General features: G+C 35.2%; 50 protein-coding genes, 1 tRNA gene and 7 pseudogenes (1 of these 58 cut by a window edge). 31 read left to right on the top strand and 27 right to left on the bottom strand.

Annotated features, from left to right (window positions below; all coding sequences use genetic code 11):
• The first annotated feature begins 87 nt into the window (after positions 1-87).
• From AAGD79_RS06265 to AAGD79_RS06245, 5 genes and pseudogenes are all read left to right on the top strand, one after another.
• Positions 88-324, top strand: coding sequence for a hypothetical protein (locus AAGD79_RS06265; protein ID WP_341811316.1), 237 nt, complete (start codon positions 88-90; stop codon positions 322-324).
• 611 nt (positions 325-935) lie between these two features.
• A complete protein-coding gene (locus tag AAGD79_RS06260) occupies positions 936-1,298 on the top strand; it encodes a ferredoxin family 2Fe-2S iron-sulfur cluster binding protein (RefSeq protein WP_264722965.1) in 363 nt (120 codons plus the stop codon).
• Positions 1,291-2,331 carry a hypothetical protein gene (locus AAGD79_RS06255; protein WP_341811315.1) on the top strand — a complete coding sequence of 347 codons (1,041 nt, stop codon included), beginning with the start codon at positions 1,291-1,293 and terminating at the stop codon, positions 2,329-2,331. Before AAGD79_RS06260 ends, AAGD79_RS06255 begins: the two co-directional genes overlap by 8 nt.
• The gene (locus AAGD79_RS06250) at positions 2,315-2,701 is read left to right on the top strand and encodes a cytochrome c-type biogenesis protein CcmH (protein WP_182309927.1); all 387 of its coding nucleotides are present in this window, start codon (positions 2,315-2,317) and stop codon (positions 2,699-2,701) included. The genes AAGD79_RS06255 and AAGD79_RS06250 overlap by 17 nt, the downstream gene beginning before the upstream one ends.
• A 108-nt stretch (positions 2,702-2,809) precedes the next feature.
• Positions 2,810-3,674, top strand: a pseudogene (locus AAGD79_RS06245) (IS982 family transposase).
• Positions 3,675-4,027: 353 nt separating this feature from the next.
• Here AAGD79_RS06245 and AAGD79_RS06240 read toward each other — a convergent pair.
• On the bottom strand, positions 4,028-4,276 hold the full coding sequence (locus tag AAGD79_RS06240; protein ID WP_182309100.1) for a transposase: 249 nt from the start codon (positions 4,274-4,276) through the stop codon (positions 4,028-4,030).
• Positions 4,277-4,287: 11 nt separating this feature from the next.
• A pseudogene (locus AAGD79_RS06235) lies at positions 4,288-5,101 on the bottom strand (IS982 family transposase).
• A gap of 133 nt (positions 5,102-5,234) precedes the next feature.
• Here AAGD79_RS06235 and AAGD79_RS06230 point away from each other — a divergent pair.
• Together AAGD79_RS06230 and uvrB are read left to right on the top strand one after the other, a co-directional pair.
• Positions 5,235-5,507: pseudogene (locus tag AAGD79_RS06230) on the top strand (transposase); the annotation flags it as partial.
• Between the two features lie 395 nt (positions 5,508-5,902).
• Entirely contained in the window at positions 5,903-7,810 is a 1,908-nt protein-coding gene (gene uvrB / locus AAGD79_RS06225) for an excinuclease ABC subunit UvrB (protein ID WP_341811314.1), read from the top strand.
• 212 nt (positions 7,811-8,022) lie between these two features.
• Here uvrB and AAGD79_RS06220 read toward each other — a convergent pair whose 3' ends face one another.
• The 3 genes from AAGD79_RS06220 to AAGD79_RS06210 form a co-directional block, all read right to left on the bottom strand.
• On the bottom strand, positions 8,023-11,109 hold the full coding sequence (locus AAGD79_RS06220) for a hypothetical protein (RefSeq protein ID WP_341811313.1): 3,087 nt from the start codon (positions 11,107-11,109) through the stop codon (positions 8,023-8,025).
• Positions 11,110-11,141: 32 nt separating this feature from the next.
• Positions 11,142-11,327, bottom strand: a complete 186-nt coding sequence (locus AAGD79_RS06215) for a hypothetical protein (RefSeq protein ID WP_182319534.1) — start codon at positions 11,325-11,327, stop codon at positions 11,142-11,144.
• Between the two features lie 272 nt (positions 11,328-11,599).
• Positions 11,600-13,045: a hypothetical protein gene (locus tag AAGD79_RS06210; RefSeq protein ID WP_410541947.1), complete on the bottom strand. Its 1,446-nt coding sequence runs from the start codon at positions 13,043-13,045 to the stop codon at positions 11,600-11,602.
• A gap of 549 nt (positions 13,046-13,594) precedes the next feature.
• Between AAGD79_RS06210 and AAGD79_RS06205 the strand changes: the two genes are divergently transcribed.
• From AAGD79_RS06205 to AAGD79_RS06195, 3 genes are all read left to right on the top strand, one after another.
• Positions 13,595-14,749 carry a hypothetical protein gene (locus AAGD79_RS06205; protein WP_341811311.1) on the top strand — a complete coding sequence of 385 codons (1,155 nt, stop codon included), beginning with the start codon at positions 13,595-13,597 and terminating at the stop codon, positions 14,747-14,749.
• 93 nt (positions 14,750-14,842) lie between these two features.
• Entirely contained in the window at positions 14,843-15,070 is a 228-nt protein-coding gene (locus AAGD79_RS06200) for a hypothetical protein (RefSeq protein ID WP_015589227.1), read from the top strand.
• A gap of 27 nt (positions 15,071-15,097) precedes the next feature.
• A complete protein-coding gene (locus tag AAGD79_RS06195) occupies positions 15,098-17,365 on the top strand; it encodes a hypothetical protein (RefSeq protein WP_341811310.1) in 2,268 nt (755 codons plus the stop codon).
• 28 nt (positions 17,366-17,393) lie between these two features.
• Here AAGD79_RS06195 and terL read toward each other — a convergent pair.
• From terL to hflK, 5 genes and pseudogenes are all read right to left on the bottom strand, one after another.
• Positions 17,394-18,249 (bottom strand): annotated as a pseudogene (terL, locus tag AAGD79_RS06190) (phage terminase large subunit); the annotation flags it as partial.
• A 104-nt stretch (positions 18,250-18,353) separates the two neighbouring features.
• Positions 18,354-19,031 (bottom strand): annotated as a pseudogene (locus AAGD79_RS06185) (hypothetical protein); the annotation flags it as partial.
• 116 nt (positions 19,032-19,147) lie between these two features.
• Positions 19,148-20,632: a DegQ family serine endoprotease gene (locus tag AAGD79_RS06180; protein ID WP_012673276.1), complete on the bottom strand. Its 1,485-nt coding sequence runs from the start codon at positions 20,630-20,632 to the stop codon at positions 19,148-19,150.
• Positions 20,633-20,635: 3 nt separating this feature from the next.
• Entirely contained in the window at positions 20,636-21,508 is an 873-nt protein-coding gene (gene hflC / locus AAGD79_RS06175; RefSeq protein WP_265043230.1) for a protease modulator HflC, read from the bottom strand.
• A gap of 2 nt (positions 21,509-21,510) precedes the next feature.
• Positions 21,511-22,545, bottom strand: a complete 1,035-nt coding sequence (hflK, locus tag AAGD79_RS06170; RefSeq protein ID WP_010962866.1) for an FtsH protease activity modulator HflK — start codon at positions 22,543-22,545, stop codon at positions 21,511-21,513.
• Between the two features lie 453 nt (positions 22,546-22,998).
• Between hflK and walE1 the strand changes: the two genes are divergently transcribed.
• From walE1 to AAGD79_RS06150, 4 genes are all read left to right on the top strand, one after another.
• Positions 22,999-24,525, top strand: coding sequence for an actin bundler (gene walE1 / locus AAGD79_RS06165; RefSeq protein ID WP_341811309.1), 1,527 nt, complete (start codon positions 22,999-23,001; stop codon positions 24,523-24,525).
• 441 nt (positions 24,526-24,966) lie between these two features.
• Positions 24,967-25,302, top strand: a complete 336-nt coding sequence (gene cutA, locus AAGD79_RS06160; RefSeq protein ID WP_006279213.1) for a divalent-cation tolerance protein CutA — start codon at positions 24,967-24,969, stop codon at positions 25,300-25,302.
• Positions 25,293-25,367 (top strand) — tRNA-Gln (locus AAGD79_RS06155). The genes cutA and AAGD79_RS06155 overlap by 10 nt, the downstream gene beginning before the upstream one ends.
• 135 nt (positions 25,368-25,502) lie before the next feature.
• Positions 25,503-25,961 carry a hypothetical protein gene (locus AAGD79_RS06150; protein ID WP_341811308.1) on the top strand — a complete coding sequence of 153 codons (459 nt, stop codon included), beginning with the start codon at positions 25,503-25,505 and terminating at the stop codon, positions 25,959-25,961.
• Positions 25,962-26,107: 146 nt separating this feature from the next.
• Here the strand turns inward: AAGD79_RS06150 and AAGD79_RS06145 are convergent, their stop codons facing one another.
• The 3 genes from AAGD79_RS06145 to recG form a co-directional block, all read right to left on the bottom strand.
• Entirely contained in the window at positions 26,108-26,368 is a 261-nt protein-coding gene (locus tag AAGD79_RS06145; RefSeq protein WP_341811307.1) for a hypothetical protein, read from the bottom strand.
• Positions 26,369-26,455: 87 nt separating this feature from the next.
• Positions 26,456-26,590, bottom strand: a complete 135-nt coding sequence (locus tag AAGD79_RS06140) for a hypothetical protein (protein WP_265043227.1) — start codon at positions 26,588-26,590, stop codon at positions 26,456-26,458.
• A 532-nt stretch (positions 26,591-27,122) separates the two neighbouring features.
• Positions 27,123-29,144, bottom strand: a complete 2,022-nt coding sequence (gene recG / locus AAGD79_RS06135) for an ATP-dependent DNA helicase RecG (protein WP_038199133.1) — start codon at positions 29,142-29,144, stop codon at positions 27,123-27,125.
• 296 nt (positions 29,145-29,440) lie between these two features.
• On the opposite strand from recG, the gene AAGD79_RS06130 reads away from it, so the two are divergent.
• Both AAGD79_RS06130 and AAGD79_RS06125 read left to right on the top strand, forming a co-directional pair.
• Positions 29,441-30,259, top strand: a complete 819-nt coding sequence (locus AAGD79_RS06130) for a hypothetical protein (protein WP_341811306.1) — start codon at positions 29,441-29,443, stop codon at positions 30,257-30,259.
• 143 nt (positions 30,260-30,402) lie between these two features.
• A pseudogene (locus tag AAGD79_RS06125) lies at positions 30,403-31,267 on the top strand (IS982 family transposase).
• Here the strand turns inward: AAGD79_RS06125 and miaA are convergent.
• The gene (gene miaA, locus AAGD79_RS06120) at positions 31,226-32,122 is read right to left on the bottom strand and encodes a tRNA (adenosine(37)-N6)-dimethylallyltransferase MiaA (RefSeq protein ID WP_341811305.1); all 897 of its coding nucleotides are present in this window, start codon (positions 32,120-32,122) and stop codon (positions 31,226-31,228) included. The pseudogene AAGD79_RS06125 and the gene miaA sit on opposite strands and share 42 nt — an antisense overlap.
• A 75-nt stretch (positions 32,123-32,197) precedes the next feature.
• On the opposite strand from miaA, the gene AAGD79_RS06115 reads away from it, so the two are divergent.
• The 5 genes from AAGD79_RS06115 to AAGD79_RS06095 all read left to right on the top strand — a co-directional run bounded on the left by AAGD79_RS06115 (position 32,198) and on the right by AAGD79_RS06095 (position 35,812).
• The gene (locus AAGD79_RS06115; protein ID WP_341811304.1) at positions 32,198-32,668 is read left to right on the top strand and encodes a hypothetical protein; all 471 of its coding nucleotides are present in this window, start codon (positions 32,198-32,200) and stop codon (positions 32,666-32,668) included.
• A gap of 118 nt (positions 32,669-32,786) precedes the next feature.
• Positions 32,787-33,374 carry an L-threonylcarbamoyladenylate synthase gene (locus AAGD79_RS06110; protein WP_341811303.1) on the top strand — a complete coding sequence of 196 codons (588 nt, stop codon included), beginning with the start codon at positions 32,787-32,789 and terminating at the stop codon, positions 33,372-33,374.
• A gap of 17 nt (positions 33,375-33,391) precedes the next feature.
• Positions 33,392-34,213, top strand: coding sequence for an AAA family ATPase (locus AAGD79_RS06105; RefSeq protein WP_151807995.1), 822 nt, complete (start codon positions 33,392-33,394; stop codon positions 34,211-34,213).
• A 73-nt stretch (positions 34,214-34,286) separates the two neighbouring features.
• Entirely contained in the window at positions 34,287-35,081 is a 795-nt protein-coding gene (locus AAGD79_RS06100; protein WP_022626354.1) for a hypothetical protein, read from the top strand.
• Between the two features lie 68 nt (positions 35,082-35,149).
• Entirely contained in the window at positions 35,150-35,812 is a 663-nt protein-coding gene (locus AAGD79_RS06095; RefSeq protein ID WP_010082435.1) for a hypothetical protein, read from the top strand.
• Here AAGD79_RS06095 and AAGD79_RS06090 read toward each other — a convergent pair.
• The 5 genes from AAGD79_RS06090 to AAGD79_RS06070 form a co-directional block, all read right to left on the bottom strand.
• Positions 35,809-37,305 carry a proton-conducting transporter membrane subunit gene (locus AAGD79_RS06090; RefSeq protein ID WP_341811302.1) on the bottom strand — a complete coding sequence of 499 codons (1,497 nt, stop codon included), beginning with the start codon at positions 37,303-37,305 and terminating at the stop codon, positions 35,809-35,811. The two genes, AAGD79_RS06095 and AAGD79_RS06090, sit on opposite strands and share 4 nt — an antisense overlap.
• 230 nt (positions 37,306-37,535) lie before the next feature.
• Positions 37,536-37,892, bottom strand: a complete 357-nt coding sequence (locus AAGD79_RS06085) for a holo-[acyl-carrier-protein] synthase (protein ID WP_341811301.1) — start codon at positions 37,890-37,892, stop codon at positions 37,536-37,538.
• Positions 37,889-39,157: a proline--tRNA ligase gene (gene proS / locus AAGD79_RS06080; RefSeq protein ID WP_341811300.1), complete on the bottom strand. Its 1,269-nt coding sequence runs from the start codon at positions 39,155-39,157 to the stop codon at positions 37,889-37,891. Before proS ends, AAGD79_RS06085 begins: the two co-directional genes overlap by 4 nt.
• Positions 39,158-39,217: 60 nt before the next feature.
• Entirely contained in the window at positions 39,218-39,436 is a 219-nt protein-coding gene (locus AAGD79_RS06075) for a hypothetical protein (RefSeq protein ID WP_265043213.1), read from the bottom strand.
• The gene (locus AAGD79_RS06070) at positions 39,426-40,187 is read right to left on the bottom strand and encodes a hypothetical protein (RefSeq protein ID WP_341811299.1); all 762 of its coding nucleotides are present in this window, start codon (positions 40,185-40,187) and stop codon (positions 39,426-39,428) included. The genes AAGD79_RS06075 and AAGD79_RS06070 overlap by 11 nt, the downstream gene beginning before the upstream one ends.
• A 365-nt stretch (positions 40,188-40,552) precedes the next feature.
• Here AAGD79_RS06070 and AAGD79_RS06065 point away from each other — a divergent pair, with 365 nt between their 5' ends.
• The 6 genes and pseudogenes from AAGD79_RS06065 to AAGD79_RS06040 all read left to right on the top strand — a co-directional run bounded on the left by AAGD79_RS06065 (position 40,553) and on the right by AAGD79_RS06040 (position 45,896).
• Positions 40,553-40,753 carry a hypothetical protein gene (locus tag AAGD79_RS06065; RefSeq protein WP_265043208.1) on the top strand — a complete coding sequence of 67 codons (201 nt, stop codon included), beginning with the start codon at positions 40,553-40,555 and terminating at the stop codon, positions 40,751-40,753.
• A gap of 216 nt (positions 40,754-40,969) precedes the next feature.
• Entirely contained in the window at positions 40,970-41,146 is a 177-nt protein-coding gene (locus tag AAGD79_RS06060) for a hypothetical protein (protein ID WP_182319925.1), read from the top strand.
• Positions 41,140-42,834, top strand: a complete 1,695-nt coding sequence (locus AAGD79_RS06055) for a recombinase family protein (RefSeq protein WP_341811298.1) — start codon at positions 41,140-41,142, stop codon at positions 42,832-42,834. The genes AAGD79_RS06060 and AAGD79_RS06055 overlap by 7 nt, the downstream gene beginning before the upstream one ends.
• A 75-nt stretch (positions 42,835-42,909) precedes the next feature.
• Positions 42,910-44,165, top strand: a pseudogene (locus AAGD79_RS06050) (IS4 family transposase).
• A 440-nt stretch (positions 44,166-44,605) separates the two neighbouring features.
• On the top strand, positions 44,606-45,133 hold the full coding sequence (locus tag AAGD79_RS06045) for a c-type cytochrome (protein ID WP_010082469.1): 528 nt from the start codon (positions 44,606-44,608) through the stop codon (positions 45,131-45,133).
• 1 nt (position 45,134) lies between these two features.
• On the top strand, positions 45,135-45,896 hold the full coding sequence (locus AAGD79_RS06040) for an alpha/beta hydrolase (RefSeq protein ID WP_012673268.1): 762 nt from the start codon (positions 45,135-45,137) through the stop codon (positions 45,894-45,896).
• Positions 45,897-46,071: 175 nt separating this feature from the next.
• Here AAGD79_RS06040 and trpS read toward each other — a convergent pair whose 3' ends face one another.
• From trpS to AAGD79_RS06015, 5 genes are all read right to left on the bottom strand, one after another.
• The gene (gene trpS, locus AAGD79_RS06035) at positions 46,072-47,070 is read right to left on the bottom strand and encodes a tryptophan--tRNA ligase (RefSeq protein ID WP_265043205.1); all 999 of its coding nucleotides are present in this window, start codon (positions 47,068-47,070) and stop codon (positions 46,072-46,074) included.
• A 33-nt stretch (positions 47,071-47,103) separates the two neighbouring features.
• Entirely contained in the window at positions 47,104-47,640 is a 537-nt protein-coding gene (locus AAGD79_RS06030; protein ID WP_410541941.1) for a nucleotide exchange factor GrpE, read from the bottom strand.
• A gap of 61 nt (positions 47,641-47,701) precedes the next feature.
• Entirely contained in the window at positions 47,702-48,688 is a 987-nt protein-coding gene (locus AAGD79_RS06025; RefSeq protein ID WP_265043204.1) for a polyprenyl synthetase family protein, read from the bottom strand.
• A 10-nt stretch (positions 48,689-48,698) separates the two neighbouring features.
• Entirely contained in the window at positions 48,699-49,019 is a 321-nt protein-coding gene (gene rpsP, locus AAGD79_RS06020) for a 30S ribosomal protein S16 (protein ID WP_006279266.1), read from the bottom strand.
• 391 nt (positions 49,020-49,410) lie between these two features.
• Complete coding sequence (locus AAGD79_RS06015; RefSeq protein ID WP_341811297.1) at positions 49,411-51,219, bottom strand: peptidylprolyl isomerase; 1,809 nt, start codon at positions 51,217-51,219, stop codon at positions 49,411-49,413.
• Between the two features lie 331 nt (positions 51,220-51,550).
• Here AAGD79_RS06015 and AAGD79_RS06010 point away from each other — a divergent pair, with 331 nt between their 5' ends.
• Positions 51,551-52,153 (top strand): cell cycle transcriptional regulator TrcR, encoded by a 603-nt coding sequence (locus tag AAGD79_RS06010; RefSeq protein ID WP_320109353.1) that lies wholly within the window; start codon positions 51,551-51,553, stop codon positions 52,151-52,153.
• Between the two features lie 204 nt (positions 52,154-52,357).
• A complete protein-coding gene (rho, locus tag AAGD79_RS06005) occupies positions 52,358-53,761 on the top strand; it encodes a transcription termination factor Rho (RefSeq protein WP_341811296.1) in 1,404 nt (467 codons plus the stop codon).
• A gap of 166 nt (positions 53,762-53,927) precedes the next feature.
• On the opposite strand, the gene AAGD79_RS06000 is transcribed toward rho, so the two are convergent.
• The gene (locus AAGD79_RS06000) at positions 53,928-54,404 is read right to left on the bottom strand and encodes an RDD family protein (protein WP_006279800.1); all 477 of its coding nucleotides are present in this window, start codon (positions 54,402-54,404) and stop codon (positions 53,928-53,930) included.
• 22 nt (positions 54,405-54,426) lie between these two features.
• Positions 54,427-54,969, bottom strand: a complete 543-nt coding sequence (locus AAGD79_RS05995; RefSeq protein WP_155969099.1) for an RDD family protein — start codon at positions 54,967-54,969, stop codon at positions 54,427-54,429.
• 145 nt (positions 54,970-55,114) lie between these two features.
• Between AAGD79_RS05995 and icd the strand changes: the two genes are divergently transcribed.
• Together icd and nth are read left to right on the top strand one after the other, a co-directional pair.
• The gene (icd, locus tag AAGD79_RS05990; protein ID WP_141456998.1) at positions 55,115-56,551 is read left to right on the top strand and encodes an isocitrate dehydrogenase; all 1,437 of its coding nucleotides are present in this window, start codon (positions 55,115-55,117) and stop codon (positions 56,549-56,551) included.
• Between the two features lie 27 nt (positions 56,552-56,578).
• Positions 56,579-57,217 (top strand): endonuclease III, encoded by a 639-nt coding sequence (nth, locus tag AAGD79_RS05985; RefSeq protein ID WP_151807622.1) that lies wholly within the window; start codon positions 56,579-56,581, stop codon positions 57,215-57,217.
• Positions 57,218-57,334: 117 nt separating this feature from the next.
• On the opposite strand, the gene dapE is transcribed toward nth, so the two are convergent.
• Positions 57,335-57,671 carry the final stretch of a succinyl-diaminopimelate desuccinylase gene (gene dapE / locus AAGD79_RS05980; RefSeq protein ID WP_341811295.1) on the bottom strand. It continues 860 nt past the right edge of the window, so 337 of the gene's 1,197 nt are visible here — the last part of the coding sequence; the start codon falls outside the window, past its right edge — the gene reads right to left on this strand; the stop codon is at positions 57,335-57,337.

Here is a 57,671-nt window from a genome sequence, read left to right as displayed (position 1 = left end):
GCCAACCACCACGGGGTTTCTTTTGCCTTTTTTTTCATTTGGTAAATTTCTTAATGTTTGTAGCTAAAGCAACTTAAGAGACCGAAAATGGTCAGTGCTCCTATGATGTCATTCCAGTGCTTGACACTGGAATCCAGTTTTCCATATAATCTCATTGAAAATGTTGTAACCACTTTCTGTGCTAGTTTGCTTGCTTACAAGCAAACTTTCCTGGATCCCAGTGGGCTTTGTTGCATCGCTACTTATGAAAGGCTAACTATAGTTAGGATTATAAGCAACCTATTGAAAATCTTGTTTTTTTGCAATCAATCTGATCAAATTTAAGAATAGTAATTTGTTATTTATATTAATAAATTTAATTCTATTGAAAATAGCTAAAGCATTGAAATTCTTGAATTTTAGCCGGATTGGTAAATGGTAGTGAAATTTCTTTTACTCAAATTTATAGCCTTTCTTATAATAGTCCGAATGCGATAAGATATGTGTTTATGGCTATAGCAGGCCAGTAGCATATTACGGTCTGTTCGGATTATTGTAAAAAGAGCTATAGGTATTCATTGACCGTTCTTGTTATAAATACCAGAATAATAAGCTACTGATATTCCCTATCTTTTTTATCTTTAATCCATCATAGCTAGCGATGCAACAAAGCCATCCCAGTGTCAAGCACTGGGATGACGAGAAAGGAGCACTGGAATGACATCATAGGGGCGCTGCCATCATAAAGGAACCAGTGTCAGCTACTTGAATGACATCATAGGGGCGCTGGGATGACACCCTGACAATCGTCATCCCGCTGCTTGTTAGCGGGATCTATGCTAAAGGAGATACTTGGATAACAAGAAATATAGGCACTGGAATTGCAAAGAGTTTGCAAATATTAGTTATTACCTGTAGGATATAGAGAAATTAGTAAGGATTTTAATAGGAATAATATGCCATCTGTTACTTTTATTTTACCTGATGGGAGTAAGAAAAGCTATGAAGCTGCAGAGGGAGAAACTCTGCTCAATTTAGCCCATAGAAGTGCTCCAGATCTGCTTGAAGGTGCATGTGAAGGTTCTCTTGCTTGCTCTACATGCCATGTAATTGTTGATCCAAAGTTTTATAATGCTGTAGAAATACATAACCCTATATCTGATGAGGAAAATGATATGTTAGACCTAGCTTTCGGCTTAACAGAGACGTCGAGGCTTGGATGCCAAATAAAAATTACAAAAGATATCGACGGCTTGTGTGTAACCATACCAAGGGGTACAAGAAACATATCATTAGATAAACAGGGGAATCATGCGTAAGATTTTTATCTATATTATCGTCTCTTTACTTTTGTTTATTCCTGTAGCGTATAGTGGTTTTTGGTATTTTTCTGCATGTAGGGTAAAAAATCTTTTAGCTGAAACAATACTATACATTAACGACGAAAAATTTGATATTTCACATGATTTTAGTGGATTTCCTTCTAACCTAATTTTCCGTGTGACAAACCCAAAATTTTCCAATGAGCAATTAACCATCTCATCTGATGCTTTATTGATAAAAAATAGATTGTTTGATAAATCAGTATATATCTACATACCAAGCAATGAAGTCAACATTGCTGTTCATGATGATGAGAAAAAGAATATAAAATGCCACACAAACGATAGCAGCCACTTTGTTGTTAGATTAAACGATTTACCATCTTCATTGCGATTCAACAGAAATAGTACCGTGATAGACTATATAGGTACACTTCGTTACGAAGATTATGGATTAAAATGTGATGTTTCAGAAAATCAGCAAAGTGTTATAACTGAAGTGAATGATAAAAGTAATTACATTCAATTTTACCTCGATAAAGAACTGAGTGGAAATGCTAAGCTAGGATTTGATTTGTATACTTATCGGTATAAAAATACTGCAAGTCCTGAAAGTTACCTTAGTATCGACACTAAATTTGATTATGAATTTGTAAACGACATCTCAGCTTCCAGAATTAATTTCAATATAGAGAAATTTTTGATTCAAAGTAATAATTTTTCTTTTGCTGCAGATGGTGGGGTAAACAATTACAACTTAGTTACATATTCATTTAAAGACAAAATCAACGTGGCTATATCAAATTATAAAGAATTAATCTCGTTTATGATTGGTGACTCAAAAACTTCAGATGCGTTCGAAAAATTAGTACCTTCCTTATCAGAAAAAACAACTGATAATGGCATTCAATTTTCAATAAAGTACGATGATGATGTAGGGTCAAGCTTTATTGGAAAGTTATCCATCACTGATTTTATGAACCAACTCAGTAAAATAATCCAATTAACCAAGAATGAGAATAGTAATTAGCTTACTTTTCATATTGATATTCCACTCAGGCGTAAACGCTTTTACTCTGGATAATAAACTCAGAGATAAAAGCATGGAAAAACGAGCAACCAGTTTATTTGAAATAATAAGGTGTCCAATATGTTCTGGCGAATCATTGTCTGAATCTGGATCTCAGATCGCGTATGATATGCGAGAAGCAATTCGTAAAAAAATCAATGATGGATACACAGATGAAGAGATAATCTCAGAGTTAAAAAATTCTTACGGCAATTCAATTATAATCGTACCACCTATAAAATCTAGCACTTACATTTTGTGGTTTATTCCACTTACAACTCTGCTTATTGGGTGTTTTTTAATACAAAGATACATCAATACAACCACTTAAACCTTTTATATACCCCAGTTATGGATTAGAAAACAGATAAAAGTAGAATTAATAAAGAGGGAAATAGGGTAAACTCAAGTATTTTAACAATAATTTAAGAGGTTACCCATGAAGAAAGATATTACAGAACTTTACTGCTGCGTCGAGGATTTTTGTCGTGTAGTAGATGAAAATTTTGCAAATAAGTTCTTATCAAATGGCAAAAAACCAACCAGAGTACCAGAAATAGCGCACTCAGAAATGCTAACCATAATCCTGTTATACCACCAATCGCCATGTAAAAACTTCAAGGCTTTTTATCTTTGTTACCTTAAGTTACTCTATAGATCAGAATTTTCAAAGATGCCTTCATATCACAGATTTATTGCCTTAAAGCCGAGAGTTTTACGGTATTTAGCATTACTTCTTCAATGGTTCTGCGAACAAGCGAAAATGACAGGTACTTCCTACATTGACACTTCTACGATTGCCATTTGCCACAAGAAAAGGATCTCTAGGAACAAAGTTTTTGATGGTTTAGCAGAAATTGGTAAGAGCACGTATGGTTGGTTTTTTGGCTTTAAATTGCACTTGGTGATTAACGAAATTGGAGAAATTCAATCACTTACTCTAACCAAAGGTAACGTTGATACCTGTGCCAAATTTAACTAAGAAATTGACTGGATTATTGTTTGGAGATAAAGGATATATCAAAAAAGATCTTTTTCACGAATTATTCGATAGAGGGTTAAAGCTTGTAACCAGTATAAAAAAGGGTATGAAAAACTCATTAATGGCGCTAAATGAGAAGATTTTGTTAAGAAAAAGATCGATTATTGAGACAGTCTTTGGTTGTTTAAAAAATAAATTTGAGCTTGAACATACACGGCACAGATCGCCAATAAATTTTCTGGTACATATTTTTTCTACATTAATTTCATATTCCATGCAGTCAAAAAAGCCTTCTATTTCTAAGCCTTACTGTGTTGGTTAATCCATAACTGGGGTTTATATATAGCTAAAGTGACTTAGGTTCTCTAATTGCACATAAGTCAACAATAATTTTCACACAAATCAAAACAGCATATCTTCTCCATAATCCTTGGTAATTTTACATAAGTTAAAAGTAGCATATGGTTCTTTCCGCGGTCTGAGATGACAATAAATTTGTCAAGCCGCATTATACTTGTTAGGCGGAAGTGGACGGCAACATATTTACCACGAAGTCTAACTAAGTTCTTGCTTGTCCCTTCCATCGGCATTGCTATCTTTATTTTCAATAAAATTATTGTCCTATGCTCTTTTGATGTTTGTTGATAATAAAATTCTGTTTTATCAACCAACATCCTATGCATAATTACAGCTAATTTTCTTGCTACTGCTACAATTGCTTTTTTCATTCCTTTTTTCTTCGCAACCCCAGTTTTTTAATTTAAATGTCCTCTTGGTAACTGTAAGCATTGTTTGTGCAGCTTCATATAACATACTTCTACATTCCGCTGGTCCCATCTTTGATATGCTGCCATGCCGATCAACTTCTCCAGAAGAATATTGCCTTGGTGTCAACCCTATATACCCCAGTTGCGGATTAGCCAACGAAGTAAAGCTTAGAAATGCAGCGGCTGTATGGAATATGAAACAAGCGTAGAAAAAATGTGTACCAAAAAATTTATCGGTGATCTATGGCGAGTATGCTCAATCTCAAATTTGTTTTTCAGAGAGCCAAAAACTGTCTCAATAATCGATCTTTTTCTTAACAAAATCTTCTCATTTAGCGCCATTAATGAGTTTTTCATACCCTTTTTTATACTGGTTACAAGCTTTAACCCTCTATCGAATAATTCGTGAAAAAGATCTTTTTTGATATATCCTTTATCTCCAAACAATAATCCAGTCAATTTCTTAGTTAAATTTGGCACAGGTATCAACGTTGCCTTTTGTCACCGTAACCCCTTGAATTTCGCCAGTTTCGTTGATTACTAGATGTACCGAAAAACCACCCATAAGTAGTCTTTCCAATCTTTGCCAACCCTTTGAAAACTTTGTTTCTCGAGGTCCTTTTTGGATGGCAAACAGCGATAGATTATGTACGAAATCCCTGTCACTTTTGACTGTTCGCAAAACCATTGCATTAAGAGCGCTAAATACCATAAAACCCGCGATTTTAACCTGATAAACCTACTATAGGATGGCAATTTTGGAAACGCTGATTCGTATAATAATTTCAAATAATGCACATAGAAAATTTTAAAATTGTCGCACTTGATATAGCAATATTATGGTAAAAATCTCTGAATGCGTAATCTCTGGCGTCCTGGTTGGTTTTTTGCCACTTGGTAGAAGTTTTTCTGCAAAATTTTCATCGACTGTATTGCAAAAATCATCGACTATACAAAAGATTTCTGTTACTTTTTCTTTCATTGGTAACCTCCTATTTTAGGAATGAATATCAAATACCTCGGAGTTTACCCTATTTCCTTACCTTTTCTATTTTTTCTAATTTACAACTGGGGTTAGCAGTGCTGTGAGAATGGTTGAAAGCGCAAAAGAAAACCTCTCGGAAGTTAAAAATATACTGGTCGATGCAGGTTATACAGGAGAAAATTTTGCAACTCAAATAAAAACGATTATTGGAGCAACTGTAGAAGTAATAAAACGAAGTGAATTACATTCCTTTGCTGTATTGCCACAAAGATGGGTTGTAGAGCGATCTTTCGCTTGGTTAGAAAAATGCAGACGATTGTGGAAAAATTGCGAGCGAAAACTTAACACTAGCCTACAAATGGTCGTTCTTTCCTTCATTTCTCTTCTATTGAGAAGATTTTAAACAGGTTCTAAATCTTTATTTTAAAAATGTCATATTGACCACCGGTACCTGAAAATACTATTCCAATTGATCAGAGCTATCCATTTCCTTAATTTTTGTAACGTTGTCATAGGAGTACTATAACTTTAGTATCAACTATGTTTTATTGTTTTTGCATCTAAAAAAATTTAGCTTATTCAAGCAGCATTTTGCCTTTTTTTGGATGTAGGGATTTTTTAGGAATTGTCTTCTTGAATTCTATGGTATTTTGTTTAACATTGAAACAAGATTCCAGTGTCAGCTACTTGCATGACATTGTTGGTTAATGTTTTATGGCTTTACGATAGCTATACAACTTATCTTAAAAGCAATATAGTGTTTACTATACAATGAATCAAAGATAGTAAGTAAAGTCTATGGAATTTCAAATCGCTACACATTTTCAACCGGCTGGGGATCAACCACAGGCAATCGATAGCTTAATTGCAGGGCTAAATAGCAATAAAAGAGATCAGGTTTTGCTTGGAGTTACTGGTTCTGGGAAAACTTTTACTATGGCAAATGTTATTGCAAGGACAAACAGGCCTGCATTAATTATGGCACACAATAAAACTTTAGCAGCACAGCTTTATGAGGAAATGAAAGGATTGTTTCCCCATAATGCTGTTGAATACTTCATTTCTTATTATGATTATTATCAACCTGAAGCCTATTTACCACAAACTGATACTTATATCGAAAAAGATTCTGCAATTAACGAAAGAATTGAGATGCTGCGTTATTCCACCGTCTGCTCCCTTTTGGAGCGCAGGGATACGATCGTAGTTGCCAGTGTTTCCTGCATATACGGTCTTGGTTCGCCTGAGAGCTACCGCAGCATGATCATACCGCTTAGTGTTGGAAATAAAATTCGTATTAATGATTTCCTGAGCAACTTAACTGATCTTCAATACAAGCGCTCTGATGCCAGGTTTGAGAGAGGATATTTCAGAGTGCGCGGCGATATTGTTGATATATTTCCTTCCCATTATGAAAATAAAGCTTGGCGTTTATCGTTATTTGGCGATGAAATAGAAGAAATTTCTGAAGTTGATGCTATAACGGGCAATGTTACCAAAGGCGTAAATAAAATCACCATTTTTCCAAATAGCTATTACATAACCCCGCGTGAGGCTTTGTTGCAGGCAATTGAACTAGTCAAAAAAGAGCTGCATGAACGCTTGGATTATTACTACTCGCGAAACAAGATTGTTGAAGCAAAGCGCCTCGAGCAACGCACTAATTTTGATATCGAAATGATGAGAACAACAGGAATATGTAAAGGTATTGAAAATTATTCGCGTTATCTCTATGGAATGGAAGCTGGGGATCCACCACCTACTTTGTTTGAATATTTACCTAAAGACGTAATTTTATTTGTTGATGAGAGTCATGTCACCGTTCCTCAGGTTGGTGCGATGTACAGTGGTAATGAGGCGCGTAAAAAGAAATTGATCGACTATGGCTTCAGGCTCCCTTCCTCTTTTGATAATCGTCCATTAAAATTTGAAGAGTGGGAGGGAGTTAGGCCGCAGACTGTTTACATTTCAGCCACTCCCGGAAAGTATGAGTTGGCAAAGACCAGTAATGTATTTATAGAGCAAGTTATCCGTCCAACAGGGCTTACGGACCCAATCTGCATTGTAAAACCAATAGAGAGTCAAATTGATGATGTAATTCATGAGGCACAAGTGACAATAGGGAAGGGATTTTGTGTTTTAATCACTACATTGACGAAAAAAATGGCTGAAAATTTAGCTGAATATATGAGTGAGTTAAATATGAGAGTGAGTTATTTGCATTCTGATATTGGTGCGCTGGAGAGAATAGAAATTATATACAAATTGAGATCTAAAGAAATCGATGTTTTAGTAGGTGTTAACTTGCTGAGGGAAGGTCTTGATATTCCAGAGTGTGGGTTGGTTGCAATTTTGGATGCTGATAAAGAAGGATTTTTGCGATCAGAAACTTCATTAATTCAAACGATCGGTCGTGCTGCGCGTAATGCTGAGGGTAGAGTAATTTTGTATGCAGATAAAATCACTGGTTCTTTAGATCGTGCATTAAGAGAGACCGAAAGAAGAAGAAAAAAACAAGAAGAACATAATATATTGCACAATATTATCCCGAAGACTATAATAAAACCTATATCAAACACCTTACAAGAGAGGGCAATAGCAGAACCGAAAGTAAATACTAATAAGGATGATTTGAGAAAGCAAATGATAGAGCATGCTAAAAATTTGGAGTTTGAAGAAGCAGCAAGAATAAAAAAATTATTGTAAGGTTAAGTAATATATGATGCTATGGGCATAGCATGAAAGTGTAAATAATTTTATTGATATCTTTATATTAATACTTTTTAAACATTTAGTACCATGCAATACTTACAATGGACAAGAAAAACTAACACCAGTGCTTTCAGGGTCAGGGACTTTGGCCCTAACCCTAATAAAACGCTTAGGTGGCTGAGAGCGGTGGATTAGGTACAAACCGCTTATACAAAAACTTCTTTTCCTTCTTGCAAGTATTTCTTGATATTAGGAGAATCTACCCTAGAATTTATAAGAGATTTATCATTAAACTTTTCAATAAGCGACGGTGATTGTCCCCGCTCAAGCGACTTCCCTAAACCACTATCTGCAGAACTTGTAGAAACGTTACGACTAATTTCTTGTTCATCACCAAAGAATTTAAAAAGTAAGCCTTTTTTTGTCTTAAGAGGTAAATCTGAGTGTAGTTGCTTCTCCTCTTTCTCAGGAGAAGAAAGGAGTAAGTCTAGCTTCTCTTTCCCACCAGGAGTATACAGCAAGTATTTTAACTGTTCATCCTCAAGAGAGTTGGAATCTAGTTTCTTCTGCAGATTAGGACAAAGAAATGGGCGTAGTTCCTTCTTCTCGTCATTAGTAAGAGGTTTTTCTTGAGGAGAAGCCAATTTTGAGAGTGAAGAATTACGGTGAAGCCATTTTGCTAATTTGTCACGAAATGAACGGTGTGACATGTTTTTAGGTTCTACACGAGAATAAATAAGTAAGGATATTATATTGCCTGCCTCAGGAGAGAAAGGTTTGGATATTTGCTCTCCCTCAGGAGACAAAAGTAAGGGTAGTTTCTCTTTCCCTTTAGGAGAAAGAACTAAAGGTATCAGCTTTTGCCCCTCAGGAGAAGGTGAAAACAGTAGCTCTTTTCCCTTAAGAGAAAAAAGTGAATGCAGTTGTTGTTTATTCTCAGAAGAAAAAAGCGAGCATAGTTGCTTACTCCTCTCAGTAGAAAAAAGAAAGTCTAGTAGGTTTTCCTGTTCACAAGGATCAGAAATCGAGGATAACTGCTTTCCCGCCTCAGAAGAAAGAAGTGAGGGTAGTTGCTTCTTCCCTTCAGAAGAAGAAAAATAATCTAGAAAACACAAAAAAGCTTTTACTGTTTCATTACTAGCACAAGTAGAAAAACCCGCAAGTGGCAGTGACTGTGGCCGCTTATTGTCTACGGGAGGATTTAGATCTTTCCTTGATTCAGATATCCCTGGAACAGTACTAGTAGTGATAGAAGAATTCGACTGTGGCCGCTCAAGCGACTCGAAACCACTATCTTTAGAAATTTTAGAATTACGGTCCCCGGGCACATTTGGCTTGCTTACGGCATCTTGTGGCAAGGGTTCTGGAATACCACCATTCGTTTTAGAACGTAATGCTCGTATTTTTGGTCTATTGAGAAATCCGCCATCATCTGGTTCAGTAACAGGAGAAGTCACTCCTGAGGGTGGATTACTTAAAGATGGTTTTTTACTTACAGAACCCTCAGGAGTACTTGCACTTGAATACACCGAATCACGTTCTTGCTTTTGTGGCTTCGCTTTAGAACACTCATCACTACTTTTTCGATCACTTTTATCAGTAACTTGCTGTTTTTCAGATTCCTCATTAGAAACCTCAGGATTTAAGAATGTTGAATCATCCCATGCTATAGGAGGAGGAATCGATGATGATCTTTTCTGATCCGGAATATTATCCTCTGTTAGCATACCTTCACCAGTACCTAAAGATAGCTGTGATTGATCACAAGTGGATTGACTTAGATCTATTTCCCCGGAAGATAGCTGTGATTGACCACAAGTGGATTGACTTGGATCTATTTCCCCCGGCACCAACTGAAACAGCCCCCCTTTTCCTTCCTCTCTTTCTGATCCTTGCCTGGGAGGCCTCTTTAACCCTTTACCACGACTTCGCTTGGGAAACTCCTGTGTCGGTGATGACAATTCAGTTAAGCCAGAACTTGGACCACCACTTGAAGAACCAGAATCCTTAGGTTTCGGAGGTGAATTACTATCATAACCACTATCTCTGTCTCTTTGGTTGGGCGGTGTTCTTAGTCCACTCGGTCCTGCATGTGTAGGAGAATTGAGTGGAGAATTTACTGTTGAGGAGGATTGACTACCTCTTATCGAGTCACGTCTCCTAAAATTTCCAGGATCAACTGCAAATTCAAAACGTTTGTTTTCTTTATTATATGTAATTGCAGACTCCATAATTTTAGGAAGTAACTGAGCAATTCCTTTATTAGAGAAAGCGTAAATTGGGTTTTCACAACTGTTAATATCTGGATCTGCTGTCTTGCCTCTGATATCACTCATAAGATTTTTATATTCTATATTAATTTTGTACACATCCTTACGCTTTAAAAATTCAAGCTGATCATCACACGCTTTTGTTAAAGGTATAAGAACAAAATTATTGCCACTCCCTATTTTTCCTTCATCTGCAAAAATATCATATCCATAAGCATTAATTGGTTTTCCTGTCCATTTGAAAATAAAATCGCCAAGAACATCCTTAAAATTCTCAACTTTAGAATCTTCTGTGCCTGGAGTTCTAAAATCAAGCGCTACTCGCCCCCTCTCATATTCTGCTACACTCCTGACTACCTTATCGCTAATGTTTTTAATATACAACATATCATCTTTATATTCATAAAAGTCTGAACTCTTAAGGCCACAGTTTTCTAACCTTAAGTAAAACTCTTTAATATACTCCCTTTTAAGTAATTCAAAAGTCTCTGAATCATACCCCTCCTTCCTCAAATACTCGTCGCTAAAAACAATACAGTATAGATAAGAAGAAGACTTACCTGTTGCTGCTATTCCAAAAGTTTTTCCTACCCATTCATGCGCTTTTTCCTCCGTTATTCCTACTGCTTTTTGTAAACGTGCAACCAGTTTCAATATTACAGCCCTCCTAAACTCATTAACTAAATGAATCTTCAAGTTATGGATTACTTCACGATTTACAGAATCTGCAAGCTTTACTTCCATTACACCTTTTATGTCACTTTTTTTCTTGCTAGGATTAGCACCTAAAACAAATGGAAAGTAATTTAAGTTATAATATTTACGTGCTACCTCACTTCCACTACTGTAGTGCTGCTTTATTATTTCCTCTCCTATTCTATGTAGATATTCTGCTACGTCAGTGTCATCAGCAAATAACCCAACAATCTTGTTACCTTTTACAGTAAAATTAGTATTAACCCTTTCACAAAAATAATTATTTAAGTTAAATGCATTAACCAGCTTTTCTACAGAATTACTCATAACTCCCCCATTAAAATGTTTACTAAACAACATTACTTGCTTTTTCCTTTATCTTTACTACTACCGGCACTAGTAGCACTACTACTACCCAGTTGTGTATTAGGCTTACTGCTTTCACTTTGTTGCTCGTAGTTTTTATACTTATCAGGACCAATCCACTCAACCTTTTTATGTGAAGGCCACTTATTACCACCACCATTATCATTACTACCATGCATATTACCCTCTAGTAAAAATATTATGTAACTAGTATACTAAAAATAAAATTAAGTGCAAGCACTTTTTTATATTTTTTTTTAAAAATTTTTATTCACTCTTTTTTCATAACTCTAGTTTCTAGATTCCAGCGTCACGCGCTGGGATGACAAGAAAGAGGTACCAAAAAGAGACCTTTTCTTGTCGCCTTAGTAGCCATTCTAACATAGAATGTCATCCCAGTGCCCAGACACTGAGATCCAGTGTTCTTTATCACACAAGTAGCTAACACTAGCTATCTCAATGGTGTATTACCATTTCCTCTTGCTGCAGGTTCCTCAAGTACATCAGTAAATTTTGACTTAGGATTTTCTTTAGCATCACTTGCAGAACTACGCTGATCAGCACTAGATTTTCCATTATCAGTAGTTCCTGATGAAACTTGAAAATGACCAATTGGATAATCGTGCTTAACATCAGCTTGGGCATTCCTTTGAGCAACTTTTTCTCTAAGTTTAGCAAAAGGGTCATCTGTTTTATGCTCATCAGTAGACTTGGATTCTTTTCCACTAATACTGCTAGACTTATCAGCAGACGTGGTTCCTCTTCCATTAGCACTTTCACTTGCATCCCTGCTGCGACCAGTAGATGCTCCTATACTTATAAAATCAGCTATTTTCCCTCTCACCACGGGCTCCTTCTCCGGAACTTTCTGTGGACACACCTCTTTCTTCGGTTCCTCCTGCTTCGCTTTTTTCTCTTCTTCCACTTTTGGTTTTGTTTCTTTTACCTCGCGGTTCTCATTGTTTATAACCTCTTTAAATATAGGAGGCATTATAGGTTTTGGTAAAAGATCAAGTTCTGGTTTGCTCAGAACAACCGGCCTTACAAATCCGGGTGAAACGTCAAAAAGGAAAACTGGCACTTTAGGTTTTTCTCTTTCATCCACTTTCATTTCTACGTTTTCGCAAACTTCTTTATTTTCTTCCTTTAATGATGTTTTTTCTGCTTTTTTATCTTCCTTTTCTGTAGATGCCTCTACCGCAGCCGCCAACTCAACTCCAAACATCTCTGCGAACATTGTAACAATCCATCCGACAACGGCCATTTGTAACCTGAGTTTCAGATCTTGCAATGCAGTTAATCTTTCTAACGCCCTTGCAAACTCTTCTTCTGATAACTCACCACTGCCTAATTTCTCCTGCAATTCTTTTATCTCTTTGTCCAACCTCTGATTGAAACTTAAATCGCGTGCAAAAATCTTCTTGATTAACTCCTTAAGCTTATCACACAAAAACTTCATTATCGCAGCAATCAGGTTTTTTTCTTTCTTCTCCTTGAGCATTTGGTAGATTTTCGGATCATCTACATCTACTTCAAAAAGGTTGAAGAGAGATTCAAAGAAATTCCATAAATCTCCGAGTACTCTTCCTTTTTCACCAGTGAAGTAATCCTCATCATCACCTTCTCCGATATGTAGCTCTGCTTGAGATGATATTTCATCGACACAACTAGAAGCCTGACGCTCACACTCGAGCCTCCTGAGCAAATCTTGTCTGGTGAGCTCCTCTATGGCTGCTTTTAGTTCATTTAACTTCTGCTCTGCAGAGAAATCTTGCTCCCTGATTTTTCCTTGGAAGATTGAGCTACCGTTTCCGTTATTATCTGAAAAATTTTCCATTATTTTTGCCTCCTCAATAAAATTACTGCCTTTGTTGTTACCTGAAAAGCTTTCCACCATTTTTACTTCCTTCATAAAACTTAATAATTTAATTCTACAGTACTAAATATTTAAGAACTATTAATGTAAAGATGCCAATAAAATTATTTACATTTTTACACTATATATATATTATATCATGTGCTATTTAACCTTTCAATAATATTTTTATTTTTACTGCTTCTTCAAACTCTAGCATGCGCTTTTCTTAAATTATCCTTATTAATATTTGCTTTTGCCTATATCCCACTTTTTCTTGTAAAGTATTTGATATAGATTTTATTATACTCTTTGGCATAACATTTGCAACATACTTTATCTATAAATGGAAATTATTATACTTGCAGCTAGACACAATTTGAAATAATTTACACTATAAAGTTAAGGAACGAGATCCCAGTGTCACGCACTGGGATGACAGCAGTCCTACGTCATACCGCGATTCATTCGCGGTATAGATTCCGCTAACAAGTAGCGGAATGACGAATTTTTGTTTTTCAAATTATCGTAAGTCACTTTAGCTATATCAGACAATAGAGGCAGTGCGTAGAGGAGCTCACCAGACAAGATTTGCTCAGGAGGCTCGAGTGTGAGCGTCAGGCTTCTAGTTGTGTCGATGAAATATCATCTCAAGCAGAGCTACATATCGGAGAAGGTGATGATGAGGATTACTTCACTGGTGAAAAAGGAAGAGTACTCGGAGATTTATGGAATTTCTTTGAATCTCTCTTCAACCTTTTTGAAGTAGATGTAGATGATCCGAAAATCTACCAAATGCTCAAGGAGAAGAAAGAAAAAAACCTGATTGCTGCGATAATGAAGTTTTTGTGTGATAAGCTTAAGGAGTTAATCAAGAAGATTTTTGCACGCGATTTAAGTTTCAATCAGAGGTTGGACAAAGAGATAAAAGAATTGCAGGAGAAATTAGGCAGTGGTGAGTTATCAGAAGAAGAGTTTGCAAGGGCGTTAGAAAGATTAACTGCATTGCAAGATCTGAAACTCAGGTTACAAATGGCCGTTGTCGGATGGATTGTTACAATGTTCGCAGAGATGTTTGGAGTTGAGTTGGCGGCTGCGGTAGAGGCATCTACAGAAAAGGAAGATAAAAAAGCAGAAAAAACATCATTAAAGGAAGAAAATAAAGAAGTTTGCGAAAACGTAGAAATGAAAGTGGATGAAAGAGAAAAACCTAAAGTGCCAGTTTTCCTTTTTGACGTTTCACCCGGATTTGTAAGGCCGGTTGTTCTGAGCAAACCAGAACTTGATCTTTTACCAAAACCTATAATGCCTCCTATATTTAAAGAGGTTATAAACAATGAGAACCGCGAGGTAAAAGAAACAAAACCAAAAGTGGAAGAAGAGAAAAAAGCGAAGCAGGAGGAACCGAAGAAAGAGGTGTGTCCACAGAAACCTGCGGAGAAGGGGCCAATATTTGTTGAAAAGACAGGGCGGTCTAGTGAAAAATCAGAAAAGAAAAGCATGAATATTAGCGGGCAGACACCAACAGTAGGGTCAACTGGTGAGCAAAATATGAGAAATAGTGGTAATGCTAGCAAAGAAACAGTAGGGTCAATTGGTGGACAAAAGAGTAGTAATACTGGCAAAGAAACAATTGATATAGATAAAATTTGCGGTGAATTACTTGCTGAGCAGGATCAAATTTCACCAGAATCAGAACTTAATTCTATAAATGTTCAGCCTAAAGGAGGTTATAAAGGGAAATGAAAAAAAAATTTATGAAAATGCAAAAAAGTTGTTGCACTTATGATTTATTTATAATATATAGATTACATAATATTTTTATTAACGGAGGGTATTATGGATAAAAAACAACAAGCGAGCTCTAGTTCACAAGGAGATCCTCGTTTTAAGGTAGGCTCTGGTGGGTATGATTCTGCTGCCTGGCTAAAAGCTAATCCTAGAGAAGGTGGTGGACCAGACATGCACGAGGGTCGTAGTAGGTTTGATGATTGTGGTAAGTATCCTTATACGAGGATGAGTGGTACTAAAGCTGATAAGGCTGGGAGTAAAAATAAAGAAAAGTAATATTTTGATAGGGGAGGAGTTATGAATATGTATAATTTAGGTCTTGTTAAGGAGCTGGTTAATGCATTTAACATTAGTAATTACGGTTCCAGGACTAACACTAATTTTGTTGTCGAAGGCGATAATATCGTCGTTAAGTTTAACTGTGATAAGGGCTCTGCAAAGAGGTACTTATCACAGATGGCAAGAGACTTAGTAAGAGAATATTATTCTGATGAGTTTGTAGCTTGTCACGTTTTTGATCTTGAATCTTTTCCATTTCACTTTGATAAGAAATGGTTAAAGTATGACAAGAAAACAAGAATAACTAAGCTCACAGTTCCTATAGACTCTAGAGTAATTTTTAATCTCAAGGTGCACTTTGCTGAGGAATTTGAAAATGATGTCGAAGACCGAGTGATTAAGAAAATTGATGAAAAACATCATCTTGGTAAAAAACGCATTGAAGAGACTTTAAACGCAAGTATAAAGCAGGCAAAAATGGATCCGTCATCTAGTTATATAAAATGTCTGTTGTTTAATGGCCCAAATCTGCAAACGTATTTTGTGATGGCACTTCAAGCACAAATGGAGGAGCATGGTTGTAGTTATTCAGATTTCTATCATATTGATGGCAATAAGGTATATGTTAAAGATGTTGAAAATATTGGTTTCATTAGAAATATAACAGAAGCTTCTAAAAAAGAGGTGGGGTATAATTTTTACCTTCAGCACAGTGATAATTTAAAAGTGAAAGCTAAACACTACAAGGATGCTATAGGCGAGCTAATCTTTCGCTTAACTGAAATATCAATCCACAGGTATTACTATGATGAGTTTATCGATAAAGACAAGATAAGTAATGGAGATCGCTTTGCTTTTATACCTACAATCAAAGAGGGTAATATTTCAAGGTACCTAAATCGTGGTGAGGCAAATAAGATTAATGCTCAATTTGGTTATGATCTTTTGACTGATATTAAAGGTCAAACTGAAACCACACGATCAGGTAGATTTGGTGGTGTATATGCTTTTTCCAATAGACAGATTGCTCTTTTAATTCCTGTAATTATAGAAAACTCTGTAATCAACAAAGATGGTCAAATAGAGATTGATCCTGGGCTTCCTCGAACGCTATTAACTGAACCATCACTGAAACAGGAGTCTCCCACGCGGAGTCAGGGTGTAGGATTAGGAGAGTCTCCCAGGCAAGGGTTGGAAGAATCTTTTATGCTGCATAAAAAGTTAGATGTTCCTGGAACGAGTGGAGAATTCTTGCCACGTTCACATCTGAGTTATACTGCAGTTAGTCAGGGTATAGAGAAATGTGTAAGTGCTGCTCAAAATGTGCAAGCAGGACCTAGTACTTGGTCTCAGCCAATGAACCCTTTGTTATCACAAAGCACGTCCGGAAATAAATGGACGTCGTCAACGCAGTTTACCCAACCAGGACCTAGTGGTTTATCATGGACACAGAGTAGACCTTCATCATCGAAAGGTGCTGATGAAAGTATGCTAATAGAGATTCGGGGTCAGCAAGTGAGATATAGGCCATCATTGACTCCTTCTCCTATAGCATGGGATGATTCAACATTCTTAAATCTTGAGGTTTCTAATGAGGAACCTGAAAAACAGCAAGTTACTGATGAAAGTGATCGAAAAAGTAGTGATGAGTGTTCTGAAGCAAAGTCACAAGATAGTAAATCTCCGGAGAAGAAACATGGGGGTGGTCTTCAAAAAATAAAAAAATTGCTCTCTTCACCTTTTAAGAAGCAATATGGCGTAAACCTTAAGCGACATGATGTAGGGCGTGATACAACGCGAAGTACTCCTGAAACTCCTGTAACTGAAAAACCACCTGTGTCTAAGCTATTTTCTTCATTCCCAGCTAGAATAAGAGCAAGAAGTAATCCATCCTCAGCGGTGACTTCTCCTACGCATGAAGGTGCGTCAGGTGGACTAAAACCTCTTACTAGTGACGAGAGGAAGGAACTACGCCTATTTCTTTCTCCTGAGCTGCAAAAGAAGCTAGACTCCAACTCTTTCTCCCCTGGGAAGGAGCGGCTTTTATACTTGACGCATACTCCTGAGGGGAAAAGGGAGCTAAGCAGATTTCTATGTGAGAGTAAAGAATCACAGTTACGGCGACTTGCAGAAGCACAATTATCGTCACCTGATAACTCTAATAGAGATAGTGGTTTTTCTTCTATGGGATCGCCTGCTTCTCCTGTTGTACAACATAAGGGAAGTGCCCCTTTAAAGGTTACAGAGTGTAGTGTGCAACAGGTAAACTCACATTCTGTAGAGCGTACGTGAGAAGCTTTGGGGAAATAAATTTAGGTTTTTAGATATATCTTAACCATCTAAATGGTTTATTAGGGTTGGGGCCAAAGTCCCTGACCCTGAAAGCACTGGTGTTGGTTTTTCTCATCCATTGCAGATATTGCACCGTACTATCCACTTGATCATCGTGGCAAGCTTCTGGGAACATTAAAATTTCGTACTCGAAATCATTTAACCATACCGCTTGCTGTGGCAGAAAAACCCTGCTAGACTCTATCACCGGGACAATTTTGAGTGAGTTTGTCATTGTGTGGAATTATTTCGATAATCGGTAGATCGCTATTTGCCTTTAGCTCTTGTGTTAATTGTTGACCACTCGTTTTTGCTTCGATCAAAATTGCGTGTGGCGTCCATCTTGCAGCTAGTGACAGAACTTGCTCTTTAAGCTTTGGGTACTCAAGCTTTGCTCGATATACATCAAGTAAATAGAATTTATTATCTATTTTTGCCCAGGTGGTGCAGATGCTAAAGTCGCTGGAATCGTTTGTTGAAACTGCAGTGTCCCAGCTTTGAGTTACATGTGAGAGATTATCACGGAAATTTTTATAGCGCTTTAGCCACTCTTGTTTAATTATACCGCTTGAAAGCGGCAGGGGGTTTTGTTGATATTGAGCAGCAAAAGCGTAACTCCCGAGTTCAACTTTTATCATCTCAACTTCTTCTCTTCCTCCCTCCAGGGGATATAATAACTCATTCTCTTCTCTTGAGTATAATACTCTTGCAGGTAGTGTCATTTCAGCACTTGATGCTGGAATCCAGTCTTTTGCGGTTGAATTTTCTGGATCCCAGTGTCTGGGCACTGGGATGACAGGAGGGGGGGTTGGAATGACACCAGTATGGTTATTAATTGAATAAATATAGCTCTTTTTACAATAATCCGAACAGACCGTAATATGCTACTGGCCTGCTATAGCCATAAACACATATCTTATCGCATTCGGACTATTATAAGAAAGGCTATAACCTCCTTATTTTCAGAAATCATTGGCAAACAAATGTGATGCCATATGTTTTTTGGCTTGGATAAGAGGTGCCCAGTTAAGTCTTCCAGGTGGAGCCTATGCATCACAAGCACAATTACTCCTTTTTTTCTATCGTTGAGTCTCGTTACTAAAGTCTGATCGAACCAGTTTGTGGCACGTTTTCTAAATGTTTCACTCAAAGCTTGAGCAGGGTTAAGCGGATCATCCACAATAATAAAGTCACCACCTTCACCGGTTAATGTTCCTCCAACTGATGTTGCGATTCTGTATCCTCTCTGAACTGTTTGGAATTTATATTTAGTGTTCTGGTCTTTGGATAGTTCTACCTCTGGAAATAGTTCTTTATACCAATCAGATTGCATTATGCACCTGGTATCGAGCGAATGTTTTTCACTAAGCAACTTAGAATAACTTGCAACTATTATTCTTGCAGTTGGCTGATTTCCCAGTATCCATGCGGGCCACGCAACACTCATACATATGGACTTCATTGAACGCGGAGGCATATTGAATATTATGCGCCTTACTTCGCCAGCATTCGCTGCTTCCAGCCTGTCTGCTATGACTTTTATGTACTGATAATCATTATACTCACATCCCTGCACCACCGTTTGAAAGCACAGTTCAATGAATTTTAGAAAATTTATATTATCCATATGTGTATTTTAGTGAATGGAATGTAGACTTTAATAGTTTTGATTTGTCTTGTAAGATTGAGGTGTTACAATGACAGGCTTACAATGCTGCTAATTTAGTAAATAACCTACGAGTGCTATTTCTTCAACTTTATCGAAGTAAAGAATTGATTTCCATTGCGGTAAATGAGCAACATTATTGAATCTTTACCGTTTTTCTTTACTGCTGAATCAACTTGTTTTTGAAAATCATTAGTATTTTCTATATCGGTTCCATCTAATTGGATAATAATGTCTCCTTTTTTAATACCACGCAGCGTGGCATTACTGTTACTATCTACATTGGTAACTATCACACCTTTTGTAGGATTACTTTCTTTTGATTCTTTTGGCAGATTTGAAACAGTTAAACCGGTTACATAATCAGATGTTGATTTATTTTCTTCTTGATTGTTATCTTGGCCATCATTTGTAGATTCTCCGATCACAACTTTAATATTAACCTCTTTGCTCTTTCTAAGTAACTTAACTTGCACTTTTTTCTCAGGTCCAGCTCTTGAAACCATTTGAGGTAATTGTGTCATTCTATCGATTTTTTTACCGTCAAATTCTAATAATATATCACCTACTTTAATCCCACCTTTTTCTGCAGGACTATCCTTTACTATACTTGCAACCAATGCGCCTTTTATATCTTTTAAACCTAAGGACTCAGCAAATTCTTTCGTTATAGGCTGAACTTGCACACCAAGCCAACCATGTTTTATTTTTTTGCCACTTTTTAATGTGTCAATAATTGACATAGCTAAATTAGATGGTATGGCAAAACCTATACCCACGTTGCCGCCAGACTCAGATGGAGAATAGATAGCAGTATTAATACCTATAACTTTTCCATTTAAATCAAATAACGGTCCTCCAGAGTTACCCCTATTAATTGCAGCATCAGTTTGAATAAATTCGTTCATAGTGCCAATACTAATGTCCCTGGACCTTGCAGATATAATTCCTGTGCTTACAGAGCCACCCAAACCAAATGGGTTACCTATTGCCATAACCGTATCACCAACCCTTGCTTTATCAGAATCACCAAATGCAACAGAAGAAAGATCTTTATCAGAATTAATCTTAAGCACAGCAAGATCAGTTCTTGCATCATAGCCTAAAACTTCTGCTTTGAAATAAGTATTATCGTTCATAGTAACTGTGATATCTTTGGCGTTTTTAATAACGTGATAATTGGTTACTATAGTTCCACCTTTATCTATAATAAACCCAGAACCAAGCAACACCACCTCTTTGTTAACACTAGGGCCCCTATCCATAAAAAACTGATCAAAATGCTCAAAAAACTCTCTAAAATCATCAAAAAAATTATTTCCTGGCATAGATGGAACTCTAGTTCTGCTGTTATTTTCTTGTTTGATGATTTGTTCGCTTGAAATATTTACAACCGCAGGAATGAGTTCTTCCACTAAATCGGCAAGTCCTTGATTACAGTTGCATGCAGTAGTGCTAGCATCAACGACCTTTTTTGCATTCCAATCAAACATATTAGCATACGAAGAAAACGCAATTAGAAAATATGCAAATATAGATAAAATAAATGCCTTACTTTTCATAAATTATTTCCATCCTTTATTTAAAATATCTAAAAAGTTATTGTTTGGTGAAAGTACAAATTTAGTATTATTTTCGGCAAATGATTTACTGTAAGCGCTCATAGAGCGATAAAAGTTAAAGAACTCTTCATCAACCTTAAATGCCTCATTATAAATTCTAGTTGCTTCAGCATAACCACGGCCCCTTATTTCGTACGATTCTTTTACTGCACTGGAGATAATTTCCCTTTTTAATTTATCAGCTTTTGATCTAACTTCCTGCCCAGCTTGCTCTCCTTCTGCTCTAATTTCTTTTGCTTCTTTTTCCCTTTCAGTTTGCATACGGCGAAATATTGCAGAACTATTTTCTTCTGGTAAATCTGCTCTCTTAATTCTTACATCTATTATTTCTATGCCAAATTTTTCAGCTTCAGAATAAACTCCACGCTGAATCAATTGCATAACCTCTGATCTTTTTTCATTCAACAAACTAATCAACGAGAATCTGCCTATATTTTCTCTTATGTGAGCTTCTATAACCGGATATAATCTTCTAACCAGACCTGATTCATTCCTCACAGCCTGGTAAAAAGTAACAGGATTTGTTATTTTATATTTTGCATACGCATCTACTATAATACGTTTTTGATCCGCTGTTATCACTTCCCTTGGGATCTTATCAGGACTTAAATCTAAAACTCTTTTATCAAGAAACTCTACACTATTTATGAATGGCAACTTAAAATATAAGCCACTTTCCCTAACATCCCTTACAACTTTACCCAGTTGTATAACTATTGCTTGCTTTGTTTCTTGCACAACAAATATTGAATTAGATAAAGTAATCAATAAAACAACAAATACAGAAACAAAAACAATTTTAATATTACTACTCATGGTTATTTTCCTAAATTTGTAAGAGGTAAATAAGAAAACATACCTTTCAGATCATCAGTTACAACAACTTTGTCTACCTTACTGAAAATATTTTCCATAGTTTCAAGATAAATACGATTCTTAACGAGAGAAGGATTCTGTCTATATTCCTCATAAAGAGATAAAAAGCGATTTGCATTACCTTTTGCTTCATTTATTATTTCATTTTCATATGCTTGTGCATCTAATTTTATCTTTATCGCTTCACCCTTTGCTCGAGGTATAATATCATTATTATAAGCATATGCTTCGTTTATAGTACGCTCTTTGTCTGCACGAGCACTTTGTACATCTCTAAACGAACTGATTACTTTTTCTGGTGGATCAATTTTTTTCATTTGAACAGATAAAATCTCTATACCCATTTGGTATCCATCAAGAATCTGCTGCAATAGAATTCTAGTATCTCTAGAAATTTCTGGTCTGCCTTGACCAAGTGCAAAAGAGATCGTATTTTTACCTATTATTTCTCTCATGGCACTTTCAGCAGCATTTTTAACACTGAAACCGGGTTTGTAATCCCGCACTTTGAATAAATAGTCCTTAGCATCTCTAACGCGCCACTGAACCTCGAAGTTAACGTTGACTATATTTTCATCTCCAGTTAGCATCACGCCTTCACCGCGATCTGTATCTCGCCCATAAGAACTACTTACCCCAATTTCTTCACGATTTACTTCCTTAACGTTCACTTTAAAAACCTTGCCAATAGGGTAGGGGAAGTGATAACGCAAACCAGGTGTTTCCGTATTAGAATATTTACCAAAGGTAAGTTCTATACTTTCTTCACTAGGATGGACAATATAAAAGCCAGTGCAAGCATAGAACAGCAAAATAATGAAAATGATGAAATAAGGTTTTTTGCCCCTGTTTCTGGTTAATCCATTAAGAAAGAACCTTATATCAGATACAGCTTTACTTAAAATATCTTCATTATTAGGAGTTTTGTTCCCTACCGGTTTCTTTCCCAGATTCCAAGGATTATTATCATCAAACATAATGATTGATTCTATAATTAATACGCTAATATTACTTCTTTAATAAGAAAATGCAAACATAAATTGCTATTTTATTTACAAATTAATCATCAGGATGGAAAACATGATCGTACACTTCCTTTTCTCTATGTAATATGGTCGACTCTATGGAATTTTCTGGCTTTTTTTTGAATTCTTTGTTGTCACTCTTTAAGTGCACTACGTCTTTGTGAAAATGGGAATTATACCTAAATAGTAAAGCTATTATTATTAAAGTTATAACAGCCAAAAAGATGAGTGTTCTTTTTCTATACTTCATAAATGCTGCAGCTTCTTGACCTAATTTTCTATGTTACCACAAAACACGTCAAGCGAAATTATTTGAAGACAAATAAATACTGGCAATCAATTTAACACTAACTTAAGAATCAAGGAATACAATTATAATATATTTAATTAATAGTGAGGTTAAAAATGTTACCTAATAAAAAAAGTTTAAATTCTGTTGAAACTGAAATAGACCTACAACAAGAAGGTAGTCTTGATTTGAATAAAACTATGCAAAATCTACCAAATTCAGATATTGCTAATGATCCCAAGAAGCTAAAAGAAAGAATTACTGACCTGTTAAAAGGGGATACAGAATTCTCTAAGATGAAACAAGGAGATAAGATTCTTGTAGTAAGTGCAGCAAGTGGATTATTTACGGCAGTACTACCACTTTTGGCAGTTGGTGCAACACTTGCTATACCAGGTGCTATAGTTGGTCTTGCTTTATATTTCGCTGTAAAAGTCGCTGTAAAAACAGTTCAATCTGGATATAAAGGGCTCAAGTGGTCAGCAGAAAAAACAGTTGATGGGGCGAAATATACTGCTGGGAAAGTTAAGGACGCATCAACATACGCTGCCGGAAAAGTTAGAGATGGTGCTGTGCATGTTAAAGATAAGGTGAAAGAAGGTTATGAACATTCAGTAGATTCACTGAAAAAAGGCGCTAGTTTTGTAGGCGAAGGAGTGGCAAATAAATTCCATAAGGCATCTGGTGAGACGGACTATTTAGATAAGGTAAAAAGGTTTACTCCAGATGCAATTAAGAAATCTGACGAAATAAGAAATGATATGAAAGCAATTTTTGCTGATAAAGGAAATAATTCTGGGTTAGTGAAAAATGTACTTTCTGGAATATCGTCAGAAATTGATTTAAAAATGGCAGAGAAGGCAAAATCAGGGGAGATTGAACATACTTCTGGATGGCAAGTACAGAAAGAATTCATTAATAATTTAAATGAAAAAAGCTTGCATAACTTGTTAACACAAAGGTCATTACCTAAAGGTAGTTATTTCATCGACAGTGTTTTCTCTGAACATTACGATGAAATTAAGAAGGTTATTAAAGAATGTAGAGAAAATCATTTGTACTCAAGCGTAAGCAATATGTTTGACAGAGCAGAGAAAAAAGCTAACAGGCCTTCTGTCAAAAGTTTAACTAGGTCTGTGTCATCATCATTCTCTTCACTGGGAAGAAAAGGCTCTGAACAATCTAACAGCTTGTCAAAAAGCAATTCACTAAATTCTATAGGAACTGAAAGTACTGCTACTGTCTCTGATTCAGATTCTCAGAACTTTGCAACAGTCCGTAGAAGCAATTCATCTAGTAGCTTAACTCCTAAGCTTACTCCAGTTGCTCCACCAGAACTACCTAGAAGCGCCTCATTGACTAACTTAAATGGACAAAGTTCTTTCAGTGAAGATGTTCTCAGTGATCCTATTGTGGAGCAAAACCTGGATAGTTTGAGTAACAGAACTCTCACTCACAGTAATTCTACTGATAGTGGAATGGGTTCTGGTTCTTCTACGCTAACAAGAAAACAAGTTCTTCCTTTAAAAGAAGAATTTGACAGAGAACTCGAAGAAAAGTTGGCAAAACGACGCGCATCTCTAGATCAACCTAGTGCAGAACCTGTCAACTCAAGAGCTACAGCAACTCCAGGAACAGTGTAATAAGTAAAACTTCTACCTTCTCCAAAAGGATGTTACTCAATGAGTAACGTCCTTTTTTTGTTTTTAAACTATAGAAAAATCCTAGATCCCAGCGGTATGCGTACAACCGTATGAACATTGTGATTTCTCTACTAGGAAAGGTGTCATCCGAGTAGCTGACACTGGGATCCAGGAAAGTTTGCTTGTTTACAAGCAAACTAGCATAGAAAGTGGTTACAACGTTTTCGATGAGATTATATGGAAAACTGGATTCCAGTGTCAAGCACTGGAATGACATCACAGGGGCACTGGGATGACACCTTTACGTTTGAGGCAAACTAGCTATAACACTTAACATACTACCTTTGCAAACAAATGTTCATACAGTACGCGCTGGCGTTATTTTCTCTTGATGAATAAATCTCGGTAGAGTATAGTAGCAATGCATTTATGTAGCTACTAATGAATAATTTAGTTTTGGTTTATACAACTTTTTCAAATTTTGAGGAGGCTAAAACTGTTTCTGAAGAATTGTTAAACGAGAAATTAATTGTATGTGTAAATATATTTCCCGAAGTGAATTCTCTGTATTTATGGGAAGGTAAAATTAGTAATAGTTGTGAAGTAGTGGCAATTATGAAGAGCAGGAATGATCAAGTTGATAAAATTGTAGAAAAAATCGAAGCAATGCATTCTTATGATCAGCCAGCTATTGCTGTGATGCCCATAGAAAAAGCAAATAAATCTTTTACTAATTGGGCTAATAGTGTTATTGATGTAAGTAGTATTGGGGTGTAGCCAAGTGGTAAGGCAGCGGTTTTTGATACCGCCACGCGAAGGTTCGAATCCTTCCACCCCAGCCATATTGAAGTGGGTGTGAAATGATATCACTTTTCTATAAATTAAGATTATTGAATTATATATTAGGTAGTCTAAAAGATATAATTGTGAAACTGTTTCTCTTCACAATGTATCTTTACACATTCAGCATTGTGCTCATGTTTCTCAGCAATGGTTTTTGGTATGCTGTAGAATTTTGCTCTTTCAAAAATGCGTTTTACCGTTTGTTTCAATATTGCAAGTGGTATTATGAAAATAGGGAAGATCTCGGTTACGGAATTTCTATTCGAATATTAGTGGCGTTTCTTACTCCGCATTTTCTCTATAAATTATTACTTCGCACAGGCTGGAAGTCCTTTTTAAAGGAAAAGATAATACAGATACTCAACACAAGAAGAAAAAAGGGTAGTGAGTTCAGTAACAGTAGCAAACCAATTGGCAGTAGTTATAGTGATAAGAATAATTACAGCAATAACAGTGGTAACAATGAGCGTCAAGCTCAAGATGCAAAGCGAAAAGTAAACATGATAAAGCAGCTATTAATCAAAGATATAGAGGCAACTATAGATAGGAGATTGAATTATATTTTTTTCGGTAAAAGGAGTAAACCTCATTAAGTATATAAAAAGGCTTTATCTAGTAAGGCTTTTTAAGGTTGGCTGTATTTTATTTTTTACGTATACCGGATCACAATCAGCCAATATACATGTGTGCACAAAATCTTGACTAAAGTCTGACAACCAAGAAATTGCCTTACGTTTTTCTACCAAGCTTTCTGTTTTTTTACAGTTATAGCCTTTCTTATAATAGTCCGAATGCGATAAGATATGTGTTTATGGCTATAGCAGGCCAGTAGCATATTACGGTCTGTTCGGATTATTGTAAAAAGAGCTATACTTGCTGCATCAATCATTGCCTGCGCTATTACTGATTTCCACAGCAAATAATACCTTTGTATATCATCTGACGTACTATTTGTTTCATAGTGGTTAAAAAATTCTTTAAAATTGAAGTTGTTTGACATAATGATACCTCTTTGGATTAAAATTTGAATGATTTGAGTTTATGTTGCCACAGCAGATTCCGCTAACACGTAGCGGGATGACGATTGTCAGGGCAGTGCCCCTATGATGTCATTCAAGTAGCTGACACTGGGATCCAGCCTTTCTGCAATCTCATCGAAAACGTTGTAACCACTTTCTATGCTAGTTCGCTTGTGAGCAACCTGGATTCCAGTGTCAAGCACTGGAATGACACCCTTTACGGGCTCTTAAATTGCAACTAATCTAAATATTTAAGAAATTTACCAAATGAAAAAAAAGGCAAAAGAAGCCCCGTGGTTATTATCCGCTTTAAAATATTGGCGTTTTTTATGTTTTAAACGCTTGACAAGCGAGATTCAGCCGCATTTAATTGCAACTAACTTACGCTGCAAATGTTTAAGAAATTTACTAAGCAGAAAAAAAGACAAAGAATCCCCGAGTTAGCTAGTCTTTTACTATCTCTGTCGAGTATTGGCATTTTTTGATGTCTTGTAACGCTTTATAAGCGCGTTCAGCTTATTTAGATAAAAATCTAGATGTAGATGAAGTTTTGTAAAGACATACAGTATCTATATACTGCAAAAAATTGAACATAAGACGCCAATACATTAAGTAATCCTTACCTTTTAATCTGCAGATTGGCGAAAGCAAATACAATAGCTTCAGTTTCATGATAAGGGGGCTGGCGAGGTTTGTCAAGGAAGTTTTTTCGTTTCTGCGGGCTACCTGGTTTTCCTACTGAAATTTTGAAAAATGTAATCTACTCCTATATTCAAATATATCAAGCAGTAATTCAAAATCAGCCATTGCGCCTTTTGCGTTATTATACGCGAGATTGAGCAGCTCTTTGTCCTGATATAAATCAGCAAATTTAAATTCCATACATCCTGATTGTTTTGTGCCTAAAATATCTCCACTGCCTCTTAGCATCATATCCCTTTCAGCAATGTAAAATCCATCTTGTGACTCACACATGATCTTTAACTTTGAAGATGAGCTTTTACTTAAATTATCGTATAATAATACACAAAAAGATGGCTTGTTTCCTCGCCCTACTCTGCCTCTTAACTGATGCAATTGTGATAACCCAAATTGCTCTGCATTTTCTATAATCATGATGGTTGCATCTGGCACATCTATACCAACTTCTATCACAGTGGTTGCAACAAGCAGAGAAAATTCATTTCTTTTGAAGGAAAACATAACTTGATCTTTCTGCTCCTGAGTCAATTTTCCGTGTATTATCCCGACTTTATCAAGAAATGTTTTTTGTAATTCCTGAAAACGCATCTCTGCTGCAGCAATATTGGTCTCTTCGTTTTCTTCTATATATGGACAAATCCAATATGCTTTTTCGCCCCTGTTTATAGCACCTTTTAGCTTTTCAATAACATCTGGCACCCTACTAATGTTCATAGTTACAGTTTTTATTGGCAATCTGGATTTTGGTTTTTCTTTCAAAATTGAACATTCAACGTCACCATACATAGCTTGCTGCAAAGTTCTTGGAATGGGAGTTGCAGTAACGAAAAGTATATCGGCATTTTCTCCTTTTCCTACCAAGCGATTTCTCTGCATCACTCCAAATCGCTGTTGCTCGTCTATGACTGCAAGCCCTAAATTTTTAAATGTAACGTTAGCTTGAAATAGTGCATGAGTGCCAATCACTATATTTAAAACACCACTTGCAAGTTCGTTCATGATAATCTTTCTTTCCTTGCGCGAAGTTTTACCAGTAAGCAGCGCAACTTTTATATCGGTACAGGATAAAACTTCCTCAATCCAATTATAATGTTGCTCCGCCAAGATAGTAGTCGGTGCCATTAGAGCTGCCTGCATGTTGTTTTCTACCACATTTATCATCGCAAAAAGTGCAACTACGGTTTTGCCACTACCAACATCACCTTGCAGCAAGCTTATCATGCGATACTTGGATTTTTGTCTCTCTGAGATCTCATCTATTGCACGAGTTTGATCATTTGTTAATTGAAACGACAATTCATTTAAAACTTGCTCTTTATATTTACTCAATATTATAAATTCTCTTCCCCTTTCTTTCACATGATTTTTTCTTGCAAGTTTCAGCGCTAGCTGATACGCAAACAATTCATCATAAGCAAGCCTTTTTCTACAAACCTCAGCTTCCACCAATGAGCTTGGTCTGTGCAACTTTATGATGCTTTCCCTCCAACTTAACCATTTTTTTTGCTTGATTAATGTATCATCTATCCACTCTGGTAAATCAGGCAATTCCTTTAGATTAGAGCTTATTATGTTCCCAATGCGCTTATTGGTAATGCCACGGCATAATTGGTAAACTGGCTCTATGCAAGCTATTTCTTTAAATTGGTTGATGTCAAGCGACACGTAATCTGGATGAGTAATTTGCCAATGTTCAGCAAATTTTTCGAGTTTGCCACTGATGATCACATTCGCTCCAATTGGAAATAGTTTATATAAATACTTAACTGAGTAATTAAAAAAGACTATGAATATATACTGACTCTCACTTTCAACGACTATTTTATATGGTCTACCTCTAAAAGTGGGCGACTGATGTTCATAAACTTTTGCAATGAAAGTTGTAAATTCTCCAACTCGAGCATCAGATAGTAACTTGCTTCTATCCACATAACTAAGTGGCTTATAAAACAGCAGATCCACCACCTTGTCCCCACCACAAAGTTTAGGTAATATTGCGGAATGAAATTTAGGTATATTCTCCAGCCTGCTATTTAGAAAAATCTGATTGCTCATTGAGATTCATACATGTGTAAAACTGTTATAGAGCCTTTTTAAAATCTTGTCACCTTATGGTCAGGTATGCACTATAGCTAGCACAGCTCTCTAACGTTATACCGCGATTCATTCGCGGTATCTCAGCCGCTAACACGTAACGGAATGACGAATTTGTTGTTTTTAAAATCGTCGGTAAGCCTAAGTTACCCCTAACTATATTTGCTATCATAGGGCTTATAGTAGGTATTTTATTAACTTATTAATCATTTTTATGTATTATTATACCATTAGCAGTCTATATCAAGGTATTAATGATGAACAGCTCTACACCAAAAGAAAAGGAAAATCCAATAGTTACACTAAGAGCTCAAGCAGAAAAGTTTGGTTTTAGCAGGTTGAGGGCTGGTAAAGATAATGCTGAAGCGAATTCTGGTGCAACTATGTACGTAGATCTTCCAAGAATGAAACTTGTTATTCAGAACAAAGTTATAACAAAAGAGCTTGTTGATGAATTATATAATAAACATACCAACCTCATTTCAAATGACAAAAATAAGTACCGCCAATTTGTAAAACAAGTTTTTACAGAGCTATTTGAATATGCTGAAGCAGAAGTTCCAAATGATTCTATTCTAGAAGAACTAATCACTAATTGTAACCAGGCTGCTTATGTGGGTGCATTGTATGGTAAAGGAGGACCTATCCTTCATTTAGCTGAAACATATGGGTTATTGTTTCAGTCTAATCATGTAACACATATTAATTGTAGTGATCCAAGTCATGCGGCAATCAGAATTGAAGAAAAAATTGCAGTTCGCACTTTTGCAGAACTGGAAGAAGAATTATGTAAATTGGATAGCTCGCTAGAATTCACACTTAAGTCTCAAGGTGATAAAAATGTAACATATGAAGATGGTAAATTGTCACTTACTGTTCCTAAGAGACTGAAGGACTATAATATAGGTGATAAAAACTTGTTTGACGTTATAAAAGAGTGTTTTCAGAAATTTTGCGAGAGGCTTGGATTTTTTAAAATAAAAATAGAGCATGGTTTAGGCGATCCACTAGAAGTAAGCGACCATCTGGAAAATATGGAACCCCCTATTCGTAGTAATGAGCACGGCCTGAATTAAAATATCTTGAGCTTGTTTGCACAATCAATCACTTCAGCATTTAGAAACCCCAGTTATGGATTAGAAAACAGATAAAAGTAGAATTAATAAAGAGGGAAATAGGGTAAACTCAAGTATTTTAACAATAATTTAAGAGGTTACCCATGAAGAAAGATATTACAGAACTTTACTGCTGCGTCGAGGATTTTTGTCGTGTAGTAGATGAAAATTTTGCAAATAAGTTCTTATCAAATGGCAAAAAACCAACCAGAGTACCAGAAATAGCGCACTCAGAAATGCTAACCATAATCCTGTTATACCACCAATCGCCATGTAAAAACTTCAAGGCTTTTTATCTTTGTTACCTTAAGTTACTCTATAGATCAGAATTTTCAAAGATGCCTTCATATCACAGATTTATTGCCTTAAAGCCGAGAGTTTTACGGTATTTAGCATTACTTCTTCAATGGTTCTGCGAACAAGCGAAAATGACAGGTACTTCCTACATTGACACTTCTACGATTGCCATTTGCCACAAGAAAAGGATCTCTAGGAACAAAGTTTTTGATGGTTTAGCAGAAATTGGTAAGAGCACGTATGGTTGGTTTTTTGGCTTTAAATTGCACTTGGTGATTAACGAAATTGGAGAAATTCAATCACTTACTCTAACCAAAGGTAACGTTGATACCTGTGCCAACTATAACTAAAAGACTGACAGGACTTTTGTTCGGAGATAAAGGCTATATCAAGAAGGAGCTCTTTGAGGAACTCTTCGATAGAGGTTTAAAGCTTGTCACTAAAGTGAAAAAAGGCATGAAAAACGCACTAATCTCACTAAAAGAGAAGGCTTTATTGAGAAAAAGGTCGATTATTGAGACAGTCTTTTGTTGTTTAAAAAATAAATTTGAGCTTGAACATACACGGCACAGATCGCCAATAAATTTTCTGGTACATATTTTTTCTACATTAATTTCATATTCCATGCAGTCAAAAAAGCCTTCTATTTCTAAGCCTTACTGTGTTGGTTAATCCATAACTGGGGTTTAGAAATTGTTTTTTAAACCAGGTATACTGACGTTTCGCGTAGTGTCTTGTGTTTGTTTGAGCAATTTGTATCGCTTCGTCTAAAGTAATCTCACCTTTCAAGTACTTTATAATTTCTGGCACTCCGTGTGCTTTCATAGCTGGCAAATGTGGGGCTAGGTTCATGCTAAGTAGCTTTTTTACTTCATCAATTGCTCCATTTTCAATCATTGTAATGAAACGAGAATTTATTTTTCGGTATACATCTTCACGTTTAGGCAGAATTGTATATATCTTAAAATTATTGAATAAAGGAGGCTGTCTATTCTCTTGCCATACAAAAATTGACTTGCCAGTTTCAGTGATAACTTCAAGTGCCCTTGAAAGGCGGTGCGAGTCATTCATGAACACTTTACCTTGAATCCTTGGATCTTTGCTTAGCGCTAATTTGTAAAACTCCTCTTTACTTAAATTTTTCCTTAATTCGCTTACATTTTTCCTCACTTCCTGACTTATTTGTGGCATTGATGATAAGCCTTTGATTAAACTGCTGATGTAAAGCCCGCTTCCTCCAGTGATGATAGGTATTTGAGCATTTTCTAATGCGTGATTAACTTCTTTTTCTAAATCTTCTAACCATAGACCCACGGAATAATTTTCTTTTGCTGAAACATAACCATATAGTTTATAAAATACTTCTTGCTTTGGTGGTTGAGCAGTAATTATGGGAATTTCTTCATATACCTGCTTTGAATCACAATTTATTATACTAATATTTCCATATTTTTCTATCAGGTTATCGCATAATTCTGATTTACCTGAGGCCGTAATTCCTGTAATAATTACTATATTATTTTTCATTTATATTAATTTAATTAACATATGATAAAGTGTAGTAAAAGTTTGGATTCTACAATCTAAAGTTTGGAGATTTTTATGGCAGAAAACAACGACAATAATTCATTTACTAAGCGTTTCACAAACAGGACTCCTGGCGGTACAGGGGAAGGTTTTTCCAGTAAGTATTCGTCTCAAAACACCAAAGAACGGGCATTAGGGGAAAAAGGAAAAATTTCTGAATTAGCAGGCAAAAAAACCGAATCCAAGGAAGCTTTTTCTGAAAGTGGCGGCATAAAAAGTAAAAGCAAAACTGTCAATGAAAGATCTTTTGCTGATGCAACAAAAAGAAGTAGGTCAGATCTTATATACTTAGTCCGTGGTAAAGATCGTGGAAAATCAGCGTGGCATTATGTATTAGTTGATAAAGAGAAAAGAGAAATGTTTCTAGCAAAAAGCAGAACTGGCTCTATAGATGTTGCAGACTATGGAGAGATTTTGTATTCAGGATGGGGAGAGGATCCACCACAGGCAATAATTGATAAAGTCAATGAAGAGTTTGGGTTGTAGCAAATCTGCATAACAAATGGTAAGCTGCGTTGCATTACGTTTACAAAAACTAGCAGTTACTATATAAGATACAGTGCAACAAAACTGATCTAGTTGTTATGAATAAGTTTTTAGCTATATGGTATCTAAAATAATAAATGCAATACAGAACAATTTATTAGTGTGTTTTCCAACAGAAACAGTGTATGCTCTTGCTTGTAATGCACTAGATAATGAATCTATAGGAAAAATATATCAGATAAAGAAACGCTCTCAAAATAAACCACTGTCTATATTTGTTAGTGATATTTACAATTTGACAAAAATAGCAAAGGTAAAGGAAAGATATATTGATTTAATAAACCACTTTTCTCCTGGACCAATTACCTATATTTTACCACTTAAAAACAACAACATATTGCCAAACGAATTCTTTAAAGATAGTATAGGTATCAGAATTCCTGAGCATCCTATTGCAATTTCAATACTAAACAAACTGAAAGTTCCAATAGTTGCAACTAGTACAAATATTTCAGGAAAAGAAAGTGTATGTAAGGCAAACGATATACCACAATCCATTAAGCAACATTTATCTGTAGTGATTGAAGATGACGAACTAGTTTCTGGTATAGAATCTACTATTATTGACTTAACCGAAGATAAGATTAAGGTTTTAAGGGAAGGTACAATTTCATTACAAACAGTAAACAACGCATTTTCAAACTAAAATCTATAGGAGAAAGAATGAAAAAAGTAATAGGCCACAACCAAGCCAAAAAAAAAATAATGAACAACTTATCTGTTCAGTCTTGGCTGATCTGTGGTAAAAAAGGTATAGGAAAAGCAACACTTGCAAAATCCTTCTCCAATTGGTTACTCATAAAAAACTATAATGAAGTAGCATTGGACTTACACATTGTTGAAGGTGATACTATCGGAATAGAAAAAGTCAGAGAAATGAAAAACTTTCTACACTTAAGTCCCATTCAATCAGAACACAAAATAGCTATAATAGATAGCTTAGAGGCAATGACTAATAACGCTAAAAACGCAATATTGAAAATATTAGAAGAGCCGCCAAAAAATTCTAAGATATTTATAATTAGCCATAAGCCATATGATATACAAACCACTATCTTGTGTAGGTGCTTTCAGCTAAATTTACTCCCATTAACTTATGATGAAACAAAGCAAGTTGCTTCATCTCAATGTAAATTTGATAATCAAACGTTTGACGAAATGATTACTTTATTTCCTGGAATGCCAGGAATGATAATAAATACAATAAGTAGTGATGCTTATGAAGCATACAAATGCTTTTATAAATTTCTTCATGATTTAAAGAATCCCAATATGATTAATAAAGTAATTAATAGCGAAATCGAACTAGAACTAGCATCATATATAATTCAGGCCTTCATTTTAGAAAGCATAAAGAGAGAGGTAAATGGTGTTGAAATTCTGCTAAGTCAGTGGAAAAAAATAGATGAACTTTTCGTTGCCGCAAAGCAACTCCACTTAGATAAAAAGCATGTTTTAGCTAATGTAGTTAATATCATGACATAAGTTTACAAAGTATAATACTTTTAACATAAATTCATGATAAAATTCTGTTAATTTAATACTCGAAGTATATAATTTGACTGATAATAAATTAACTGTATGGCAATCAATAGAAGTTTTGACGAAAGCCATATTGAACATGCAGAAAAAATTAAGCTTAATTAAGAATATAGCTTCAGATCAAGACATAACCCTAGAAAAAGGAAAGGAGTTGTTAAGTGGCATTTATGAAGCAAATTTTAAGCTAAACAAGACAATCAATATAGCTACTTTGCCAAAAATTGGCTATCATATGCTAAATGGTGAGCTTGTTGTACGTAATCATATTACGGAAGAGGAAGTAAAGATTCCTGGAGATTTTCATTACCTTAAAGTCGTAAAATCCGATCATGATAATTATAAATTAACGTTTTGTAATTTTTTAGGTAATGAGTTTTTTGAATATAAAAAGTATGATCCACAATATTCTGGTATTTCAGATGAATATAAATTTGTGGATTTTGGTAGTGTAAAAAAGACTCATAATCTAAAATTTAAGGAATACATTGGTCATGCACCTAAATTTTTTGCTGCAGAAGGGCCTATTGAGCCTGGATCCCAAAACCATGTAATTGATCTATTTGAGCTAGTCAAAAGTGGTAAAGGTAGAAAAGTGGGAACCTTTGCTGATGAATTTGGTTATTTTGATGATCAAAATAAATTACATTATTATAATTATCACAAAAGTGTAGAAAGTAATACTTATGATCCTGAAAATTTCAGTGTAAAAATGATAAATATAGATGTGAGCAAAATCGATAAATTCTACCTCATTGCAGAACAAGGTGATATAATCATTCATCCTATTTGGGAAAATTTAGACATATTTTAAAGTTTTTTTTAGAGTATCTAAGCTTATTGTTATTATAATGATCCGATTAGGTCTGGTAGTATTGTGTTATGGAAGATAAATTGCTTGAATCAGTAAAAAACAAAAGTTATTTCAGTAAAGCAGTCGAATGGTACTGCCATAGGTATCTGTTTTGTGTAGCAGAAAGATCTTGGATGGCATTAATAGTATCGCTTCTCCTAGTATGCTTATGTTTATTAACATTAAACATATACCTGTTATTTCCTATTAAAAAAGATTTAAATTTTGTGAAGTATATGAACCACACAGAAGATGAGTTCTCTGCAATGCATAAGCTTAGTTTCAGTAAAAAGGAAGATGAATACACTTCCACAGCGAGGTACTTAATAAGTAAATACATTGAAATATACGAGTCCATTAAGATCGTTGAACCGAAGTACCAAGAAAATTTTATAAGAAACAATTCTATACATAAAATCTATCAAGGCTTTCAGGAAAAAACGAATAATGAAGCTGGTAATTTGTCTTTATCTAAAAGAAAAATCGCCAACATAAATGTAATAACATTATCTATTGATCGATCGACCAAGGACTTAGTTACATTTGCTGGAAATGCTACTGTAGTTTTTACAACCGAGCAAAATAAGGAGGATACTGTGGAGATTAGCTTCACTTTGTCGAATATAAAAGCAACTCTGGCTGGTATAATACCATTTAAATTTATTGTTAATGGTTATAAATACAGATTTTAAAATATTACTTGGTAGCTAAAAAAAATAACCAAAGTGCACATAGCAGTAATAACTGGAGGTAAAACTAGAAGAATTGGTGTTTTTTTAATAAAGTAATTCTGAGAAGGTTTTAAGAAAAAGGCGTTGTAAATTATCGGTAAAAAGTACAGAGCGTTGAGTATAGTACTAACAATTAACACTAGAGTTACAAACACAGAAAGTATTACATTGCCAGAGTTGAAAACAGCTTGAAAAATGAGAAATTTACCCCAAAAAGTCGGAGCAGGCGGCACCCCTATCATAGACAATGCACCTATAGCAAATGCTGTCATGCTAATTGGCATACTGCGTCCTATACCGTAAATCTTATCTATATATTTCTCACCTGCTCTCGTTATTATTGCTCCGGCAACGAAAAACAAAGTGATTTTTGCAAATGCGTGGCAAACTAATTGAAAAATTGCAACCCTCATGCTGAGATCACTAAAAATTGAAGCGAATAATATAATATACGACAATTGAGAGATGGTAGAGTAAGCAAGCAATTTCTTTAATTCTTTTTGCTTTAGTGCAATCAATGATGCAGTAATAATAGTAAATCCAGCAGCGTACGGAAGCCACCCTCCAGCAAACCAATTTTGCTGCACAAAACGTTGCATGTTATCGACGCCGAAAGTGTATAATATAACTTTTATGATGATGAAAACTCCGGATTTCACAACAGCAACAGCATGCAGTAGTGCGCTTACAGGAGTTGGTGCAACCATTGCTTTTGGTAACCAAAAATGCATTGGCATTAATGCAGCTTTTCCTATTCCGTAAATCAGCATAGCAAAACACACTGCAATGAAAGTGATGAGTGAAGTATCAAATTTGAATATTCCACCGCTTACAAAGTCTAAAGTATGAAATTCATGATATAAAAGGCCTATTGCAGGAAAAAATAATACCAAAGAAGAGAAAAATAGCACGCCAAAGTAATAGCATCCTGCAATCATTGATTCATTTGTTGAGTTGTAAGTAACCAGAGGGTATGTACTAATAGTTAGAAGCTCATAAAAGACAAATGTAGTGAGCAAGTCTCCAGAAAAAGCAATAAACATTGCACAGCCAATCGATATTGAAAAAAAGCATAGAAAACTTGAGTGATTGCTATCAGCATAGTTATTCTGCATATAACATATTGCATATATACTGGTCAGCACCCATAAAAACGATATTAATAAACTGAATATTACTCCGGTAGACTCTAGCTTTAAACTAATGTGCAAATTATTACCAAAATCCATGAGAATAAATTGAGAATAATCACCATATATCCAATATAAAGTGCACAGACACGTATACGTAAACAGAAGTACAGAAGAAGTGACAGTAATACTATTGTTCACTCTGGGCCATTTACCAGTAAAAAAAATAGCTAACCCACTCAAAAGTGGAATCAATGCAGTAATTAATAAATAATTCTCGGTAATTGAAAATGGTAAGGAAAGATACATTAAGATATAGTCCATTAAATTTTCTGTTTAGGTAAAGCTGGAATTATACTCAAATCATAGAAAAACTGCTATGTTTTTTTGGCAAACTAGTTGTTTGTGTATGCTATAGCTAACACGTCATACCGCCGCGGTATCTCAGCATAGATTCCGCTAACTAGTAGCGGAATGACGGTTTTTCAAATTGTCGTAAGTCAGTTTAGCTATATAGATAGCACAAAGTCAACTGCATAAATTGAAAATATCTGCTAGACGCAAATTACAACAAATGCAGTAGCGTAATCTCCATCGTCACTTAGAGAAAGATGAATTTTGGAGATAAAATCCTTGCTAACGGTAAGATACGGCTTGCCTCTTACATCATTGTATATTTCTATATCTTTCATTGTAATGCCCTGACCACTACCTCGTGCTTTAACAAAAGCTTCTTTTGCTGCAAAGCGTTTAGCAAAATACCTTGCTCGCATTTCTTGACTATTATACTTTCTACTTAGCTCTATTTCCTTTTCAGTGTAGATTCTATTGAGAAATTTTTCCCCGTATTTTTGTAATATTCTCAATACTCTTGGTATATATACTATGTCAGTGCCGATACCGTGTATCATTTTGTGCTAAAGTGATTTATTGCTTCTTCAATCTGCATTTCCTTTACCTCTCCAGTTGCTCTATTTTTTACTTCAACTATCTTTTCATCTATTGCCTTTTTTCCGACAATTATTTGCCACGGCAAGCCTATCAGATCCATTCTAGAAAATTTTACTCCTACACTTCCTTCCGTATCATCGTAAAGCACTTCATCGCTCTTCAAAGCTTTGTATATTTTATCTGCAGCCTCCGTTACTTTCGTTTGTAAATTGATTAAACCAATTCTGAAAGGAGCCACCGATTCTGGCCAGATAATTCCCTTATCATCATGAAAAGCTTCTATTATTGCGCCGACAAGCCTTGAAACCCCAATACCATACGAATCCATATGTATATTGACATTTTTTCCATCTTGAGAAGTAACACTTGCCTTCATAGGCTTTGAATATTTGTCGCCAAAATAAAAAATATGCCCTATTTCAATACCTTTACTGACATTTAACTGCTCTTGCGGCACAAGGCAAGTTTTAGGGTTGTGCATATCATCTGCAACTGCGTATATACTCTTCAGATTTTCAATATCTTCACTCTCTAGTAGTTCAGAAAATTTATTGTCATAATATAAAGTGCTCTCACCAGTGTTTGCCAATATATGAAACTCGTGGCTCAAATTTCCTCCAATTGGCCCCGTATCAGCTCGAACTCCAATTGGGGTAAGTCCCATGCGTTTGAAGATTTTTATGTAAGTTTTGTACATCAAATTATATGAATTCTGTGCACTTTCGTAATCCACATCAAAACTATATGCATCCTTCATCAAAAATTCCCTGCCCCTCATAACACCATAACGTGGTCTTACCTCATCACGAAACTTCCATTGAATTTGGTATAAACAAAGTGGCAAATCTTTGTAACTTTTTACCACATCTCTAATTAAATCAGTTGCCACCTCCTCGTGCGTTGGACCGAAAAGCATATCTTCCTCATGCCTATCCCTTATGCGTAGCATTTCCTTACCGTAATCATCATAGCGTCCTGATTCTCGCCAAAGACTTGCCGGTTGCACACAAGGCATTAACACTTCAATAGCACCGGATTTGTTCATTTCATCTCTGATAATGTTTTCAATATTTTTAAGCACTAAGAGACCAAGTGGTAACCACGTATAGATGCCAGATGCTATCTGCTTTATTAAACCTGCACGTAAAGAATATTGATGGGAGATAATTTTAGCATGAGCAGGCTTTTCCTTTAGAGTTGGTAAGTAATACTTGGATAAACGCATATAATAGATCTGATTGTATTAAGTAATCTTAATACAATCAGACTTGTAGGTAAACTTATTTTAAGAAGAGCGTGGAACACCTCCCTTTGAAGCAGAAAATTTTGCGTGGTCCTCGATAGGAGGAATAGATGAATCTTGCACCTTATTATCCACTGGGTTAACACTCTTTACTTGTGCTATAGAAGATGAATTAACATGCGAACTTGGTGGCTCCTCTGTCTTTTGTTCAAAATATAACGGAGATGTGGCTCTAGATCCTATACCACTGTCAAGACCCACGCTTCGCTCTTTTTATTTTTGCTTCTTCAGCCAAACTAGAAGAGTTAGTACTATGAGATGTACTAGATGTACTTGCAGTAGCGCCAGTTTTATTTTTTATTCTTTCCTTATACACTGCAAGTGGATCGATTTGTGTTACAGGAGGAGGAGGTGGTGGTGGTACTGCACCACTTGGTGGAGACGAAGGGGATAGTAGTACACTATGTGGTACTTGAGAAGATGCTGTATCACATGTTTGCGGAGACTGTGAAGGGGAAGTAGGCACACTTGATTTATCCTGCAAACTAGTACCACTATCAACTTTTATCTGTGATCCACTATCTTGCTTAACAGGCTTTTCTTGTGGTACTTGAGGAACTGCTGTAACATGTGTTTGCGGGGGATGTGAAGGGGAAGTAGGCACACTTGATTTATGCTGCGAACTAGTATCACTATCAACTTTTATCTGTGATCCACTATCTTGCTTAACAGGCTTTTCTTGTGGTTCTTGAGATGCAGTATGGCCGGATTCTTCTCCACTAAGATCTATTTTTTTCTTATCACCAGCTCTAGAAACGGCCAGTCTAATAAGACATATCACTGAAACCAGCGCAACAATCGCAGAAACAGCAAAAATTGCTAAAGGAACTGCTTCAATTGCACCAGAACCAGAAACTGCTGCAATAACATAAGGAAGATGTATATAAATTGCAACGGCAGATACACATAATGATAAAGCAGCAATTGAAATTTTAAGTTTAGATGTAGACATTTTTTACCTCATTAACCAATGGGATACTAATAATAACTAGATTATCAACAGTGTAAATAATTAATTATGAAAAATAAAGTCAAAATTTGAATAGATAAGCTATAAGTAATATACAACCAGCAATAGCTATACAATAGACTTCTTGTATAACCCACACTAAGTAGAAAAAAGGTGTCATCCAAGTAGCTGACACTGCTCTCCTTTGTCATTCCAGTGCTTGACACTGGAATGACACCGAAGGGGCTACTGCCGTCTTGGATGGAAACCAGTGTCAGAACTAGTTAACCATGGGGCTTCTTTTGCCTTTTTTTCCATTTGGTAAATTTCTTAAATATTTATGGCTAACATGAAGCTAAGTACGAACTTTGTTAAACATAACAAATGGTGCCATTCCAGTGCTCCTTTTTTTGTCATCCCAGTGCTTGACACTGGGATCCAGCTTTCTTTATAAATTCACCAAAAGTGCTTCATTCTATAACGCAAAACCCATACTCACCAAACCCAATGCATTACTTGCAATTAAGTTTCCTGGATCCCAGTGTCTGGGCACTGGGATGACATCATAGGGACACTGGGATTACACCCTGACAATCGTCATCCAGCTACTTGTTGGCGGCTAAGAGATACCGCGGCGGGACTCCGCCAACAATATTGCAATAAACCTGAAACTTGAGAAGACTATTTCCCGAAAGCTTCTACAAAAAGAACGGAGAGTTGAATTTATTTATAGAGCTAATGATCAAATAACCATATGTCTCGATGGATAATATATGGTAGAGCTCATGGGCAACAAGAAATTAATAGTTCGTATTAGTTGTAGTTATGAAGTAAATCGATTAGCAGAGTTGTATCTATTAGATGCATATGAAAAATTAGTGTTAAGTAAACCAATAAAAGCGAGCAAAAAGGAAGAAAACTCTGAATATAAGAAAGTAGATTTGAGGACGGTAAAATGGTAACAGTTAGTTTATATGCAAGAGTTTCTTCAGGGAAGCAAGCACAAGAAGATACAATAGCAAGCCAAATTGCTACTATAGAGAATCAAATTAGTATGGATGGACATAAATTATTAAATGAATATAAATTTATTGATAATGGTTATAGTGGTTCTAACATAATCCGTCCTGGTTTGGAAAAATTACGTGATAAAATAGCAGAAGGTAACATTGATAAGGTTTATATTCATTCTCCTGATCGTTTATCTCGTAAGTATGCATATCAGATGATATTACTTGAAGAGTTTAAGAAATTAGGAGTGGAAGTCATTTTTTTAAATCATCAAATTAGCGATAATCCAGAATCTCAATTACTATTACAAATGCAAGGTATGATAGCAGAATACGAACGTGCAAAAATCATGGAACGAAGTCGTCGAGGAAAGATTTATGCAGCAAATAAGGGTTGTATAAGTGTAATGAGTGCTGCTCCTTATGGCTATCGTTATATAAACAAAAATACAGAAACAGGACAGGCCTTATTTGAGATTTATGAAGAAGAAGCTGAAGTTGTTCGTAAAGTATTTTCTTGGGTAGGAAGAGAAAGAGCCAGTATAGGAGAAGTATGTCGTAGGCTAAGTGCTATGTCCATTATGACGAGAACTGGAAAAGAGTATTGGGATAGGGCTGTAGTTTTGAGTATGTTAAAAAACTCTGCTTATAAAGGACAAGCAGCTTTTGGTAAAACAAGGTTTGGTGTCAAACTAAAACATATAAGACCGAAAAAAAACTCCTGCGAGCATCCAAAAGATAATTATTCTACTTATCCTGTTCCAAAAGAGGATTGGATTTATATTAAAGTACCTAGTATAGTAAGCGAAGATTTATTTGAAATCGTTCAAGAACAATTAGCTGAGAATAGAAAAATAGCAAGAACAAGACAAAGAGGAGCAAGACATTTATTGCAAGGTTTAGTAGTATGTAAGCTTTGCAATTATGCATATTATGGTACTAGCACTGCAAGGAATAAGGAGGGGGAAAAAACTAATAATCAGGTATATTATCGTTGTGTTGGCACGGATTCATACCGTTTTGGCGGTAATAAAATGTGTAACAACAAATTAATTCGTACAGATACATTAGACATGGCTGTGTGGGAAGAGGTAAAACATCTATTAAAAAATCCAAATAGAATATTAGAGGAGTATAAACGTAGACTTTCAGAACTTAAAAAATCACCACTAGATCAAAAAAGTGCTTTGCTTGAAATACAAGAAGATAAGTTAAAACGAGGTATTGCAAGGTTAATTGATAGTTATGCTCAAGAATATATTGATCAAGAAGAATTTGAGCCAAGAATTAAAGCAATGAAACAAAACTTAAAAATGGTTGAAGAACAAAAGAAAAAGATATTTGATCAGAAAAAACTCACACAAGAGTTAACTCTAGTAGTAACAAATTTAGAGGGGTTTTCCTCTAGTATTAACTCAAGTCTTAATAATGCAGACTGGCTAACTAAACGTGATATTATTAGAACGTTAGTTAAGCGAATTGAGATTAATTTTGAGGATGTAAACATTGTGTTTAGAGTAAAAGAGCTTCCAGACTCTTTTCATATGGAGAAAAATCAATGCTTGCAATGTTGTTGTAGGGGTAGGTATGACGGTTCGTGGCGGCATGACGATAACCTCGTCTCACTGCCATTAAGTTAAGGAAAAAAGATAGATTTTATGGGATAATGATGTATACCAATAAGTTTAAAGGTAGTATGAGTAAAAAAGGCAGTAATAAAATTTATTCAAAATGAATTGGCAAGTCTAGAATTTATAGAATCCCATAAATCATCTTCAAAAGATTTTATGAGAAAGAGGAAGTTATCTTTTATTGACATATTTATCTTAATTTTAAGAAAAAGTGTAAAGTCGCTGCAAGTAATACTAAACGAATTTATTTTATATAGGAAAAAAGACTATACCGTTACTGCTAGTGCTTTTAGTCAAGCAAGAAAAAAAATGAAACACAGTGCATTTTCAGAAATTAACGAAGGTGTGGTTTCCTTGTACTACCAAGACCAAAAATTTAAAACTTGTTTTGGCTTTAGAGTGTTAGCTCTTGATGCCTCCAAAATCATTTTACCAACAAGCGTTGAAATAAAAAATGAATTTGGCTCAAGAAAAATACGTAACCAAAAACCAAAAGATTTAGGTGATTATGCAAGTGCAACCTTTGCGGTTTGTTAAGATGTGCTAAATAATGTTGCCATAAGGTCAGTGTTAGATAGAGGTAACACTCATGAAATTAACTTAGCAGATGAAATGCTTAAAGTTGTAAATACTAATGACTTACTGATTTGTATATTTATCTTATAAATTTCTTTCTAGCCTTACAAAAAGAAAAATTGCTTATGTCATTCGATGTCCCAGATCATCTTTTAATGAAGTGAATGCTATGTTTGAAGAAAAAAGCCCATCTAGTGTTGAGGTTACCATATGTGCTCAGCGTAAGATAAAACAAGAAAATAGTGGAATAACGCTTCAAAGTGGTACTGCCATCTGGTGAAATTGAAGTGTTAGCTACATCATTAATGGATGAACAAAAGTTTCAAACTGGAGGATTTAAGGAGTTATATTTTTTACGCTGGGGAGTTGAGACATTTTTTGCAAAACTCAAAGGAAGACTAAGTCTAGAAAATTTTACAGGAAAAAGTGTTGAGTCTGTTAAACAGGATTTTTGGTCAGCTATCATTATTAGCAACCTAGAAAGTGTTATGACAGAAGATGTAGAAGAAGCGTTGAATATGGACTTAACCGATGATAAGCTTAAGAGGAGCATTAACAAATCTGTCTCATTTAACGCGATCAAAAACTTGGCTTTCGACATTTTTGCTACGGAATCAGATACTGACTGCATTATGGATCAATTATCAAAGCTATTTTTGATGAACACTTTGGCGGTAAGAAAGGGAAGGAAAGTTGATCGTCATAAGGTACCTTATCTTCGTTCGTTCAATTACCAAAAAAGGGTTAGAAAACACATATTTTGACTAGAGGTAGTATTCATATCTTCTGATAATAACTGGGTAGCTTATTGCCATAGCTCCTGTAAAATGACTTCTAAACAAACTGTTTCTTAAGTAATTTACACTTCAGAGTTTATCTGCTTTAAAGTTTACTCTATTCTGTTTCAGCATTTGTCATAAATCCTTAATTATTTCTGACTTTTTAGTTCAGTTTTTAACCATTCTTTCCTTAACTTAATGGCAGTGAACCTCGTCATCCCGCTACTTGTTAGCGGGATCTCTTGTTAGCGGCTGAGATACCGCGAATGAATCGCGGTATGACGGTTCGCGGCGGTATGGACGTAGGAAAACCTTTCTTGGGTCAGCTATAGAGACTCTCATCTTTAGCGAGCTTCAAGGTAATTGGTTGCTATTTGCGAAAATATTCGCATAATTTAAGTAACATTACTTAATAAAAATTAACTATGGAGCTTAATAAGATTGCAGCATCGATTTTACTTTCTGGGCTAATCATTATGATAGTTAGTAATGTAGTTGATATGCTTTACAGTCCAGAAGAATATAAGATTGAACACCAAACGATAGTAGCTGCTGGCAGCAATGAGTTCCAGCAAAAAATCGAGCAAGTGGCGCTTGATATTGGAGCGCTCATGCAGAATGCTAGCTTTGAGAAAGGTAAATCAGCAGCAAAAAAATGTATAGCCTGCCATAGTTTTGAGAAAGGTGGAATGAATAAAGTAGGACCAAACTTATGGAACATAGTTGGAAATAAAAAGGCCCATCTTGGTAACTCATTCAATTACTCAAAAGCAGTGCTTGAAAGAGGTGGAAAATGGGGGTATGAGGAGCTATTTGCCTTTTTAAAGAACCCAAAAGCCTATATAAAAGGTACACGTATGGCATTTGCAGGTATTTCCAATCCACAAGAAATTGCAGATCTAGTTAGTTATTTGCATCAATTGAGTGATAGCCCGGTTGCTTTGCCAAAGTAGTATGGATTATTGTAAATTGTTTGATGGAAATAATGGTCACATAGCATATCGAAAGCTACAAGGAAAGAAAGCTTCTGTAGTTTTTTTCGGTGGATTTGCATCCAATATGGATGGAACTAAAGCAACTGCTATTTACAAATTTTGCCAAGAAAATGACGTAGCACTTGTGCTATTTGATTATTTTGGTCACGGTCATTCAAGTGGTAATTTTATTGATTACACGATAAGTGATTGGCAAAAAAATTGTGCTAAAGTAATGAGTGAATTAACTAGCGATAAACAAATAATTATAGGTTCAAGTATGGGAGGATGGCTGATGTTGCTCACTGCCCTTCAATTTCCAGAAAAAATTGCAGCACTAATTGGTATATCGTCTGCTCCCGATTTTACTGAAGATTTGATATTCAAGCAATTGTCAGGCAAGCAAAAAGAAGAACTAGATTCTAAAGGTGTAATAGATTTTACTTCAGAGCATTGTACATACAAAATAACTAAAAATTTGATCGAAGATGGCAGAAAGAACCTTCTTTTAAACAAAAAGACAATAGATATAAACTGTCCTGTGCGCTTGCTGCATAGCATTAATGATAAAGATGTTCCTTATCAAACTTCATTGAATTTAGCTGAAAAAATTAAGTCAACCGATGTTGAAGTACACTTAATAAAATCAGCAGAGCACAATATGTCTGACAATCATTCACTGGAAGTTTTATTTAAGACCATTAGAGAATTTTGTAACCAGACTGCATTCTGTGATTTTTAGCAAAACACGATTTTTCATTTGAGCTTTCTTCAACTTAAAATAAATACAGAAAATTGCTGCCTATAGCTAAACTGACTTAGATTTACCGACAATTTGAAAAACCGTCATCCCGCTACGTGTTAGCGGCTGAGATACCGCGGCGGTATGACGGTTCGCACCATCACACTTTGGAACCTTACAGATATTGAGCAAATCCAATAATATCCTTGATTTCTTTTATATTATGGGTTGCAATTTCTGCTGCTTTCTTTGTGCCTTTTTTTAATATTTCATGTAAATGGAATTGGTCTTTTAAAAGATCATTCATTTTCTCACGTATGGGTGATATAACACTGATAATTAAATCAGCTAACTCTTTTTTGAAGTGCTTCATGTCATGTTTGTTCACTTCTTCACATACTTTTTCCACATTTACATTACTAAGCACTGAATAAATGTTTATCAAATTGCTTATTTCTGGTCGGCACTCTAAAGTAGCAAAGCCTAGAATTGAATCTGTTTTTGCTTTTTCTATTTTTTTAACAACTAAATCATCTGTATCATCAAGGTTAATGCACGAATATTCTGAAGGGTCAGATTTACTCATCTTGCTTGTGCCATCTCTTAAGCTCATTATCCTTGATGTGCAATCCAAAGTTAAGATTTCAGGTACGATGAAATAATCCAGTTTATAATGATTGTTAAAAGCTGATGCAATATCACGTGCAAGCTCCAAATGCTGTTTTTGATCATCACCAACAGGAACGTATTTAGTTTGATACAACAATATATCTGCAGCCATAAGTACTGGATAACTATATAATCCAAGAGAGGCTTTTTGTTTATCGCCGCCAGCTTTATCTTTAAATTGAGTCATGCGATTAAGCCAACCAATTGGTGTATAGCACCCAAGCAGCCAGCCCAGTTCTGCATGACCACTAACCGTGGACTGATTAAAAATAATGGACTTTTCTGGATCTATTCCACATGCAATATAAGCTGCTGCTGTTTTGAAAATATTACTTTTTAATTCACTTGCGGGAAGCTTATTTGCTGTGATTGCATGTAGGTCGACAATACAAAAAAGAGATTTGTATTTATCCTGTAAGTCTATCCACTGTTTGATTGCACCAAGATAATTACCTAAATGTAGTACGCCACTTGGCTGGATACCTGAAAAGACAATACTTGTCATTATACATTTACCTCATGTTAATCGCTTCCACAATCAGCAAGAAATAATAACCATTGCAGGGCGAAGCAACCTATTTTTGATAGTATAACCAGTTTGTAGTACCTCTACAATGGTGCCAGGCTCTTTTTCATTGTCTTCTCTTTCCACAACAGCTTGGTGTAAATTACTATCAAAAAGCTCACCAAGTGGATCTACTTCTTCTACTTCATGTTTTTTTAGATCATTTATAATTTTTTGATATGCTACTTTGATTCCTTCATGAACAGGATCACCGTCTTTCAAAATTTCCATTACTTTTTTTAAATTGTCGCACGAGTCGATCATATCACGTGCAAATTTTGTGACTGCGTAGTCACTTGCATCGCTAATTTGCCTTTGCATTATACGTTTGACGTTTTCATTATCTGCAACAGCACGGCGTAAATGATCTTCAAGCTGAACTGCACGTTCTTTTAATGTATTGAGATCTTCATTTAAATCATCAGTCTGCTTATTTTGTTGGTCGTCACCTTTCTGCCTACTTACCATATCAGCAAACTTCTTCTTTTTCTCTTTACTGCTATCTGACATATTATTACCCTTAAGAATCTAATAAATATATAGCAATTAATTCGAAAATATCAAGCGCCAGCTACATTCGTCTTTCTATGCTCGCATTTAAAAAGTCAATTAAAGTAGTTTTATAAAAAGAATCAGAAAAAGTACTAATATCATTTTGTGCCATATTAATGTAGTGTCTAGCTTTTTCCATAGAAAGCTGAATGGCATTATGGTGATTAATATAGTGTAATGCTTGGTCAAAATTGTGTCTAGCTGAAGAAAAGCATTTTTCCCAGAATTTTTGCTCTGCTGGACTGCCCTTTTCGTATGCTATAATAGCAGGTAAGGTGACTTTACCTTCGAAAAAGTCTTTTCCGACTTGCTTTCCAGAAGTGCCTTGATTAGCAGTATAATCGAGCATATCATCAACTATTTGAAATGCCATACCAAAATTAAAACCAAAATTCTTTAGCCTCTCTGTTTCGTCATTTGTTGCACCAGATACTGTAGATGCAGCTTCACAGCATGCAGAAAATAAAGACGCTGTCTTTTCTCCAATGATATCAAAATAATTTTCCCTGACTGTGTGGGGGTCAAAACGTGTTGTCATCTGCTTTATTTCACCCTTCACAAGTAAATGCGATGCTTTAGATAAAATAGGGAGAATATTTAAATTTCCACACTCTATAAGCCATCTAAATGCTAGAGTCAACAATAGATCACCAACTAAAATGCTTGATTTATTTCCCCAAATCTTATTCGCTGTTTTAACTCCATGGCGTGCCTCACTTTCATCGAGCACATCATCATGAAGTAAAGTAGCATTGTGTATAAACTCTACCGATGCAGCAACGTTGATCCTATTCTCCCCAGAATAGTTTAGCATTTTACATATAATAAAAACTAGTTTAGGCCTTATTTTTTTTCCACCTGACCTAACAAGATGAGATATAATATCAGTAGCAAGCTTAGCATCTTCATCATTGACATTTTTGAAGACAAAGTCATTCATAGCTGACAAATCAGAAGATACAATATCGTCTAATTTATCGCTGTTTGTTAAATCAGTATTTAGCATTTTAAGAGACTTATGCCTCTTGCCCTTGTGCTTTCTCGTTCTCTACTTTCTTCTTTTCTGTTTTCTTTGGTTCTGTTTCTAAAGTTACTATGCCTTTTTTGATAAACCACAGTACTCTTTCAGTTGCCTGCGCGCCTACACTTAGCCAATGTTTTAATCTATCAGCTTTCACCACAACACGATTTTTATTGTCTTTTGGTAACATTGGATCATATTGTCCTATTTTCTCAATAAAACGCCCATCTCTTGGTGCTCGTGAATCAGCTACAACTATCCTATAAAAAGGGCGTTTCTTTGCGCCAAACCTCGCCAACCTTATTTTAACTGCCATGTTAACCTTTATTCATATATTAGCCACAATTTTATACAATGAGCCGTTTTAAGTCAAATGAATTATACAACTTTTGCACCTTATAATATAATTACCAATAATGTAGGATGTGCCAGGCGCATAACTGCACAAACATTCATTTTTGAAGACAACAAATGGTGTCATGCAAGTAGCTGACACTGGAATCCAGCCTTTTTTTAATCATTAAAACGTTGTATTTTAACATAAAACGGCTACTTTTATGCTTACCAACTTAATAAAATTCCTGGATCCCAGTGTCTGGGCACTGGGATGACATCCTTTCTAGTGAAGATTGCTCTCAAATCGCAATGTTCGTACAGTTGTGTGTCTGGGCACTGGATGCGTTTGAAGCAACTTATAAGATTTTTGACTATATATCATCAAGTATAGCGTGATTAACTTCGACTTTATACTTTGATTCCAGATAGCTAATTAATTGCTCTTTTAGCGATATCATCACACGTTTTCCAGTGTCAAGCATGTTTAATTTGCCATTTGATGAATGCATTTCTTTTAGAACACCTATTATAATTTCATTATTGTATTGAATAGGATCTGTCACTGAACCAGTTGTTTTCATATTGAAAATCTCTTCTACAAAAGAAAAGGGGTAGTTTTGTTGATCCACTTTATTGCGGTGCATCTGCTGACCTTTAACTAATTCCACACCTTGAATTTCTTCCAAATCTGTTTTTTCTCTTAGTTGAACTGCAACCTCTTGCCCGAATTTAAACATTCTTTCTTTTATAAACTCACTACGCCAAAGCTCTACCGCTAATGCCCTGCCTTCTTCAAAACTTTGTGATTTAGGTGGAACGATATCGATGATTTTTACACTAACAACAGCGTCCCCAACGCCCTTAAAATAACCTTTCTGATCCTTTTCTCGCGAAAAAATGAAAGAAATCAAATCACCAGAATCTCCTACGTTATTACCGCTTTGATCTTTTCCACTCGCATCTACTGGACCAATAGTTTGTATAGGTAAATTATATTCACTCAATATTTCTTCAATTTCTGAACCATTGTATATCTTATAGTTCACTTGGTTTATGAAATCATTGACTCTTTCAAAAGACTTTTGGTTAGTTAGAACTGACTTTATGTCTTTTTTTAAATCAACTAAGTCTTCATCAGAGATTTTATGCGCACTTTCCACTTTTACTATGTGCCAACCAAAACTGCTTGCTAAAACTTCACTTACTTCACCTACTTTAAGAGCAAATACCTTCTCTCTCACGTCTTCTGGTAAAAAATCCTTAGTTATATTATTTACTCTAGTTTCCTCAAGTTTTGCTTTGCCAAACTCTTCTACTATCTGTTCAAAGCTTGTTTTACCCTCCTCAAATGCTCTTCTTGCTGTCTCAGCTTCTTCTTTGGTAGAAAATATTGCATTGAATATATCTCTTTGATTTTTAAGTTCTTGTTGTTCTATTATACCATCAACTTCTTCATCTGAGATCTTGATTTGATCTTCAAAATACTTTTGGCCTAGGGAAATATATTGCGCAGTTCGATACTCAGGATAATAAAAATGGGATTTATTTCTTTCGTACAAATCAAGTAAGGCTTGATCATCTGGTTCAGGAATGTTTGTAACTGCATCTTCAGTTATTTTAACAATATCAACTACTCTAGTTTGGTAGCGACTTTTGTATATCTGCTCATCAATTTTCTCGCCAAAAGTTACTGGATAATTATCTTTAAATAATGAAGTCATGAACATCATTGCAGGCAGGACTTTCTCTAGCTTTGCTATATACTCTTTCTCTGTCATATGCAGGTCATTTAGCGTTTCATAGAATTTATTTTTGTCAAATTCACCTTTATCATTTTGAAAGTATTTGGTGTTTTTAATATGGTTTTTTATAGATTCTTCTCCAACTGTCAACCCCAGCTCACTAGTTAGGTTAAACAATAGTTTTTGCTCTATAAGTGCGTTAAGCAAATCATATTTCAGCTTTTTTACTTGTTCTCTACTCGCATCAGATCCAGAAATTTGTTTTCCATAATTTTGATATAGCGACTTATACTCATCTGACGTTATAACTTCTTTTCCAACCCTAGCTACCTCTTCTTTTTCATCATCACCTGATAAAAGGTTGCCAATTCCCATGAAGATTAACAAGCAAGCTAAAAGGACAACGGTTACTTTAGTGAAAAAATTTTTAACATTCATTTTAAACCCAGTTAATTAATGATTAATTATAGAATAGTGATAATTTAATGCTTGTAAACCTGTTGCTTTATTAGCTAATATATATAATATTACAATATATTAACTTAAAATTTAACTCTCTAATCTTAAATAGGAACATATGTTTAACTGAGTTATACTATACCTTAGGAAGGGGAAATATTTTGTTTGAAATATGCTTAAAGGTAAGCGCATTTAATTAACTTAAGAGGTGGGAAGTGACAAACAAAAAGTTATTGAATGACAAAATTAATGCTTTTTTAGTTTTAATAGTTTATATTTTAGCTCTGTATAACAGTAAGGGATACTTTAAATGGGAGATGCTTTTTTGATGTCAATGGAATCTTTTAAGGGCAATAACGATAGAAATAAACAGTTTCTAGTGCAAATAGCTGCTTGGTTAGTAGACAACACTGGTTTAACTTTTAATCAAATAGCACAATGTTGCAGATTGGCCCTTGAAGAAGTACAAGACATAGCTGATGAGGAAATAGAAGTAGAAAAATATAACCCTATTATTTCTGGAATAATTACTGAAAAAGAAATCGATGATTGCAAAAAAAATCCAAATCGTGTACCAAATTTGATTATAAAAAATATAAAAAAAAGGAGTAAAGCGATTGGTAGCATTCTTGGCTTTGCCTCTACGGCAAGACGTAGAGATAAACCTGATGCGATTTATTATTTAGTAAAAAAATTTCCTATCTTGGACAATAACGTTATAGCTAAATTAATTAGTACAACAAATTACACAGTTGAGCAGGTAAGAGATGGATCTCATCATAACATGCAAAATATAAAACCCCAAGATCCTGTACTACTCGGCTTATGTAGTCAAGAAAATTTAGAAGCAGAAGTGGAAAAAGCAAAAGTAGAAGAGGAGAAGCAAGAAAGGTTAAAAAAATATAAAGAATAGCTATTGAAAATCCTCAAATTTTTGTGTTTTGTTAACATTAAATTAACTTGACTTGACTTGCTAGTGTTTGTTAGTATAATGTAAGTAAAGTACGGGGTTTAATGATAATTAAGCTTAATACGCACTGAAACTAACTCAGCCTAATTTATTATCTTATAGTCACATTTTAGGTTAGTAAGCATCAATTAAAATTTTTGGAGGATTATGACAACAATCAATGAAGATGTTTTGGCAAAAGGAAAGGTTACAGCTCAACCTGAAAAAAGTGAGCAAATTTACAATAACGATACAGTAAAACAGATGGTCAATGAAGGTACTGAGAAAAACAGAAAAACATTAGATCTGAGCGAATTAAAAGAGAAAACAGCAGAAGAATTGTTAGAGTTAGCTGAAGAAAGAAAAATTTCAACTAACGGTAAAAGCAATGGTAGAATGCTAAAGCAGGAAATAATATTCAGCTTAATGAAAAAAATGAGTGAAGAAGGAGGCATAACCACAGGGAGTGGAATAGTGGAAATATTGCCTGATGGTTTTGGTTTCTTACGTTCAGCAAGTGCAAATTATGCCCCAAGTACCGATGATGTTTATATTTCTAACGGGCAAATAAAGAAGTTTAATTTACGTACAGGAGATATGGCATATGGAGAAATAAGGCCACCTGGTGATAAAGAGAGATATTTTACTTTAACTAAGGTTCAAAGTATAAACTCTACTGAAGTAAGTGAATTAAGAAAGTACGTCCATTTTGATAATTTGCTTCCTCTTTATCCTGAGGAAAGCATAGTACTTGAGTGTAATAATGGTGATGATAAAAAAGGCTTAAGCATGCGTGCTATAGATATAGTAGCTCCTCTTGGAAAAGGGCAAAGAGCGTTAGTAGTTGCTCCACCTCGCACAGGAAAAACAGTATTGCTTCAGCAAATGGCTAACTCTATAGCTATAAATCACCCTGAAGTAGAATTAATAGTGTTACTTATAGATGAAAGACCTGAAGAAGTAACAGATATGATACGTTCTGTAAAAGGTGAGGTAGTAAGTTCTACATTCGATGAGCCTGCTTACCGTCACGTACAGCTTGCTGAAATAGTAATAGAAAAAGCTAAAAGAATGGTTGAGCATAAAAAAGATGTGGTAATTCTACTTGACAATATTACTAGACTTGCACGTGCTTATAATGCGGTTATTCCTTCGTCTGGGAAAGTTCTAACTGGTGGTGTAGATTCAAACGCACTGCAGAGACCAAAACGCTTTTTTGGAGCAGCTCGTAATATTGAGAATGGGGGTTCTTTAACTATAATCGCCACAGCTCTTATAGAGACTGGTTCAAAAATGGATGAAGTTATTTTTGAAGAGTTTAAAGGTACAGGAAATGCTGAGATCATACTTGATAGAAAACTTTCTGATAAACGTATATTTCCAGCTATTGATATTACAAAATCCGGAACAAGGAAGGAAGAGCTATTAGTTGATAAGGCTATACTAAATAAAATATGGGTGGTGCGTAGGATACTCAATTCTATGGGACCCGTTGAAGCAATGGAATTTTTACGTGACAAACTACTTTTAACAAAGAGCAATGCTGACTTTTTTAACTCCATGAATTACTAAGAGTAAGCCAGTTATGATGGATATGCTGAGCAAAAAGTAAAACGCTCTTATAGCTAAAATAATTTGGATTTACCAAAATATATTTATAGTTAAGTTGGCAATTTACCTTAAGTTAGCGCGTGACACTGGAATGACACCCTTGGTGGCAGACAGCTAAAGGAAAATATCAACTAGGTTTATAATCTATCACTACCGTGTTTGCAATTTTGTCGTGAAAAGCTTGTTTATGTTCATCACCTACTGCACATACTAAAACTAAGATTAGTATAGCTAAGAATAAAATGGGATTACAAAGTGATATGCAATAAATTATAAAAAGAGCTATAGTCCTTTTCATTGCTTGCATTGTAGTGATTGACTCAAATGTATCTTTGTCTTTTACACGCATGCTAAATAACAAGTGTCCTGGAGTGCCGCCAAATTTTACTAGCATGAATATATGAAATATACATGGTATCATTAAAAATAAAGAAAATACAATCGTGGTGATTACAATTATTGCACCCATGATCCCTTGTATTGCGTGTGTAAGTGAGAAACCCACCGCCATTAAACCAAATGGTATTGCGATAAATAAAATACAATCAACTATAAATGCTAGAGTACGTCTTGTCATCGTTGAGTAGTTTACTTTTTTATCCATGTACTACCTATAAAGAAAAATATCAACTAGATTTATAGTCTATCACTACTGTTTTTGCAATTTTATCGTAAAAAGTCTGTTTGCGTTGATCAAATACTGCAAACAAAAATAAAATTAGCACAATTAAAAGATATAGAAAAGTATAACCATGATAATGCAGATGAAGCAAAAAGCGAAAAATAATCCAGATGCTTCCCTTAGAAATACATCTTATTGTTGCTTGCATAAGGGTAACATTTGTAAATGTATTAGCATCTTTAATATGCATACCACACAATAGTTTTCCTGGGGTACCACCAAGTTTTGTTACCATTAATATTTTGGATATTGTTAGTACTAATGTTGCGACCACTGTAGAAACTATAAATGGTATTTCTGTTGCTAGTTGTGCAAGTTCCTGAAAAGAGTCTTTATCTTTATCTTGATCTTGTAATGATACGATGAATACACCATAGATAAAACCGAAGATAAAATGAGGGGAAAATATGATGAGGTCAAGTATTTCTGCTACAATACGCCTTGTAAATCCTACATAATTTACTTTAACATTTATTTCAGTATTCATAACCCCACCTATATTTCATAATATCATCATATGATATAAAAATACGTTATTAAATAACCGTAAATATACTAACTTGGGTAATATTAGCTACTTGTGCCACTCTATTATTTAAATTAATATTAAATCATTTATAACTAGGGAAGTTATGTCAACACTAATCACAGTTGCATATGGCGACGGTATCGGACCAGAAATCATGGAAGCGGTGCTGTCGATATTGCGCGAAGCAGAAGCGGAAATCTCAATAGATATTATTGAAATAGGGGAGCGTGTTTACAGTAAAGAATGGTCTCACGGAATTTCTCCAAGTGGTTGGGAATCAATTGAAAGGACAAAAATATTATTAAAATCTCCGACAACAACTCCTCAAGGTAAAGGGCACAAAAGCTTAAACGTTGCACTCAGAAAAAATCTAGGGTTGTATGCAAATATCAGACCATGCATTTCATATCATCCTGTTATAGAAAATAAATTCGATAAGTTTGATATCGTAGTGATACGTGAAAATGAAGAGGACGTTTACACCGGAATAGAGCATAGGCTCACTGGTGACTCTTACCAATGCACTAAAATTATTACTAGATCTGGCTCAGAGAAGATATGCAGGTACGCTTTTGAATATGCAAAAAAACACAACAGAAAAAAAGTAACTTGCCTGACTAAAGATAACATCATGAAAATGACTGACGGAACTTTCCATGCCGCGTTTGATCGCATTGCAAAGGAATACCCAGATATAAAGGCAGAACATTATATAGTTGATATTGGAATGGCGCGTGTTGCAACAGAACCAGAGAATTTTGATGTTATAGTAACCGAGAACTTATATGGCGACATATTATCAGATATAGTCGCACAAACCTCTGGATCTGTGGGGCTTGCCGGAAGTAGCAACATCGGGAATGAATACGCAATGTTTGAAGCAGTGCACGGTTCTGCCCCTGATATTGCAGGAAAAAACATAGCCAATCCTTCTGGTCTTTTAAATGCTGCAGTGCATATGCTAATTTACATAGGTCAAGTGGGTACTGCAAAACTAATCTACGATGCATGGCTCAAGACTTTGGAGGATGGAATACACACTGCCGATTTATATAAGGAGAAAAGAAGTAAACAGAAAGTTGGTACCAAAGAATTTGCAGAAGCTGTTATAGATAATTTAGGAAAGAAACCTGCTGAGCTTATAATTGGCAGTGGTTCGGATAGTAAAATAAATTTGGATAGTAAAATAAATAAAGTACAAGACAATTACGAACAAGATTACAAAGTTAAAAAGCTAGTGGGTAGTGATATAACTCTCGCTTGGGACAAATCCAGTAATGTTGATCAAATAGTAGGATTATTTGAATCAAGTAATCTGCAAATGATAGCAATATACTCAAAAGGACTTGCGATTTGGCCAGGAAACTCAAAACCTTCAAGTGACCAAATAACCTGTAGGTTTATCGCAAATAATGAAAAGCAAGCTATTACAAATAGTGATGTAAATAACTTGCTAATCAAACTCGAAGAACACAATTTTGACGTGGTGAGAATGGACAAATTGTATTTGTATGATGGGAAAGAGGGGTTCTTTGTTTAAATATTTAAAAGAGGTGTGGTAAATGAAATGGACTCAAAAAAAGTAGAACTAATATTTGAAAAGTTTCAACAATCAAATCCTGCGCCAAAAATAGAGCTAAATTATACCAATCATTTTACGTTACTGGTTGCGATAGTTTTATCAGCGCGGACAACTGATGTAAGCGTTAATAAAATTACAAGAGAACTATTTAATATCGCTGATACGCCAGAAAAAATGCTGAGCTTTGGGCAGAGTGAGCTGAAAAAATGCATAAGCAGTATTGGTTTATATAATTCCAAAGCAAAAAATATAATCGGGCTTAGTAAAATATTGGTAGAACGATACAACAGCAAAGTACCTACTAATTTTGATGATTTGGTGTCTTTGCCTGGAGTGGGGAGAAAGAGCGCTAATGTGTTCTTAAATTCGGGGCTTGGCATTCCAACATTGGCAGTTGATACTCACGTTTTTAGAGTGAGCAATAGAATTGGGCTTGTGAAAGAAAAAGATGTGTTTAAAACAGAGCAATCTCTTTTAAATGTGGTTCCCAAAAAATACCTGCTTTATGCTCATCATTGGCTAGTTTTGCATGGTAGATATGTTTGCAAAGCACAGAAACCTTCGTGTGAAACGTGCATAATTCATGATTTATGTGAATTTAAGTGCAAAAGGTATAAAGTCTAGTATTTCTTCTTTTGTCATCCAAGTAGCTATAGAAACGAAAAAACTTACTTGACACATTTTGCTGGAATGACACCAGTTGTTATTCAGACAACAGTTATGCAAGAGATCTGATTACATCTAAGCTAACAATGGACCACTAGATATATTACTAACTACGTTGACCTGATTCAATATTTTATTAGTGGGATTGAAATAATTTTCTATAAATTCCTTATATATAGCTGTTAACTTGTGTATATCGTTTACTGATACGCATTCGTTTATCTGATGTGCAGTTTTGTTGATTATACCAAATTCAATCACTGGACAAACATCTTTGATAAACGCAGCGTCAGATGTGCCACCACTTGTGCTCAGCGCAGCATCAATACTGGTAACTTTATTTATCGCATCAAGCATAATATCAGTATTTCTATCGGGAGTAGAGAGGAAAACGTCCCTGCTGCTATGCACA

Origin of the sequence: Wolbachia endosymbiont (group A) of Oxytorus armatus (assembly GCF_964027005.1) — a bacterium.
Taxonomy (GTDB): domain Bacteria; phylum Pseudomonadota; class Alphaproteobacteria; order Rickettsiales; family Anaplasmataceae; genus Wolbachia; species Wolbachia pipientis.
The sequence above is the reverse complement of the archived record's forward strand: the minus strand, read 5'-3'. Positions and strand labels throughout refer to the sequence as shown.

Coding starts and splice junctions, on each gene's coding strand:
- AAGD79_RS06260 (WP_264722965.1), top strand. CDS start 936: ATGCCATCTGTTACTTTTATTTTACCTGATGGGAGTAAGAAAAGCTAT.
- AAGD79_RS06200 (WP_015589227.1), top strand. CDS start 14,843: ATGGATAAAAAACAACAAGCGAGCTCTAGTTCACAAGGAGATCCTCGT.
- AAGD79_RS06210 (WP_410541947.1), bottom strand. CDS start 13,045: ATGGTGGAAAGCTTTTCAGGTAACAACAAAGGCAGTAATTTTATTGAG.
- AAGD79_RS06150 (WP_341811308.1), top strand. CDS start 25,503: ATGTTTCTCAGCAATGGTTTTTGGTATGCTGTAGAATTTTGCTCTTTC.
- AAGD79_RS06070 (WP_341811299.1), bottom strand. CDS start 40,187: ATGTCTACATCTAAACTTAAAATTTCAATTGCTGCTTTATCATTATGT.
- icd (WP_141456998.1), top strand. CDS start 55,115: ATGTCAACACTAATCACAGTTGCATATGGCGACGGTATCGGACCAGAA.
- AAGD79_RS06265 (WP_341811316.1), top strand. CDS start 88: ATGGTCAGTGCTCCTATGATGTCATTCCAGTGCTTGACACTGGAATCC.
- AAGD79_RS06090 (WP_341811302.1), bottom strand. CDS start 37,305: ATGGACTATATCTTAATGTATCTTTCCTTACCATTTTCAATTACCGAG.
- rpsP (WP_006279266.1), bottom strand. CDS start 49,019: ATGGCAGTTAAAATAAGGTTGGCGAGGTTTGGCGCAAAGAAACGCCCT.
- AAGD79_RS06250 (WP_182309927.1), top strand. CDS start 2,315: ATGAGAATAGTAATTAGCTTACTTTTCATATTGATATTCCACTCAGGC.
- AAGD79_RS06110 (WP_341811303.1), top strand. CDS start 32,787: ATGGTATCTAAAATAATAAATGCAATACAGAACAATTTATTAGTGTGT.
- AAGD79_RS06010 (WP_320109353.1), top strand. CDS start 51,551: ATGGGAGATGCTTTTTTGATGTCAATGGAATCTTTTAAGGGCAATAAC.
- AAGD79_RS06180 (WP_012673276.1), bottom strand. CDS start 20,632: ATGAAAAGTAAGGCATTTATTTTATCTATATTTGCATATTTTCTAATT.
- hflK (WP_010962866.1), bottom strand. CDS start 22,545: ATGTTTGATGATAATAATCCTTGGAATCTGGGAAAGAAACCGGTAGGG.
- AAGD79_RS06220 (WP_341811313.1), bottom strand. CDS start 11,109: ATGAGTAATTCTGTAGAAAAGCTGGTTAATGCATTTAACTTAAATAAT.
- AAGD79_RS06095 (WP_010082435.1), top strand. CDS start 35,150: ATGGAAGATAAATTGCTTGAATCAGTAAAAAACAAAAGTTATTTCAGT.
- AAGD79_RS06115 (WP_341811304.1), top strand. CDS start 32,198: ATGGCAGAAAACAACGACAATAATTCATTTACTAAGCGTTTCACAAAC.
- AAGD79_RS06145 (WP_341811307.1), bottom strand. CDS start 26,368: ATGTCAAACAACTTCAATTTTAAAGAATTTTTTAACCACTATGAAACA.
- AAGD79_RS06060 (WP_182319925.1), top strand. CDS start 40,970: ATGGGCAACAAGAAATTAATAGTTCGTATTAGTTGTAGTTATGAAGTA.
- miaA (WP_341811305.1), bottom strand. CDS start 32,122: ATGAAAAATAATATAGTAATTATTACAGGAATTACGGCCTCAGGTAAA.
- rho (WP_341811296.1), top strand. CDS start 52,358: ATGACAACAATCAATGAAGATGTTTTGGCAAAAGGAAAGGTTACAGCT.
- uvrB (WP_341811314.1), top strand. CDS start 5,903: ATGGAATTTCAAATCGCTACACATTTTCAACCGGCTGGGGATCAACCA.
- cutA (WP_006279213.1), top strand. CDS start 24,967: ATGAATAATTTAGTTTTGGTTTATACAACTTTTTCAAATTTTGAGGAG.
- AAGD79_RS06015 (WP_341811297.1), bottom strand. CDS start 51,219: ATGAATGTTAAAAATTTTTTCACTAAAGTAACCGTTGTCCTTTTAGCT.
- AAGD79_RS06105 (WP_151807995.1), top strand. CDS start 33,392: ATGAAAAAAGTAATAGGCCACAACCAAGCCAAAAAAAAAATAATGAAC.
- AAGD79_RS06000 (WP_006279800.1), bottom strand. CDS start 54,404: ATGGATAAAAAAGTAAACTACTCAACGATGACAAGACGTACTCTAGCA.
- AAGD79_RS06085 (WP_341811301.1), bottom strand. CDS start 37,892: ATGATACACGGTATCGGCACTGACATAGTATATATACCAAGAGTATTG.
- hflC (WP_265043230.1), bottom strand. CDS start 21,508: ATGAGTAGTAATATTAAAATTGTTTTTGTTTCTGTATTTGTTGTTTTA.
- AAGD79_RS06255 (WP_341811315.1), top strand. CDS start 1,291: ATGCGTAAGATTTTTATCTATATTATCGTCTCTTTACTTTTGTTTATT.
- AAGD79_RS06025 (WP_265043204.1), bottom strand. CDS start 48,688: ATGCTAAATACTGATTTAACAAACAGCGATAAATTAGACGATATTGTA.
- nth (WP_151807622.1), top strand. CDS start 56,579: ATGGACTCAAAAAAAGTAGAACTAATATTTGAAAAGTTTCAACAATCA.
- trpS (WP_265043205.1), bottom strand. CDS start 47,070: ATGACAAGTATTGTCTTTTCAGGTATCCAGCCAAGTGGCGTACTACAT.
- AAGD79_RS06130 (WP_341811306.1), top strand. CDS start 29,441: ATGAACAGCTCTACACCAAAAGAAAAGGAAAATCCAATAGTTACACTA.
- walE1 (WP_341811309.1), top strand. CDS start 22,999: ATGTTACCTAATAAAAAAAGTTTAAATTCTGTTGAAACTGAAATAGAC.
- AAGD79_RS05995 (WP_155969099.1), bottom strand. CDS start 54,969: ATGAATACTGAAATAAATGTTAAAGTAAATTATGTAGGATTTACAAGG.
- AAGD79_RS06215 (WP_182319534.1), bottom strand. CDS start 11,327: ATGCATGGTAGTAATGATAATGGTGGTGGTAATAAGTGGCCTTCACAT.
- proS (WP_341811300.1), bottom strand. CDS start 39,157: ATGCGTTTATCCAAGTATTACTTACCAACTCTAAAGGAAAAGCCTGCT.
- AAGD79_RS06045 (WP_010082469.1), top strand. CDS start 44,606: ATGGAGCTTAATAAGATTGCAGCATCGATTTTACTTTCTGGGCTAATC.
- AAGD79_RS06195 (WP_341811310.1), top strand. CDS start 15,098: ATGTATAATTTAGGTCTTGTTAAGGAGCTGGTTAATGCATTTAACATT.
- AAGD79_RS06055 (WP_341811298.1), top strand. CDS start 41,140: ATGGTAACAGTTAGTTTATATGCAAGAGTTTCTTCAGGGAAGCAAGCA.
- recG (WP_038199133.1), bottom strand. CDS start 29,144: ATGAGCAATCAGATTTTTCTAAATAGCAGGCTGGAGAATATACCTAAA.
- AAGD79_RS06040 (WP_012673268.1), top strand. CDS start 45,135: ATGGATTATTGTAAATTGTTTGATGGAAATAATGGTCACATAGCATAT.
- AAGD79_RS06030 (WP_410541941.1), bottom strand. CDS start 47,640: ATGTCAGATAGCAGTAAAGAGAAAAAGAAGAAGTTTGCTGATATGGTA.